Origin of the sequence: Streptomyces sp. NPDC058632 (genome assembly GCF_042717095.1) — a bacterium.
In the GTDB taxonomy this organism is placed as follows: domain Bacteria; phylum Actinomycetota; class Actinomycetes; order Streptomycetales; family Streptomycetaceae; genus Streptomyces.
On sequence record NZ_JBHXQZ010000029.1, the window covers coordinates 1 to 56,007 of the forward strand.

Genomic DNA, 56,007 nt, shown 5'->3' on the forward strand with positions numbered 1-56,007 from the left:
TTAGTCCCGCTCGGCGGGACCGACCCCTACACCCCGCTCGCATCCCCACCCGGGCGGGCCCGCAACCCGTTATGCTTTTGGTTCCGGGCCCCCTGGCGTGTGGCCGGTCTACTTCGCCTGCGGCTTGCGTACCGTCAGGTGGAGTTCCTTCAGGCGGGCCTCGTCCAGCTCGGTCGGGGCGCCCATCATCAGGTCCTGGGCGTTGCCGTTGAGCGGGAAGGCGATGGTCTCGCGGATGCTGGGCTCGTCGGCGAGCAGCATGACGATACGGTCGATGCCGGGCGCGATGCCGCCGTGCGGCGGGGCGCCGAAGCGGAACGCGCGCAGCATGCCGGCGAACTTCTCCTCGACCGTCCCGCGGTCGTAGCCCGCGATCTCGAAGGCCTTGATCATGACGTCCGGCTCGTGGTTCCGGATCGCGCCCGAGGACAGCTCGACACCGTTGCAGACGATGTCGTACTGCCAGCCCAGGATGTCCAGCGGGTCCTGGGTCTCCAGGGCCTCCAGGCCGCCCTGCGGCATCGAGAAGGGGTTGTGCGAGAAGTCGATCGCGCCGGTGTCCTCGTCCTTCTCGTACATCGGGAAGTCGACGATCCAGCAGAAGCGGAAGACGTCCTCCTCGAACTGCCCGGCCCGCTTGGCGGCCTCGACGCGGACCGCGCCCATGATCTTCGAGACCTCGTCGAACTCGCCCGCGCCGAAGAACACCGCGTGACCGGGGGCCAGCGAGAGCCGCTTGGTCAGCTCGGCGACGTTCTCCTCGGTGAGGAACTTCGCGATCGGGCCGGACAGCGCACCGTCCTCGCCGACCCGTACCCACGCCAGGCCCTTCGCGCCCTGCGTGACCGCGTAGTCACCGAGCTGGTCGAAGAACCTGCGCGGCTGGCCGGAGACGTCCGGCACCGGCAGCGCGCGCACGTGCTTGCCGGCGAACGCCTTGAACTCCGAGCCCTCGAAGACGTCGGTGATGTCGGCGAGCTCCAGCTTGGCGCGCAGGTCCGGCTTGTCGGAGCCGTACTTCAGCATCGCCTCGCGGAACGGGATCCGCGGGAACGGGGACGTCACGTGGCGGCCGTTGCCGAACTCCTCGAACAGCTCGGTCATCAGCTTCTCGATCGGCTGGAAGACGTCCTCCTGCTCGACGAAGCTCATCTCCACGTCGAGCTGGTAGAACTCGCCCGGCGAACGGTCCGCGCGGGCGTCCTCGTCACGGAAGCAGGGCGCGATCTGGAAGTAGCGGTCGAAGCCGGAGACCATCAGCAGCTGCTTGAACTGCTGCGGAGCCTGCGGCAGCGCGTAGAACCTGCCCGCGTTGAGGCGCGACGGGACGACGAAGTCGCGGGCGCCCTCGGGGGAGGTGGCGCTGAGGATCGGCGTCGCCATCTCGTTGAAGCCCAGCGCCGTCATCTTGTGGCGGATGGCCGAGATCACCGACGTCCGCAGCAGGATGTTGCGGTGCATGCGCTCACGGCGCAGGTCCAGGAAGCGGTACTCCAGGCGCCGCTCCTCGTTGACCCCGTCCTCGGCGTTGATCGTGAAGGGGAGCGGAGCCGCCGCGCCCAGCACCTCGACCTCGCCGACCTCGACCTCGACCTCGCCGGTCGGCAGTTCGGGGTTGACGTTCTCCGTGCCGCGGGAGACGACCTTGCCGTCGATCCGGACGACGGTCTCCTTGGAGAGCCGGTCCAGGGCCTCGTAGGCGGGCGTGCCGGGACGGGCCACGAGCTGCGTGATGCCGTAGTGATCGCGCAGATCGATGAAGAGGATGCCGCCCAGGTCGCGCCGATTGTGCAGCCAGCCGCTCAACCGGACGTCGGTGCCGACGTCAGAGGCGCGGAGCTCGCCGCAGGTGTGGGACCTGTACCGATGCATCGTCGTTCATCCAGCCTTCGCGGATCGGGGTCTTGGTGTCGGGGCCGTTGTTTCACGTGAAACTCCCCCAAGCCTACCGGCCGGTCCACGATCGCTTCCCCAGGATTACCGGCCGGACCCGCGGACGTCGCCGGTGGCATTTTCCTCACGAATCTCCATAAAGTGGGGCAATGCGCACTGGTGAGTTCCTGCCTTCCGTGAGGGACGTCCTCGCCCTCGTCGAGACCGGGAGATGGCACTGGGACACAGCAGCCGGGCTGGTGACGGTCGACGAGGTCTCGGCGCGGCTCCTGGGGCTGCCCGCCGAGCAGGTCACCCTCACGGAGGCCCAGGTACGGGCGCGGCTGCACCCGGTCGACTGGAACGAGATCACCGCGGTGGTCCAGCTCGCCGTCGCCGAAGGCACTCTCGCCGAGGTACGCATCCGGATCATGGACGACCAGGGGCGGGTCGTACGGGTGGTGCGCAGCCGCTCCAAGCCGACCTTCGACCCCCTGCGCAAGGCGTACCTGCTCACCGGGATCCTTCAGGAGGTCACCGATCCGGCACCCGGCACCCCCGCCGGCCGCAACGCGGTCACCGGCGACTGGCGCCGGTCCCGGGAGGCGTTCCTGCTGGACGCGGGCAGGGCGCTGGCCGAGGCGCGCTCGACACAGGAGGTGCTGCGGGTCGCGGCGAACCTCTCGATGCCGGGCTTCTCACCGGACGGACTCGCGGTGTACGGCGTGACGGGCGACCAGCTCACCGTCATCGGCCACCACGGACCGGAGCCCGACTCCGAAGGTCCGTTCTCCATGCCTCTGGACACGACCTTCCCGGCCGCCGAGGTGGCCCGGACGGGCCGCGCGATCTATGTGTCCAGCCCACAGCAGTATCAGGCCCGCTATCCCCTCACCTGGCCGCTGGCCGAACGCTTCGGCCACCAGTCCTGGGCCTTCCTGCCGCTGACGGCGGCCGGCCGCACGATGGGCACCTGGATGGCGGTCTTCGCCCACCCGGTCGCCTTCACCCCCGACGAGCGGTCGGTGCTGACCACCGTGGCGCGGATGCTGGCCCAGGCGCTGACCCGCGCGGGCACCGCCGAGAGCGAGCGGGCCCTCACCGACGGCCTGCAGCGCTCGATGCTGCCCAGGCTCGGCCCGCAGCGCATCCCGGGGATGAGCGTTGCCGCGCGGTACGTCCCCACCGGCGGCGGCCTCCAGGTCGGCGGCGACTGGTACGACGTGATCACGCTGCCGAACGAACGGTTCGCCCTGGTCATCGGGGATGTGCAGGGGCACGACGTACGGGCCGCCGGGCTCATGGGCCAGCTGCGCATAGCCCTGCGGGCGTACGCCTCCGAGGGACACCGGCCCGACGCCGTGCTCTCCCGCGCCTCCCGCTTCCTGTACGGGATCAACGAGGCGGACCCCGCCGATCCGCGCTACGCGACGTGCCTGTACGTCGAGGTGGACCCCGCCGGCGGGGTGCTGGACATCGCCCGCGCGGGACACCACGATCCCGCGGTCCGCATGCCCGACGCGACCGTACTGACCCGGCAGACGGCCGGCGGGGTCCCCCTGGGCATCGACCCGGGCGCCGACTACCCCACCACCCGCATGGTCCTGGAGCCCGGAGAGACCATGCTGGTTTGCACGGACGGGCTGATCGAGACCGGCGGCCACGACCTGGACACCGGCTGGCGGCGACTGCGCACCGTCCTCGAACGCCACCGGGGCAGCCTGGAGGAACTGGCCGACGCCCTGGTGCAGGCGGTCCACGGCCCCTCCTCGCACCACACCACCGGCCCCCTGACCGACCGCCGCGAGGACGACATCGCCCTGCTGCTGCTCACCCGGCAGGCCGAGGGCCCCGGCGCCGGTCCGGGCACGCTGCGGTCGGCGCTGCGCCGCACCATGCTGACGGTGGAGCAGTCCGAGCCGGAACGGATCGCGGAGGCCCGGCAGCACCTGCGCGAGCTGCTGCACGACTGGTGCTCGCCGGACCAGGTCGACTCGGCGGTCCTGCTCCTGTCGGAGGTGCTCACCAACGTCCTCGTGCACACCGACGCCGACGCCCTCCTCCAAGCCGAGGTCATCAGCGGGCCCGAGGGACGCCGGATGCACATCGAGGTCACCGACGGGGGCCCCGACCTCCCGCACATCCGCACACCGGGCGAGCTGGCGTCCTCCGGTCGCGGCCTGCTCCTGATCGAACTCCTGGCCCACACCTGGGGCGTCTCCCCACGCGGCAAGGGCAAGAGCATCTGGTTCGAGCTGGACGAGTCGGACACCCCGCCCGAGGGGGCCGACGGGACCGAGAGGACCGCTGCCTCGACGCCCCCCGAGGACCGCAAGCTCCACGAGGACCGCACCACCCCGTGAAGGCCCTCGTCATCCTCCGGTGCAGCGCCCGCAGGAGCACCGTACCGGGCAGGGCGTACCGGGCAGGGCGAGCAGTACGGGAAGCACTGCCGCCCGGAACTGCACGCAGCGCCGGGAACGGCCGACGGCCCCGCCCGGGATCGGACGGGGCCGCCACACGCTCGGCGGGTCAGGACTCCTGCGGCCCCGATGCCGACATGCCGTGCACGGCCGGAATGGTCCCCAGGCGGCCCTTCTGGAAGTCGTCGAAGGCCTGCTGGAGCTCCTCGCGGGTGTTCATCACGAACGGGCCGTAGTGGGCCATCGGCTCGCGGATCGGGCGGCCGCCGAGCAGGACGACGTCCAGGTCCGGCGTGTTCGAGTCCTGCCGCTCGTCCGCGCGGACGGTCAGCGAGCCACCGGCGCCGAAGACGGCCGTCTGCCCCATGTGGACCGGACGGCGGTCGGTTCCGACCGTGCCGCGGCCGGCCATCACGTAGGCGAGGCCGTTGAAGTCCTCGCGCCAGGGCAGGGTGATCCCGGCTCCCGGCGCCAGGGTCGCGTGGATCATCGTGATCGGCGTGTGCGTGATGCCGGGGCCCTCGTGACCGTCCAGCTCACCGGCGATGACGCGAAGGAGCGCGCCGCCGTCGGGGGAGGTGAGCAGTTGGACGCTGCCGCTGCGGATGTCCTGGTAGCGCGGCGCCATCATCTTGTCCCTGGCCGGCAGGTTCACCCACAGCTGGAGGCCGTGGAACAGCCCGCCGGACACGACCAGGTGCTCCGGCGGCGCCTCGATGTGCAGCAGGCCCGCGCCCGCCGTCATCCACTGGGTGTCGCCGTTGGTGATGGTGCCGCCGCCGCCCTGGCTGTCCTGGTGGTCGAAGATGCCGTCGACGATGTAGGTGACGGTCTCGAAGCCGCGGTGCGGGTGCCAGGGGGTCCCCTTGGGCTCCCCCGGCGCGTAGTCCACCTCACCCATCTGGTCCATCATGATGAACGGGTCGAGATGGCGGTAGTTGATCCCGGCGAACGCCCGGCGCACCGGGAAGCCCTCACCCTCGAAACCGCTCGGCGCGGTGGTGACGGTGAGCACGGGGCGTGCCACGGCGTCGGCCGGAGCGGCCACACGGGGGAGCGTCAGCGGGTTCTCGACGGTCACTGCAGGCATGTCGGTACCTCTCTCTCGTACGGCCATTTTAGTTGAGCATTGAACTTTCTGCCACTGCCAACAGAGAAAGCCCGGAGGGCATTCCCTCCGGGCTCGGCAGGCTCCTCGACCGGCGTCGGCCACCCGCCCGTCACGCGACGTCCAGAAGACTCGTGAAGATCTTGGTGAAGGGCTGCCCGGCCGCAGGCAGGGTGGCCCCTTTCTCTATGTGAAGTCCGACAGCCCGCGCAGGGCCTGCAACGTGACCGTCGCGGCCAGGATCTGCGGCGGCATACCCGGCCGCTCGTTCACCGACGGGTACATGTCCGCGAACACCTCCGCCGGAAACAGTGCCCCGCGATGTTCGGCCAGGAACGCGACCACACTCCCTGCCGGGATCAGCCCCCGCAGGTCTCCCACACATCCGGCCCGACCGTCTCCCCGGCCCATTCCCCCATCACCACAAGAAAGAGTCTGGCCCCGCCGCTCGCGCGCCGGGGCCAGAACCCCAAGATCTTCATGAGTCTTCTGGACCGGGCAGGGGGCCTGGACCTGCATTCCCCGTCCATGGCCTCCCGAGGCAGAACACCTCAGTCCTCCTCGGCCAGGGGGACCCAAGGGGCTTCCTGGGCCACCCCTGGCCGGCGGGCCCCGCCCGGCTGCTTCCGGCGGTGGCGGCGACGGTGGTGTTGACGTCGTACCTCACGATCGAGCTGCCCACCCGGCACGCCCTGGAGACGCCGCCGGCGGACGGGCTGCGGGCGGCGTGGGCGCCGCCGGGGATCCGCTGGTCAGTCCGCGCGGCAGAGCGTGTCCTTCGCGGGCATCTCGCCCTCGACGAGGTAGCGCGTGGCGGTGTTCAACGCGCAGGAGTTCTTGCCCAGGACGTAGACGCCGTGCCCGCTGTCGTCGACGCTGACCAGCCGGGCGCGGTCGCCGAACTTCTCGCGCAGCATCTTCCCGCCCCGGTGCGGGGTCGACGCGTCCCGCCGGTTCTGCAGGAGCAGCACGTTGCGCGGGCCCTCGGCGTCGATCTCCACCGGCGGTTCGGCGGGGGCGTACGGCCAGAAGGCGCACGGTGTGATGTTGGCGGTGGCGGCGCCGTACAGCGGGTAGCGTTCGCGGTCCTCGGCGACGCCCCGCCGGTAGGTGTTGACGTCCTCGGGCCATTCGACGTCGTTGCAGGTGACGGAGAGGAACACGGTCAGGGCGTTGTCGACCGGCGACAGCGCCCCGTCCGTCCCTTCCTCCTGGGCGGCCGACAGGCCGCGGGCCGCCGCCTCGTCGCCTTCGAGCATCGCCTGCCAGGTCTGTGCCAGCTTGGGGTACTGCGTCTGCTTGAACAGGTGGCCGAACGTCAGGAGCCGGAAGAGGCTGCCGTCGATCCCCGCGACCGGAGCCTTGTCGAGTTTGCCGGCGATGGCGAGGTAGGACGCCCGGACCTGTTCGGGTGTGCGGCCCAGGCCGTAGCTGTCGTGCCGGCGGGCGGCCCACTTCGCGAAGTCCGGCAGGGTCTGTTCCATACCGAGCGCGTAGCGGCGCATGCCGTCGCGGTCGAGGTGGGTGTCTCCTATGTTGCTGTCGAGCACGATCCGGTCGGCGCGCTCGGGGAACATCGACGCGTAGGCGGCGCCGAGTGCCGTGCCGTAGGAGTAGCCCAGGTAGCTGGTCTTCTCCTCGCCGAGCGCGGCCCGGATCCGGTCCAGGTCGCGGGCGGTGTTCGCGGTGGTGAGGTGGCGCAGCCGGCCGTCGCGGTCGTTGCCCGCGCACTGCTCGGCCGCCTGCTCGGCGATCTTCGCCTGCGCGGTGACCGCGGCGTCGTCGACCGCGTAGGGCGGGATGTTGGTGTGGTAGGGGCTGTCCTGCGTGAAGCCGCAGCTGACCGGTGTGGAATGACCGACCCCGCGGGTGTCCATGCCGATCAGGTCGTAGCGGTCGGTGACGCTGCTGGGCAGGCCCTGGGCCACCAGCAGCGCGGACAGCGCCAGCCCGGACCCGCCGGGGCCGCCCGGGTTGAGCATCAGGACGCCGCGCCGCTTGTCCGGGTCGGCGGCGGCCAGCCGGGAGACGGTGAGGTCGATCTGCTCGCCCTCCGGGTCGGCGTAGTCCAGCGGCACGGGCACGGTGGCGCACCGCAGCTCGGTCGGCGCGGCTTCGGCCACAACGTCGTCGGGGCACTGGCCCCACTTCACCCGAGGCGTCTTCGGCTCCTCGGCGGCGGCAGGCACGGTGGCCAGCGAGACGCCCAGGCCGAGGACCGCCAAGAAGGCCAGGCTCTGGCCGACACTGCCTTGTCGTTTCATGTCCAGTCTCCGAATACCGGTTCGTGGTCGTGGTCGCGACCACCCCACTCCCTGCCCCAGGGGCACGGTTTTGAATGGCCGCCGGGCACGATCCTGGAGAAAGGGCTCCTGGTGGCGTGGAGTACGCGTCAGCTGGCGGAACTCGCGGGCACGACGACCAAGACCGTCCGGCACTACCACGAGATCGGCCTGCTGGACGAGCCGGAACGGGCGCCCAACGGCTACAAACGCTACGGCGTCAGCCATCTGGTCCGCCTGCTGCGCATCCGCAGACTGACCGACCTCGGCGTGGCCCTCGCGGACGTCCCCTCGGTCGAGAGCGGCGACGAGAAGGCGCGGCAGATCCTCCGGGACCTGGACGCCGAACTCGCGGCGGACATCGAACGCCGACAGCGGATGCGGCGGGAGCTGACGGCCGTCATGGAGAACCGGGCCGCGCTCGACATGCCCCCGGACTTCAGGACGCTCGCCGACGACCTGCCCGAGACCCAGCGGTCCCTGCTGCTGGCCTACTCCAGCATCCTCACGCCCGTGGCGATGGCCGCCATCCGGGAGCAGCTCTCGAGGCCTCGCGGGGACCTCGAAGCGGAATTCGCAGCGCTCGACGAGGACGCTCCCGACGATGTACGGCAGCGGCTGGCGGAGCGGATGGCACCCGATGTCCGCCAACAGCACAGGGACCACCCCGGCCTGGCCGACCTGGAGTTCTCCTCGCACCGGGATACGGCGGTCGCGAAGTCGGTCGTCGTGCACGCGCTGGTCGAGTTCTACAACCGCGCCCACCTCGACGTGCTGCAACGCGTCCACACCATCCTCGTCGAGGACGACACCGCCGAGGGCGAGGACGACGCCGCCCAGCAGTGAGGGCGGCGCCGGGGGCCGGGCTCGCCACACCTGGGCAGTCTCGTTTGGATCACCGGGCAGGCCGGAGGAAGACGCCCGCGATGTGGAGTCGGGCCAGGTGGACGGTGACGGTCTTTTCGTAGCGGGTGGCGATGCCTCGCCAGTTGCCGTACTTCTCCGGCAGGTGAACCCACTGCGTGCCGGTCTGGAACTCGTAGGCGATCGCGTCGATCACCCCACGATGGTCTCGCCGTCTGCCACCCCGCTTCGGCGTGCGGTCCGGGAGTAAAGGCTCGATCCGCGCCCACTGCGCATCAGTCGACGGCACACCCGGACCAACGGCCGACCGATCCAACCGAAACTGCCTAGCCGTACATGCGTCGCATCGCGAACTCGACCATCTGCTCCACGGCCTTCGCGTCGAACACCATCCGGTGCTCGCCCTCCATGTCCAGCACGAAGCCGTAGCCGGTCGGCAGCAGGTCGATCACCTCGGCGCCGGTGATCACGAAGTACTTGGACTCCTTGCCCGCGTACCGCCGCAGCTCCTTCAGCGAGGTGAACATCGGGATCACCGGCTGCTGGGTGTTGTGCAGGGCGAGGAAGCCCGGGTTGTCGCCGCGCGGGCAGTACACCTTGGACGTCGCGAAGACCTGCTGGAAGTCCTCGGCGGTCACCTGGCCCGTGGTGAAGGCGCGCACCGCGTCCGCGAGCGACGGTGCGGACGGCTCCGGGTACAGCGGCTGCTGCTGCTGTTGCTGTTGCTGCCCATAGCCGCCCGGCATCTGCTGCTGCGGCGGGACATACCCCTGCTGTGCCCCTACGTTCTGGTCGTAGCCGTACATGCGCGCAAGCGTACCGAGAGCACCGCGGGGCCGGGCGGGGTACGGGCAGGTAGGGACGGACAGGGGAGAACAGAGGCGGAACCGCGGATCTCGTCACAGATGGCCGGATCGGGCTTGCTTCTTATTACTGGCGGGTAGCATCATCGTAGCCACTTGTTGGTATGCAAACCTGTGCGAGGAACCAAGTGCCTCGCCGTTCTCTCTACGGACCGGGAGCCGTCACCATGGGGCACTACAAGTCCAATCTCCGCGACATCGAGTTCAACCTGTTCGAGGTGCTCGGACGCGACAAGCTGTACGGCACCGGACCGTTCGAGGAGATGGATGTCGACACCGCGAAGAGCGTCCTCGAGGAGCTGACCCGCCTCTCGGAGAACGAGCTGGCCGAGTCCTTCGCCGACGCCGACCGCAACCCGCCGGTCTTCGACCCGGAGACCAACACCGCGCCGGTTCCCGCCTCCTTCAAGAAGAGCTACCAGGCCTTCATGGACTCCGAGTACTGGCGTCTGGGCCTGCCCGAGGCCATCGGCGGCACGACGACTCCCCCGTCGCTGATCTGGGCGTACGCCGAGCTGATCCTGGGCGCCAACCCGGCCGTGTGGATGTACTCCTCCGGCCCCGCCTTCGCCGGGATCCTGTACGACGAGGGCAACGACGCGCAGAAGAAGATCGCGCAGATCGCCGTCGAGCGGCAGTGGGGCTCCACCATGGTCCTCACCGAGCCGGACGCCGGCTCGGACGTGGGCGCCGGCCGCACCAAGGCCGTGCAGCAGGAGGACGGCTCCTGGCACATCGAGGGCGTGAAGCGGTTCATCACCTCGGGTGAGCACGACATGTCGGAGAACATCCTCCACTACGTGCTCGCGCGTCCCGAGGGTGCCGGACCCGGCACCAAGGGCCTGTCCCTCTTCCTCGTCCCGAAGTACCTCTTCGACGCCGAGAGCGGCGAGCCGGGCGAGCGCAACGGCGTGTACGCCACGAACGTCGAGCACAAGATGGGTCTGAAGGCGTCCAACACCTGCGAGATGACCTTCGGCGACCGGCACCCCGCCAAGGGCTGGCTGATCGGCGACAAGCACGACGGCATCCGCCAGATGTTCCGCATCATCGAGTTCGCCCGCATGATGGTCGGCACGAAGGCGATCTCCACCCTCTCCACCGGCTACCTCAACGCGCTGGAGTACGCCAAGGAGCGCGTCCAGGGCCCGGACCTCGCGAACTTCATGGACAAGTCCGCGCCCAAGGTCACCATCACCCACCACCCCGACGTGCGCCGCTCGCTGATGACGCAGAAGGCGTACGCGGAGGGCATGCGCGCGCTCGTCCTGCACACCGCCTCGGTGCAGGACACGATCGCGGTCAAGGCCGCGGCCGGCGAGGACACCTCGGCCGAGCACGCGCTCAACGACCTGCTCCTGCCCATCGTCAAGGGCTACGGCTCCGAGAAGGGCTACGAGCAGCTCGCCCAGTCGCTGCAGACCTTCGGCGGCTCCGGCTTCCTGCAGGAGTACCCGATCGAGCAGTACATCCGCGACTCCAAGATCGACACCCTGTACGAGGGCACCACCGCGATCCAGGGCCAGGACTACTTCTTCCGGAAGATCGTCCGCAACCAGGGCGCGGCCCTGAACTCGGTCGCCGAGGACATCAAGCAGTTCCTCGCCCTCGGCACCGGTGGTGAGGAGCTGGCGGGCGCCCGCGAGCACCTGTCCAAGGCCACCGTCGAGCTGGAGGCCATCGTCGGCCTGATGCTCACCGACCTCGCGGCCACCGAGCAGGACGTCAAGAACATCTACAAGGTGGGCCTGAACACCACCCGCCTGCTGATGGCCTCCGGCGACGTCATCGTCGGCTACCTGCTCCTGCGGGGTGCCGCGGTCGCCGCCGACAGGCTCCAGACGGCCTCCAACAAGGACGTCGCCTTCTACACCGGCAAGATCGCCGCGGCGAAGTTCTTCGCGGCCAACGTCCTCCCCGGCGTCACCCTGGCCCGCAAGATCGCCGAGGGCGTCGAGCTGGACCTGATGGAGCTGGACGAGGCGGCCTTCTAGGACCTCCCCGGACCTCCCGGCACAGACCGGAGGAGATCCCCCCGATCTCGTCCGATCCCGCCCGAGAACCGCCCGAGAACCGCCCGAGCCCGTACGAGGGCCCGCTTCCGCACAGGGAAGCGGGCCCTCGCCCTCGTTAAGGTGAACCCATGAGCGAACCCGCCCGCCCGTCTCCCGCCGCCACCCCTCCACGGAGCGCCGCGCGCGCCCCTCGCACCTTCGACCGCGGCCACACCGACGACCTCATGACCTTCCTCGCCGCCTCGCCCACGCCGTACCACGCGGTGGCGAACGCCGCCGAGCGGCTGGAGAGGGCGGGCTTCCGTCAGGTCGTGGAGACGGACGCCTGGGACGGGACGAGCGGCGGCAAATACGTACTGCGCGGCGGCGCGATCGTCGCCTGGTACGTGCCCGAGGGCACGGCCCCCCACACGCCGTTCCGGATCGTCGGCGCCCACACCGACTCCCCCAACCTGCGGGTGAAGCCGCGGCCCGACAGCGGGACGCAGGGCTGGCGCCAGGTGGCCGTGGAGATCTACGGCGGTCCGCTGCTCAACTCCTGGCTCGACCGTGACCTGGGCCTGGCCGGCCGGCTGTCCCTGCGGGACGGCTCGACCCGGCTGGTGAACGTCGACCGGCCGCTGCTGCGTGTCCCGCAGCTCGCCATCCACCTGGACCGCTCGGTCAACGCCGACGGCCTCAAGCTCGACAAGCAGCGCCACATGCAGCCGGTCTGGGGCCTGGGCGAGGAAGTGCGCGACGGCGACCTCATCGCCTTCCTGGAGGACACCGCCGGCGTCCCGTCCGGCGAGGTCACCGGCTGGGACCTGATGGTGCACTCCGTGGAGCCGCCGGCGTACCTGGGCCGCGACAAGGAGCTGCTGGCCGGCCCGCGCATGGACAACCTGCTGTCCGTGCACGCCGGAACGGCCGCGCTGACGGCGGTCGCCGCGACCGGGGCGGGTCTGCCCCACATCCCCGTCCTCGCCGCCTTCGACCACGAGGAGAACGGCTCCCAGTCCGACACCGGTGCGGACGGGCCGCTGCTCGGCGGCGTGCTGGAGCGCTCGGTGTTCGCGCGCGGCGGCTCGTACGAGGACCGGGCGCGCGCCTTCGCCGGCACCGTCTGCCTCTCCTCGGACACCGGACACGCCGTCCACCCCAACTACGCGGAGCGGCACGACCCCACGCACCACCCGCGTGTCGACGGCGGCCCGATCCTCAAGGTCAACGTCAACAACCGCTACGCGACGGACGGTTCGGGCCGGTCCGTGTTCGCGGCGGCCTGCGAGAAGGCGGGCGTGCCCTTCCAGTCGTTCGTCTCCAACAACGCCATGCCGTGCGGCACCACCATCGGTCCGATCACCGCGGCCCGGCACGGCATCAGGACCGTCGACATCGGCGTGGCCATCCTGTCGATGCACAGCGCGCGCGAACTGTGCGGCGCGAAGGACCCGTTCCTGCTGGCGAACGCGCTGACGGCGTTCCTGGACGGCTAGCACGAGTCGACCTCCTGCCACGGGCCCGTGTCTTCCGGCAGGAGGTCAACTCGCCTCCGACGCATGAGTGATGACTGCCCGGGTACCCGGAGGCAACCGGAAGGACCGGGGAAGAGCCGGAAGCACCGGCCAGGAAGGCGGCACTCATGGGACTCGGAGGGTGCATCATCCTGATCGCCGTAGGGGCGATCCTCACCTTCGCGACCGACTGGGACATGCAGGGGGTCAACCTGGACCTGGTCGGCATCATCTTCATGGTCGTCGGGCTGATCGGTGTGGCGACCTTCAGCAGCATCGCCCGGCGCAGGCGCGTCGTCGTACCGTCCGCCACGCCGGTAGTCGACGACACCCGCCCGCGCGGCCGCGACGGCTACAGCGACGGGTACGGCGTCTGACGGGACGTCGGACCCGCCACCCGCCACCCGCCGCCCGCCCGGTTCCGGCAATCGGCCCAGCGGCGGCATCGGCACACGGGAGAGAGGGCACCCCTGGTGTCATGAGATTCCTCGTACGCGACCGGATCCTCGGGATCGGTGACGACTACTGGATCGAGGACGACCGGGGCAACAAGGTCTTCCTCGTCGACGGCAAGGCCATGCGGCTGCGGGACACGTTCGAGCTGAAGGACGCCCAGGGCCGCGTCCTCATCGACATCCACAAGAAGATGTTCGCCCTGCGCGACACCATGGTGATCGAGCGGGACGGCGAAGGGCTGGCGACGATCCGGCGCAAGCGGCTGTCCCTGCTGCGCAACCACTACCGGGTCGCCCTGAGGGACGGCACCGAGCTGGACGTCAGCGGCAAGATCCTCGACCGTGAGTTCGCCGTGGAGTACGACGGTGAGCTGCTCGCCGTGGTCTCACGGCGCTGGCGGCACATCCGGGAGACGTACGGCGTCGACGTCGTACGGGACGACGCGGACCCGGCGCTGCTGATCGCGGTGGCGGTCTGCGTGATCCACCTGGCGGAGAAGGAGCGGGAGGACTGAGGACCAGGGACCGGCCCCCGGGGGCCATCCGTACCGGCGCGAGGGCTCAGCGGTGCGGGCGGTCCAGGCCGAGGACGCGGTCCTTGAGGGCCGGGAACCGGTCGCGGGTCTTCGCGACCTCTGCCGGGTCGAAGTCGACCGTGAGGACCTGCTCGCCGGGGCCCGCCTCGGCCAGGACCTCTCCCCACGGGTCGACCACGATCGAGTGACCCGCCTGCGGAACGCCGGCATGGGTCCCGGCCGTTCCGCACGCGAGGACGAACGCCTGGTTCTCCACGGCGCGCGCCCGCGCCAGCAGCGTCCAGTGGGACCGGCGGCGGTCCGGCCAGCCCGCCGGGACGACGAGCGTCTCGGCACCGGCGTCGACCAGACCGCGGAAGAGTTCGGGGAAGCGGAGGTCGTAGCAGGTCGCCACACCGAGCGTGGTGTGCGGCAGCTCCACCGTCACCAGCGCGTCGCCCGCGCTCATCAGCACGGCCTCGCCCTTGTCGAAGCCGAAGCGGTGGATCTTGCGGTAGACGGCGGCCAGGTCGCCGGTGGGGGAGAAGACGAGCGAGGTGTTGTAGAGCGGCGCGTCACCCTCCGGGGGACCGCCGTCGGCGGTGCCCCGTTCCGGGACGGAGCCCGCGTGCAGCCATACGCCCGTGTCGCGCGCGGCCGCGGCCATCGCCTCGCGGGTCGGCCCGTCGAGGGTTTCCGCCTCGTGCGCGAAGTCCTCGTAGGCGAACGCGCCGGTCGTCCACAGTTCCGGCAGGACGACGAGGTCGGCTCCGGCCTGCTCCCGTACCAGAGCGGCGACCCTGCGCCGACGGGATTCGACCGATTCGCCCTCGTTCACGGCGACTTGGAGCAACGAAGCGCGCACAATACCACCGTCCTGGCATTCGACTCGTCGGCACGGCCTACGATCGTCACACGAAAGCACTGCCGGGGTGCCTCACCGCAGCGTAACTTGGGCCCTCCCGGTTCGAGCGTAGCCGAGAACCGGGGGAGTCCCGAGACGCCCGCCGAGTGCAGCCACCGCCCACTGGCACCGCCGCCACAACCGCCCGTGTACCGACCGCCGAGGGGTCCCGTTCCGTGAGTCTGCATCCCACCCTCCAGCCCTACGCCGACGCCTGGAACCACTCCATCGAGGCGATATCCGAGCTGGTGCAGCCGCTCGTGGAGGCCGACTGGAACCGGCGGACGCCGTGCCCGGGGTGGTCGGTCCGCGATGTGGTCTCCCATGTCATCGGACTGGACACCGAGATGCTGGGCGACCCCCGCCCCATCCACGCCCTGCCGCGCGACCTGTTCCACGTCACCAACGACCGGCAGCGCTACACGGAGATCCAGGTCGACGTGCGCCGCCACCACACGGCGCCGGAGATGACCTCCGAGCTGGAGTACGTCATCATCCGCCGCAGCCGCCAGCTGCGGAACGAGTCGCGTGAGCCGGGCAGGACGGTGCGCGGCCCGCTCGGTTCGGAGCTCACGCTGGAGGAGTCCATGCGCCGGCACGCGTTCGACGTGTGGGTGCACGAGCAGGACCTGCGGGTGGCCCTCGGCCGCCCCGGCAACCTCGACTCCCCCGGCGCGCACATCGCCCGCGACGTGCTGCTCGCCGAGCTGCCGCGGGTGGTCGCCGAGAAGGCCCAGGCACCGCGCAGCTCGGCCGTGGTCATCGACGTCCACGGTCCGGTGGAGTTCCTGCGCACCGTCCGCGTCGACATCCAGGGCCGCGGCACGCTGGAGACCGCCCCTGCCCTCGGCCCGGCCGTCACCCTCGTCCTCGACTGGGAGACGTACGTCCGCCTGGCGTGCGGCCGGGTGACGCCGGACGCGGTGTCGGACCGGGTGAAGACGGAGGGCGACCCGGACCTGGCGGCGGCGATCCTGCGGCACTTCGCGGTGACGCCCTGAGGTGACGCCCCAGGTGCACTGACGGGGGCAGCGGGAGGCGCGGGAGCCCGGACGGCGCCCGGGGCTTCCGCACCGGGCGCTCCTTCCACCGGGCACTCCTCCCACCGGGCACTCCCGCGCCCCTACACCGGCACGTGCACGCTCTCCACCCGGCTGACGACCAGCCGTTCCCGTTCCCTGCGCGCCGCCTGCCCGCGCAGCCGCAGGATCTGGGTGAGCCCGAGGGCCTGGAGGACGAAGACCGCACTGAAGGCGACGCCGTAGTCCCCGCCGGTGGCGTCCAGCAGGATGCCGACCGCGAACAGGGTGGTCATGGACGCGATGAAGCCGCCCATGTTGGTGATGCCGGACGCCGTGCCCTGCCGCTCCGGAGGATTCACCGGGCGGGAGAAGTCGAAGCCGATCATCGAGGCCGGCCCGCAGGCACCCAGCACCGTGCACAGCACCACGAGCAGCCACATCGGCGCCGTCTCGGCCGGGTAGGCCAGCGTGAGGGCCCACAGCAGGGCCGTCGCCCCCACCGTCCCGAGGGCCAGCGGCAGCCGCGCGCCGTGGTGACGGCCGATGACCTGGCCGTAGACCAGCCCGAAGACCATGTTGGACAGCACCACGAGAGTGAGCAGCTCACCGGCGGTGGCCCGGGACAGCCCCTGTGCCTCGACGAGGAACGGCATGCCCCACAGCAGCAGGAACACCATCGCCGGGAACTGCGTGGTGAAGTGCACCCACATCCCGAGCCGGGTCCCCGGTTCGCGCCAGGAGGCGGCGATCTGGCGGCGCACGTAGGCGGCACCCTGGTGCGGGACGGGGCCCGGCTCGTGGCCCTCGGGGTGGTCCTTCAGGAACAGGACGAGCAGGACGAACACCGCGACGCCCGCGAGCGCGCTGCCCCCGAAGGCGGCCGTCCAGCCGATGCCGTGCAGCAGCCGGGCCAGGACCAGGGTGGAGACGAGGTTGCCCGCCATGCCGGCCAGCCCGGCGAACTGCCCGATCAGCGGCCCGCGCCGGGCCGGGAACCACCGGCCGCCCAGCCGCAGCACGCTGATGAACGTCATGGCGTCCCCGCAGCCGAGCAGGGCGCGGGAGGCGAGCGCCATGCCGTACGACGGGGAGAGGGCGAAGCCGAGCTGCCCGACGGTGAACAGCACGACGCCGATGCCCAGCACCTTCTTGGTGCCGAGCCGGTCGACGAGCAGGCCGACGGGTATCTGCATGCCCGCGTAGACCAGCAGCTGGAGGATGGAGAAGGTGGACAGGGCGGAGGCGTTGACGCCGAAGCGGTCGGCCGCGTCGAGGCCGGCCACGCCCAGGGACGTACGGAAGGTGACGGCGACGAAGTAGACCGAGACGCCGATGCCCCACATCACCAGGGCACGCCGCCCGCCCGGAGGGCCCTCGGGCAGGGCACCCGCACCTCCCGTACCGCTCATCGCACTTCTCCCCGGGCCAGGTGGGAGAACCAGCCGACGTGCCGGCCCACGACCGCGGCGGCCGCCTCCGGGTCCCCCGAGCGCAGCGCCTCGAGGATCTCCCGGTGCTCGGAGAGGGTCTTGGCGATGCGGTCGGGGTGCGAGTACATGACGGCGACTCCCATGCGCAGCTGACGGTCACGGAGCTGGTCGTAGAGACGGGAGAGGATCTCGTTGCCGCCGCTGCGGACGATCTCGGCGTGGAAACAGCGGTCGGTGACGGACGCGGCGGCGAAGTCACCGGCGGCGGCCTGCTCCTCCTGCCGGGCGAGCAGTGCCTCCAGGCGCTCGATGAGCCCCGGGGGCGCGGGGACGGCCTTGCGCACCGCGTGCTCCTCGACGAGCAGCCGGGTCTCGACGACGTCGGCGATCTCCTGCGCGGAGACGGGCAGGACGAGGGCGCCCTTCTTCGGGTAGAGCCGGATCAGTCCCTCGGCCTCCAGCCGCAGCAGCGCCTCGCGCACCGGCGTGCGCGAAACCCCGACGGCGTCGGCCAGTTCCCCCTCGGTCAGCAGCGTGCCGCCCTCGTAACGGCGCTCCAGGACACCCTGCTTGACGTGACCGTAGACGCGCTCGGCGGCGGGGGGTTGCTTCACGGGGACCGGACTCATGCGGACAGGATAGATACAACACGTACCCAAGGGTGCGCCCGTCCACGATGCGGACCCCGAAAGCAGTCCCGGCCTTCCCGTACAACCATCCGCACCGGGTGTGCGTCAGACTCGTGCGGCCCCTCTCGGTCGCGCCTCAAGTCGGCCACAGCAATGGGGCATTCAACGCAATCGGGGTACTTCACTTGAACATCGGCATTCAAGGCATCCGGGTCCGCAGAGCCGTCGGCACCGCCGTGACCACCGGCGCCGTGCTGGCCTCCGGCGCCCTCTACGCGGCGCCCGCGCAGGCCGCCGCCGCGCCCACGATCGCCGCCAAGGGCGGCTTCGTGATGAACAACGCGAACGGCAAGTCCCTCTACACCAAGGCCGCGGACACCCGTCGTTCGACCGGCTCCACGACGAAGATCATGACCGCGAAGGTCGTGCTCGCACAGACGAACCTGAACCTGGACTCCAAGGTCACGATCCAGATGGCCTACAGCGACTACATCGTGGCGAACAACGCGTCGTCCGCACGGCTGATCGTCGGCGACAAGGTCACCGTGCGCCAGCTGCTGTACGGCCTGATGCTGCCGTCCGGCTGCGACGCGGCGTACGCGCTGGCCGACAAGTTCGGTACCGGCTCGACACGGGCGGCGCGCGTGAAGTCGTTCGTCGGCAAGATGAACGCCGAGGCGAAGAAACTGGGCCTGAAGAACACCAGCTTCGACTCGTTCGACGGCATCGGCAAGGGCAACAACTACTCGACGCCGCGCGATCTGACGAAGATCGCGAGCAGCGCGATGAAGAGCTCCACGTTCCGCGCGATCGTCAAGACGAAGAAGTACACGGCGAAGACCGTCACGAAGACGGGCAGCACCCGCACGATGGCGCCGTGGACCAACACCAACGGGCTGCTCAGCAGTTACAGCGGCACGACCGGCGTGAAGACCGGTTCGGGCCCGGAGGCCAAGTACTGCCTGGTCTTCGCCGCGACGAGGAACGGCAAGACCGTCATCGGCACGGTCCTGGCCTCGACGGGATCCATCCAGCGCGAGTCGGACGCGAAGAAGCTGATGGGCTACGGCTTCGGCAAGATCTGACACCTTGGAACACGAAAGGGGCCCACAGTCCCAGGTGGGCCCCTTTCCCGTGCCTCGACGCCGCCGTCCGCCATACACACTCCCACCGGCCGGTACAGCGGTTTCGATCATCTTCGCCCGCAGTCGTGAACATGCTCGAACCAGCTGGCATATGCCCTCCGCCCCGCTCTACGTTCCGCGACGGAGGTGGTTCGCATGAACGAACCGAGCAAACGGCAGAACTCTGCCGAGCAGCACGAGGCGATCGACGTCAGCGACTTTGTGTACGCGGCTACCGGAGAACGGGTCCGGAGAATGACCATGCCGGACGGAAGCCACTGGTTCCCGGCGGTGGACGTCTGCAAGCGGTTGGGCTACACCACACCCCGAAAGGCACTCCTCGACCATGTCCCAAAGGAGCACCGAGACAATCTCGAGACAGTGACTGGAAGTCACTGTCTCAGCATTCCCGCAGGTAGGAGCTGGCGACGAGACCTGCAACTCATCGATCTCCAAGGTCTGATCCTGCTCGTCAACGCCTGCACCAAACCGGCCTGCGCCCCCTTCAAGCAGTGGGTGGCCGAGGTGATCGAGACCGTGCAGCGGGAAGGTCACTACACCTTGACGGAGGCCGAGGTGCAGTCCGGCGAACCTGGTGCCCCCATCGCCTACGCCATGCCGGAACAGGTCGCCGAGGCCATCGTCCGGCTGGAAGCGCACAACCTCCAGCTGGATGAGGAGTTGGTCGGCGGACAGCGCGAATCGATCGCGTTGCAAACGGAGATGCTGGCCACGCAACAGGCCACCCTCGTCGTGCACCAGGCCATGGTCCGGGCGATGGAACGTATCGCGGACCGGTTCGACACCCTCGTCCTCGAACGTCGGACGCCCCACGGCCACCTCGCTGCGCTGCCCACCACCGAGTCGGTGCTGGCCGACTGGCGGCAGCGGCTGTCCGTGACCGAGGACGTGTGGGCGGTGGCCGTGGTGATCGCCCCGGTGCTCGTCGAGAAGGGTGAGCTGCGCGAACCGCTGGAGTCGATCGCCGCCCGTACGGGGATTTCCGTGCACCGTGTCAACGAATGCCTCCGGCTGCTGCGCAAGCACGCCTGCATTCGCTCGCGGGGCGGGACCGAGAACGGCGCTCCGGTGTACGTGCTCCACCAGGTCTGAGCCCGGGCACAGCAGGAGGGGCGTCGCAACTCCAACTTGCGGCGCCCCTCCTGTGACGAACCTACTCGGTTCCTGGCCCTCACGCCCAGGTGATCAGGCGCTTCGGCTGTTCCAGGATGGCCGCCACGTCGGCCAGAACCTTGGATCCCAGTTCGCCGTCGACCAGGCGGTGGTCGAAGGAGAGGGCGAGCGTGGTGACCTGACGGGGCTTCACCTTGCCCTTGTGGACCCACGGCTGGAGCTTGATCGTGCCCACGGCGAGGATCGCGGACTCACCGGAGTTCAGGATCGGTGTGCCCGTGTCGACGCCGAAGACGCCGACGTTGGTGATCGTCACCGTGCCCGACTGCATCGCGGCCGGGGACGTCCTGCCCTCCTTTGCCGTGGACACCAGCTCGCCCAGGGACTCGGCGAGCTGGGGCAGCGTCTTGGTGTGCGCGTCCTTGATGTTCGGGACGATCAGGCCGCGCGGGGTGGCCGCCGCGATGCCCAGGTTGACGTAGTGCTTGAGCACGATCTCCTGGGCCGCCTCGTCCCAGGACGCGTTGATGTCCGGGTTGCGCCTGATCGCGACCAGCAGGGCCTTGGCGATCAGCAGGAGCGGGTTCACCCGCAGGCCCGCGAACTCCTTGTCCTGCTTCAGCTCCTCGACCAGCTTCATCGTCCGCGTCACGTCCACCGTCACGAACTCCGTGACATGCGGGGCCGTGAACGCCGAGCCGACCATCGCCGCCGCCGTCGCCCTGCGGACGCCCTTGACCGGGACACGGGTCTCGCGCGCCGTGTCGTACGACACCGGGGCCGGAGCCGACGTCGGAGCCGGCACGGAGGCGGGGACTGCCGGGGCGGGTGCCCCGGGCTCCGGCGCCATGGGTCCGGCCTCGGGGGCGGCCACCGCCGCGTGGACGTCCTCACGGGTGATGACACCGTCCGGACCGGTCGGGGTGACCGTCACCAGGTCGACGCCGAGGTCCTTCGCCAGCTTGCGCACCGGCGGCTTCGCCAGCGGGCGCTGCCCTCCGGCGACCGGCGCGGGAGCGGGCTCAGGTGCCGGTGCGGGTGCGGGTGCCGCCGCGTGGCCGTTCAGTTCCGCCTGTACGGCGGTGGCCGCCGCCTGCTGGGCGGGGACGTCCGGGGCGGCCTTGCGGGGACGGCGGCGCGTGGAGGACGTCGCCACGCCGTAGCCGACCAGCACGGGCTGGCGGCCCGAGCCGACCGCCGCCGGTTCGGCTTCCGTCGGTTCGGCTTCCGCCGGCTGCTCGGCGGGGCCGGCGGCCGGGGCTTCGGCAGCCGGTTCTGCGGGGGTCTCCGCCGCCGGGGCCGCGCCCCCCGAGACGTCCACCGCGATGATGGACGTGCCCACGTCCACCGTGGTGCCCTCGGGGAAGTGCAGCGCGCGGACCACCCCGTCGTAGGGGATGGGGAGTTCCACGGCCGCCTTCGCCGTCTCGACCTCGCACACCACCTGGCCGTCGGTGACCGTGTCACCGGGCTGGACGTACCACTTGAGGATCTCGGCCTCGGTCAGTCCCTCGCCCACGTCGGGCATCCTGAACTCACGCACGGGCGTCTGTGTCGTCGTCGTCATGATCCTCTCCCCCCTCCTCAGTACGCCAGCGAGCGGTCGACGGCGTCCAGCACCCGGTCCAGGTCCGGGAGGTAGGACTCCTCCAGGCGGGCCGGCGGGTACGGGGCGTGGTATCCGCCCACCCGCAGGACCGGGGCCTCCAGGTGGTAGAAGCAGCGTTCCGTGATCCGCGCGGCGATCTCCGCGCCCGAACCGAAGAACACCGGTGCCTCGTGGACGACGACCAGACGGCGGGTCTTCTCCACCGACGCCTGGATCGAGTCGAAGTCGAGCGGGGAGACCGAGCGCAGGTCCAGCACCTCCAGGGAGCGGCCCTCCTCGGCGGCCGCGTCCGCGACCTCCTGGCAGAGCTTCACCATCGGGCCGTACGCCACCAGCGTCAGGTCGGTGCCCTCACGGACCACGCGCGCGGTGTGCAGCGGGCCCGCGATCTCCTCGGCCGCGGCGGAGCCGCTGTCGGACAGGGTGACCTCGGCCTTGTCCCAGTAGCGCCGCTTGGGCTCGAAGAAGATCACCGGGTCGTCGCTCCGGATGGCCTGCTGCATCATCCAGTACGCGTCCGACGCGTTCGACGGCGAGACCACCTTCAGGCCCGCCACATGCGCGAACAGCGACTCCGGGGACTCGGAGTGGTGTTCCACCGCGCCGATGCCGCCACCGTAGGGAATGCGCACGACGACCGGGAGCTTCACCTTGCCCAGCGACCGCGCGTGCATCTTCGCGAGCTGCGTGACGATCTGGTCGTACGCCGGGAACACGAAACCGTCGAACTGGATCTCGACCACCGGGCGGTAGCCGCGCAGGGCGAGGCCGATCGCGGTGCCGACGATGCCCGACTCGGCGAGCGGGGTGTCGATGACGCGGCTCTCGCCGAAGTCCTTCTGCAGCCCGTCCGTCACCCGGAACACGCCGCCGAGCTTGCCGACGTCCTCGCCCATGACGAGGACCTTGGGGTCCGTCTCCAGGGCGCGGCGCAGCGACTCGTTGATCGCCTTGGCCAGAGCCATCTTCTCCGCCATGTCACTTACCCCCGTCTTCGTCCGCGAACGACGCCTGGTAGGCGGCGAACGCGGCCCGCTCCTCGTCGACGAGGGCGTGTCCGTCCGCGTACGCGTTCTCGAAGATGGCGAAGTGGTCGGGGTCCCGCATGGCACGGACCGCTTCGCGCACTCGTTTGCCCAACGTCTCGCTCTCGGTCTCCAGTTCCGCGAAGAATCCCGCGTCCGTGTGGTGTGCGGACTCCAGGTAGCGGCGAAGGCGCAGGATCGGGTCCTTGGCCTCCCAGGAAACCCGCTCCTCGTCGTGGCGGTAGCGGGTGGGGTCGTCGGAGGTGGTGTGGGCGCCCATCCGGTAGGTGAACGCCTCGATCAGCGTCGGCCCCTCACCGGCGCGGGCCCGCTCCAGCGCCCACCGGGTCACGGCGAGGTTCGCCAGCACGTCGTTGCCGTCCACCCGTACGCCCGGGAAGCCGAAGCCCTGCGCACGCTGGTACAGCGGGACGCGGGACTGCTTCTCGGTCGGCTCGGAGATCGCCCACTGGTTGTTCTGGCAGAAGAACACCACCGGGGCGTTGTAGACCGCGGAGAAGGTGAAGGCCTCGGCCACGTCGCCCTGGCTGGAGGCGCCGTCGCCGAAGTAGGCGATCACCGCGCTGTCCGCGCCGTCCTTGGCGACACCCATCGCGTAGCCCGTGGCGTGCAGCGCCTGGGAGCCGATGACGATCGTGTACAGGTGGAAGTTGTTGCTGTTCGGGTCCCAGCCGCCGTTGTTGACGCCGCGGAACATGCCCAGCAGGTTGGTCGGGTCCACCCCGCGGCACCAGGCGACGCCGTGCTCGCGGTAGGTCGGGAAGACGTAGTCGTCGTCGCGCAGCGCGCGCCCGGAGCCGATCTGCGCCGCCTCCTGGCCCAGCAGCGAGGCCCACAGGCCCAGCTCTCCCTGGCGCTGGAGCGCGGTGGCCTCGGCGTCGAAGCGACGGGTGAGCACCATGTCGCGGTACAGACCGCGGAACTCCTCCGGGGTGACGCCGGAGACGTACTGGTCGAACTCGGCGTTCTCGACCCGCTCGCCCTCGGGCGTCAGCAGCTGGACGAGGCCGGGTTCGGCGGCGCTCTGCGGCTTCACGCCGCCGGCCCTCCCGGCCGTCGGGGTCTTCCTGACGGCGGTGGCCTTCTTCGCCGCGGGTGCCTTCTTGGCGGGGGTCACCTTCTTGGCCGGGGCCGCCTTCTTGGCGTTGGTGCCGGTGCTGGTAGTGCGCTTGGTGCCGGTGGCGCCGGCATCGCTTCCGGCGCTGCGTCGCGGTGTGCGCGCGGCAGTGCTCTCCACGGTCACGTGTGCTCCTCCGTCGTTCCGACCCCCGGGGTTGCCGGTAGGTCTGGGGTCCCCCTCCAGCTCGTCGAAGCCTGGGGGAGGCTCACCTCTTCTCGACCACGGGCACGGGGTGGGTGCCGCCCGGCCGGGAACAGGCGTGACAGGTGCCCCGGCGAGCGACCTGCAAATAGCACGTTACCCAGTGCGCCACATTTCTGTGAAACCCTTCCTGACCTGGGATTTTGCTTGGATTTCCAAGTAAATCGGAAAGACGGGAAGGAGCGCTGGTCACAGCTTTGCAGGAGGCCGGAGCAACGGCACGTTATCCCGGCGACCCCGGACACGGGAAGGGCCGTGTCCCGCACTCGACCACCCGCCCGGCCCCCCACCCGGCCGCCGCCCGGCACCCCCGACCGGTTCCCGCCCGACGGCGGATCGGGCACACAGTGCGACCGTAAACGACTGACTGTGACAACGCGCAGCTCACGGCCTCGCGCGGTGCCCTAGCATCTGGCGCGTGTCGCGCTTACGTGTACCACCCCCTGCTTCTTGCGCACCCCCTTTGGGCGCCCTGCTGCGCCGGTACTCCGCCGGTTCCGCGGTGACCTGCGAGCCCGTCGACGAAGGCCTGCTCAACCGCGGCTACCGCCTGCGGACGACCCACGGCCGCTATTTCCTCAAGCACCACTTCGACCCCGAGACCGCCGATCCGGCCGCGATCGTCCGCCAGCACCGGGCCACCCGGCGCCTGGCCGAACTGGGCGTGCCGGTGGCCCCGCCGCTGCCCGCCCGGGACGGACGCACGGTCGCCGTGGTCGGCGGCCACGCATACGCCCTGCACCCCTGGATCGACGGACGGCACCGGCACGGCGGGCAACTCACGCCGGGGCAGTGCGCACGGCTCGGGGCACTGCTCGGGGCGGTGCACGCCGGTCTGGAACGCGTGATGCCGGCCCACGCACGGACCCACGGCGCTCCGGCGGAGAGCGCCGACCCGGCCGACACCCTCACCCTCATCGACGACTTGCTCGGCCGCGTCCGCCGGCACCGCCCCGCCGGTTCCTTCGACGCCCTCGCCCGCCGCCGGCTCCTGGAACGACGGACCCTCCTGGAGCGGCACGCCGGCCGGCGTCCTCCGCGCGGGGGCGCGGTGGGGTGGGTGCACGGCGACTTCCACCCGTTCAACGTGCTGTACCGGGGGAGGACGCCCGCGGCGATCGTCGACTGGGACCGACTCGGTGTGCGGCCCCGCGCGGAGGAGGCCGTACGCGCCGCGGCGATCTTCTTCGTCCGGCCCTCGGGCACCCTCGACCTGCCGCGCGTACGGTCCTACGCGCGCGCGTACCGGCACGGCGCGGGGGCCACGCCCGCCCAGCTCGCCGCGGCGGTGCACCGGGTGTGGTGGGAACGCCTCAACGACTTCTGGATGCTCCGCTGGCACTACGAGCGCGGCGACACCCGCGCGGACCCCCAGTTCCCGGCCACGGCCGCGCTGGTGGTGTGGTGGACCCGGGAGTACGACGCGGTGCGCGCGGCGTTCACCGGGTGAGGCGGGCGCCTGGCGGCCCGTTCACGACGTCACCCCGCGCGGACGTGCTCCGCGCGGGGTGGGGCGGCGGGCTCGAAGCCCGCCCGTGGTCCGTGGTCCGTGGTCCGTGGTCAGCCGCCGGTGATCCCGCCGTCGACCGCGCCGCCCTCCGTGCCGCCGTCGGCCGTGCCGCCCTCACTGCCGCCGTCGGCCGTGCCGCCCTCCGTGCCGCCGTCGGCCGTACCGCCCTCACTGCTGCCCTCGCTGCCGCCCTCGCTGCCGCCCGTCTCCGGCAGTTCCTCGGTCCCGGTCTCGGTCGGCGTCGTCGGGGCGCCCGTGGGCTCCTCGGTCTCCGTCTGGCTCTGCGTCGGAGACGGGGACGGGTTGTACGACTGGTCCCAGCCACCGCCGCCGGAACCGCTGCCGGTGCCGGTGCCGGTGTCCGTGTTCGGCGCCTCCGGCTCCTCGGTCTCCTCGTTCTCCTTCGGCGACTCGCTGGGCTTCTCCTCCTCGGTGGTCTGCGAGGAGGACGGCGACTTGGTCGGGTTCTTGTCACCCTCGCTGTCACCACCGCCGTTCAGCGCCAGCGCGACACCCGCGACGACGGCGATCACCGCGAGCACCGCGAGAATCCACAGCTTGCCGCGGCCGTCGCCCGGGTTGCCGCCACCCTCGAAGCCGCCGTCGTCCCCGCCGCCGTACCGGTTGGGGAGGATCGGCTTCGGAATGGGCGCGGTGCCGGAGGCGTCCGGGTGCGGCATCGCCGTCGTGCCCGCGAAACCCGCCGCCGGGGTGTGCCGGCCGTCGTGCATGTCGACCGGGCCGGTGTTCCAGGTGCCCGTGTGGCCGCCCTGGTCGTAGAGCATCTGCAGCCCGTACTGGACCATTCCGCGCATCTCCTCGGCCGTCTGGAACCGGTCGTCCGGATCCTTGGCGAGTGAGCGCATGACAAGCCCGTCGAGCTCCGGCGGGCTGCCGTCCGAGGCCTCCGACGGGGGCGTGGGGACGTCCTGCACGTGCTGGTAGACCACGGACAGCGGCGTCTCACCCGTGAACGGGGGCCGCAGCGCCAGGAGTTCGTACAGCATGCAGCCGGTCGCGTACAGGTCGGACCGATGGTCGACGGCCTTGCCGAGCGCCTGCTCCGGCGAGAGGTACTGCGGGGTGCCCATGACCATGCCGGTCTGCGTCATCGTCGTGGACGCGCCGTGCAGCGCGCGGGCGATGCCGAAGTCCATCACCTTCACGGCGCCGTTGTGCGTGATGATGACGTTGGCGGGCTTGATGTCGCGGTGCACGATGCCGTGCTGGTGCGAGTAGGCCAGCGCCTCCAGGACGCCGGAGACGATGATCAGCGCCTGTTCGGGGCCGGGCGCCTCGGCGTTGAGCAGGAGATCGCGGATCGTGCGGCCCTCGACGATCTCCATGACGATGTACGGCACGGACTGGCCGCCCACGACGTCCTCACCGGAGTCGTACACGGCGACGATCGTGTGGTGGTTGAGACCGGCCACCGACTGCGCCTCACGCGTGAACCGCGCTTTGGAGATCGGGTCCTCGGCGAGATCGGCACGCAGCAGTTTGACGGCGACCGTACGCCCGAGGCGCACGTCCTCGGCGGCGAACACCTCGGCCATGCCGCCCCGGCCGAGTCTGTGCGTCAGCCGGTAACGGCCGTCGCCCACAATTCCGCCGTTGCCCCAGTTGTCCGGCGCGTCCGACATGCCGCCGCCAGTCGCCTCGGGGTCGGACGGGCCCTGGGCGCGCTGCTGCTGTGCCATCAGTCCTCGCCGTCGTTTCTGCCCGCGGTGCGCGCGGTGTTGTCACGGTCTCCGTCGGCCACGCTACAGCCTCCGCACCGACCTCCGGTCCCGGACGGGACGCCGGGACCGGCACGAGACGGACCGGCCATGAAACCCGTATTCCGTATCGTCATGCAAATTCTGTGTGCCAGGTGGCGGCCCGGCCCCACGCCCCCTGTAACGCTTCCGCGACTCTTCTGTCCCGTACGGTCACGGAACGGGCCCCACGCTTGACGTGTCAGTGACCTGGGGCAGACTTGGCCGGGAATAGCGCATGGGATCTACGAGGAATCGGTCGCCGACGGCAGCGCCGGAGAGGCTACGGGGGACGCGGAACATGAGCCAGGACGGCGCACAGGGCCACAACGCGGGGCGGGCGCTCGCCGGCGGTCGCTACCAACTGCGGGACCTGCTCGGCCAGGGCGGCATGGCTTCGGTCCACCTCGCGTACGACAGCGTGCTCGACCGTCAGGTCGCGATCAAGACCTTGCACACGGAACTCGGCAGGGAACAGGCCTTCCGCGAACGCTTCCGCCGCGAGGCCCAGTCCGTGGCGAAGCTCACGCACACCAACATCGTCTCGGTCTTCGACACCGGCGAGGACGATGTGGAGGGCATGCTGACGCCGTACATCGTCATGGAGTACGTCGAGGGCCGTCCGCTCGGCTCCGTGCTCGACGAGGACGTGCGGCAGCAGGGCGCGATGCCCGCCGACAAGGCGCTGAAGATCACCGCGGACGTGCTGGCCGCCCTGGAGATCAGCCACGAGATGGGCCTGGTCCACCGGGACATCAAGCCGGGCAACGTGATGATGACCAAGCGCGGCGTGGTCAAGGTGATGGACTTCGGCATCGCCCGCGCCATGCAGTCCGGCGTGACGTCGATGACGCAGACCGGCATGGTCGTCGGCACCCCGCAGTACCTCTCGCCCGAGCAGGCGCTCGGCCGGGGCGTCGACGCCCGCTCCGACCTGTACTCGGTCGGCATCATGCTCTTCCAACTGGTCACCGGACGGATTCCGTTCGACGCCGACTCGCCGCTGGCCATCGCGTACGCGCACGTCCAGGAGGAGCCGCCGCTGGCCTCCTCGGTCAACCGCGCGCTGCCCCCGGCCGTGGACGCGCTGATCACCCGCGCACTGAAGAAGAACCCGAACGAGCGCTTCCCCAGCGCCGAGGCCATGCGCGGCGAGTGCCTGCGGGTGAGCCAGTCCTTCCAGGCGGCCCCGCCGAGCATCGTTCCCGGCACGCACGGGCAGAGCGGCGCGGGCGTCGGCTCCGCGGTGTTCCCTCCCATCGACCAGTCGGCGCAGGCGGCCCCGGGCAGCGTCCAGACCCCGTACACGCCGGTCCCGCCCCGGCACCACACCCCGAACCCGTACGGCGCCCCGGCCCCGTCGGGCCAGGCCCCGGCGTACGGCTATCCGCAGCACGGCGCCCCGCAGGGTGGCTACGCGACACCCCACCCCCCGTACGGCGCGCAGCAGGGCGGTCCGTCGACGCCGCCGCCCTACAACCTGACGCCCCAGTCCTCGGGCTCGGGCGGACCGGGCGGCGGCAGGAACAACAAGCCGGTGATCATCGGCTCGATCGCCGTGTCCGTCCTCGCCGTCGGCGGTCTGCTCGCGGTCCTGCTGGCCAACGGCGGCGGCGACGAGAACAACAAGGGCGGCGACCCGGGCGTCAGCGCGTCGGTGTCGGCGTCGGCCTCCAAGGCGGCCGGCCACCGCGGGCCCGATACGACCAAGACGATCGACCCGGAGGAGTGCACGGACCCGCAGGAGTCCTACAACGACGAGGACAAGATCCAGGTCCCGAAGCTGAAGTTCAAGTACATCAAGTCGGTCAAGGAGTGCTTCCAGGCCGCCGGCTGGGACCTCGAGGTGCGCACCGTCGACGAGAACACGTACGGCGAAGGCACGGTCATGAACCAGTTCCCCGCCGCCGGCACGGACGTCGACCCCGAGGACATGCCCAAGATCCAGCTCGACGTCTCCACGGGCAACCCGCCGAACGCCTGAGTCCACAGGAACATACGAGAGGGGGCCGGCATCGATGCCGGCCCCCTCTCGTATGTTCCTGTCGCAGCGGGGCAGGGACGAGCGGACGACTACAGGTAGGGGCCGCCCGAGCGGCCGCCCATCGGCGGCTCCTCGTGGCCGCCGTCACCGACGCCCGGGGGGAGGGCCCGGCGCATCTGTTCCAGCTGGGCGCGCGCCGCCATCTGCTGGGCGAAGAGCGTGGTCTGGATGCCGTGGAAGAGGCCCTCCAGCCAGCCCACCAACTGAGCCTGAGCGATCCTGAGTTCGGCGTCGCTCGGGGTCGCCTCGTCCGTGAAGGGCAGCGAGATCCGCTCCAGCTCCTCGACCAGCTGGGGCGCGAGTCCGTCCTCGAGCTCCTTCACCGAGCTGGCGTGGATCTCCTTGAGCCGGACCCGGCTGGCCTCGTCCAGAGGAGCCGCGCGCACCTCCTCCAGCAGCTGTTTGATCATGCTGCCGATCCGCATGACCTTCGCGGGCTGCTCCACCTGATCCGTCACCGGGACCTCGCGGGAGTCCTCGTCCCCGGTGCTCCCGCCGAGCGCCATGCCGTCCTGGCCGACGACCAGAACCTGCGGATTGTCCGGCGACCGTTCGTTCCTCGGCATCTCCATACGGCCATTCTCTCGCACGTCCGCCGCACACCTTCGGGGCCCCCTGGTTGCCCCGGGCCATTCCCCCGGCCGCCTCCTGGCCGCCCCCTGAGTGGAGGAATCCGAAGTGCCGGGTGTGCAGGGGAATGCGAGCCTGTGGGGGTCCATCCGGCCCATCTTGCCGACGGTGCGAACGGGCACCGGCCGGCGCGGGAGGTCACCGTCGTGACTTCATGGCTACGTGTAACGGGGGCGACAGGGGCGGGGCTCGCCCTGCGAGCGGGCGTCGTGCTCGGGGTGATGACAGGGGCGGTGACCGGGGCGGGAGCGGGGGTGATGATGCCGTACGGCCCTGTCGCGGCGCCCTTCGGTACGTCGGTGGCGTACGGCGCCGACGGGGCGGTGGGCGGACGCCAGGAAGCACTGGGCGGGCCGCCCGACGCGCCCTCCCGCGCGACCACGCGCTCTTCCTCCGCGTCCTCTGCTCCCACTTCCGCCCGCTCCTCCTTCCGCTCGGCTTCCGCCTCGGCCGCGAAGCCGTCGCTCCCGCCCTCCGCCGGGCCCTCCCGGGCCGGCAGCCGGCCCGGGGAAGGACGCAAGCGGCCGGGGCGGGAGGTGCCCGCAGCGGAGGAGCGGAGCGAGGGGCCCCGAGGGGCCGGGGAGGCGGACCCGTGGGGTGGACGGGACGACGGACCGGGCGACGGCGGACGCGACGCCGGCGGCGACGGTGTGAGCGGTGCTCCCGAGAAGCCGGACAAGGCCCCCGCCGGCGCGGCGGACACCGGGTCCGACCCGGACTCCGGAGGCGGTACGGACGGATCCGAGGCCCCCTGGGCCCGCGCCACCCGCCGGGCGGCCCAGTCCCAGGAGACCGCCGCCCCGGTGCCCTCCGAGGTGTCGCGGCAGCCCGCGACGAACGCCGCCACCGGCACCGGGCGCTCCGCCGAGCCCATGCTGCGCATCCTGCCGCTGGGCAGCGGACTGGTCCTGATGGGGCTCGGGCTGGGGCTGGCGTTCGTGGGCCTCAGGCTGCGGCGGAGCTGAGGCCCGCGGACACCCGGCATCCGGCATCCGGCGTCCGCCGTCCGCCGTCCGGAAGTCCTACGGCGCGATCAGCAGCACCTTGCCGATGTGGGCGCTGGCCTCCACGACCCGGTGGGCGCCGGCTGCGTCCGGCATCGGGATCTCACGGTCGACGACGGGACGGACATGGCCGCCGTCGACCAGCGGCCAGACGTGTTCCCGTACGGCCGCGACGATCGCCGCCTTCTCCTCCGGCGGCCGGGCGCGCAGCGAGGTCGCACTGATGGCGGCGCGCTTGCTCAGGAGGGCGCCGATGTTCAGCTCGCCCTTGGCACCGCCCTGCAGGCCGATGATCGCGAGCCGGCCGTTGACGGCGAGGGCCTTGACGTTGCGGTCCAGGTACTTGGCGCCCATGTTGTCGAGGATGACGTCCGCGCCGGCGCCGCCGGTGGCCTGCTTCAGCTCGGCCACGAAGTCCTGCTCGCGGTAGTTGATCAGGATGTCGGCGCCCAGCTCGGCGCAGCGCTCCAGCTTCTCCTTCGTACCGGCCGTGACGGCGACCTTGGCGCCGACGGCCTTGGCGAGCTGGATCGCCATGGTGCCGATGCCGCTGGAGCCGCCGTGCACGAGCAGCGTCTCGCCGGGGCGGAGGTGGGACACCATGAAGACGTTCGACCAGACCGTGCAGACGACCTCCGGGAGTGCCGCCGCCTGCTTGAGGCCGAGCCCTTCGGGGACGGGGAGCAGCTGGCCGGCCGGGACGGCGACCCGCTCCGCGTAGCCGCCGCCCGCGAGCAGCGCGCACACCTCGTCGCCGACCGCCCACCCGGTCGCCCCGGGACCGAGTGCGGTGATCCGGCCGGAGCACTCCAGGCCGGGGTAGGGGGAGGCACCGGGCGGGGGGTCGTAGAAACCCTGCCGCTGCATGATGTCGGCACGGTTGACCGCGCCGGCCACCACCTCGACCAGCACCTCGCCCTCGCCGGGGACGGGATCGGGGACCTTCTCCCACACCAGCGCCTCGGGCCCACCGGGTTCGGGAATCGTGATCGCATACATGAGAACGACGCTACCTCCGGGCGGGCCGTGAACGGCTCAGGTGCGAGGGCCGGTCCGGGGCCGGTCCGGGTCCGTGGGCGGAGGCGGGGTCCGTCGTTGGGCCGGTCCGCGGAAAATCCATGTGCGGGAGCGATGAATTTGCGCGACGGTGAAGGTCTCTCCCTGCGTAGCCCCAGCACCCGCAAGCACGCGGAAGGACCCGAAGCATGAGCACGCAGACGTCCGGCCTGGCGATCGAGACCGCCGGCCTGGTCAAGACCTTTGGTGAGACCCGGGCCGTCGACGGGGTCGACCTCGCCGTACCGGCCGGCACGGTGTACGGCGTCCTCGGACCGAACGGCGCCGGCAAGACCACCACCGTGAAGATGCTCGCCACCCTGCTGAGGCCGGACGGCGGCGACGCCCGTGTCTTCGGCCATGACGTCGTGCGCGAGGCCGACACGGTGCGCGGCCTGGTGAGTCTCACCGGGCAGTACGCGTCGGTGGACGAGGACCTCACCGGCGCCGAGAACCTGATTCTGCTGGCCCGGCTGCTCGGCCACCGCAAACCGGCAGCCCGCACCCGCGCCGCCCAGCTCCTGGAGGCGTTCGGCCTGACGGACGCGGCGGCGAAGCAGGTCAAGCACTACTCGGGCGGTATGCGGCGCCGTATCGACATCGCCGCGTCCATCCTCAACACCCCCGACCTGCTGTTCCTCGACGAGCCGACGACCGGCCTGGACCCGCGCAGCCGCAACCAGGTGTGGGACATCGTGCGCGCGGTGGTCGCCCAGGGCACGACCGTGCTGCTGACCACGCAGTACCTGGACGAGGCCGACCAGCTGGCGTCCCGGATCGCCGTCATCGACCGCGGGAAGGTGATCGCCGAGGGCACCAAGGGTGAGCTGAAGGCCTCCGTCGGCGCCGGCACCGTCCATCTGCGGCTGCGCGATCCGGATCAACGGCCGCTCGCCGCGGACCTGCTGCGCCGCCTGCTCGACGCGACGGTGCAGCCCGAGCCCGACCCGGTGACGCTCACCGCCCGCCTGGGCACGGCCGCGAGTCAGGACACCGCCGCCGGACAGGCCGCCCGCGCGCTGAACGAACTGGCCGCGGCCGGCGTCACCGTCGACAACTTCTCGCTCGGCCAGCCGAGCCTGGACGAGGTGTTCCTCGCCCTCACCGGCCACGACACCCGGACCGGCTCCGACGACTCCCACAACCCGAAGGACGAGGTGGCGGCATGAGTACCGTGACGACGACCACCGAGAGCGCGGAACTCGCCCCGGTCCGCACCGACTCCCTCGCCGAGCTGCTGGTCGCCAAGGAGCGTCCGCCGCGGCCCAGCGCGTGGTCGGCCTCCCTGACCTTCGGCTGGCGCGCGATCCTCAAGATCAAACATGTGCCGGAGCAGCTCTTCGACGTCACCGCGTTCCCGATCATGATGGTGCTGATGTACACGTACCTCTTCGGCGGGGCGCTGGCCGGTTCGCCGACGGAGTACATCCAGTTCCTGCTGCCGGGCATCCTGGTGATGTCGGTCGTGATGATCACGATGTACACCGGTGTCTCGGTCAACACGGACATCGAGAAGGGCGTCTTCGACCGGTTCCGCACCCTGCCGATCTGGCGGCCCTCGACGATGGTCGGCTATCTGCTCGGCGACGCCCTGCGCTACACCATCGCGTCCGTCGTGATGCTCACCGTGGGCATCCTCCTCGGCTATCGGCCGGACGGCGGGGTCGCCGGTGTGCTCGCCGGGATCGTGCTGCTGGTGGTCTTCGCGTTCGCGTTCTCGTGGATCTGGACGATGTTCGGACTGATGCTGCGCACCGAGAAGTCGGTGATGGGCGTCAGCATGATGGTGATCTTCCCTCTCACCTTCCTGTCCAACGTCTTCGTCGATCCGGGCACCATGCCGGGCTGGCTCCAGGCCTTCGTCAACAACAGTCCCGTCACGCACCTCGCGTCCGCGGTGCGCGGACTGATGGCGGGGGACTGGCCGGCCGACGAGGTCGCCTGGTCGCTGGGCTGGTCCGCCCTGTTCGTCCTGGTCTTCGGACCGGTCACGATGCGGCTCTACAACCGCAAGTGACGCCGACCGACGACGTGGACAGGAACGCGGAGTCCCCGGGGCGCCCGCCCCGGGGACTCCGCGTCGTCTCTCGTGGTCTCCCGTGGGCTCTCGTGTTCCTCGTCATGGCCCGGCGGTGTCAGTCGTGGAGCGGGCGGATGTCGGGGGTGACCCGGGTGCCCGGCGACGCCCGCACGATGGTGATCAGCCGGTCCGTCAGCTCGAGCGTCCCGACGTGCTCGTCGTCGTAGCCGAGCACCCGGTGTCCGCGCAGAACGCTCACCACCAGATCGTCGATCTCCCGCGGAGACTTGCCCACCTCGGCCTTTATGACCGGCCGTTCGATCATGTCGAGACCGGTGCCCTGCTGGATGAGGTCCTCCATCACCATGCCGGCCGCGGGGCTGAGCACGGACAGACCGAGCAGCCGGCCGGCCGCGCTGGCACTGGTGATGACCGCGTCGGCACCCGACTGCTTCAGCAGCGGGGCGTTCTCCTCCTCGCGCACCGCGACCACGATCTTCGCGCCGCGGTTGAGCTGGCGGGCCGTCAGCGTCACCAGCACGGCCGTGTCGTCGCGCTGCGTGGCGATGATGATCTGCTTCGCCCGGTAGGCCTCGGCCCGCTTCAGCACCTCGCTGCGCGTCGCGTCCCCTATGACGCCCGCGTATCCGTCGGCCGCCGCGGCCTCGATCGCCTGGCTGCTGGGGTCGACCACCACGACCTGCTCCTTACGGAGCCCCGTCGCGCAGACGGTCTTGATCGCGGACCTGCCCTTCGTGCCGAATCCGACGACGACGGTGTGATCACGCAACGTGGACCTCCAGCGGTTCAGTCGCCACTCTTCCCGCGTGCGTTCGGTGAGGGCTTCGAGGGTGGTGCCGACCAGGATGATCAGGAACATCACACGCAACGGCGTGACGACGAAGATGTTGGTCAGCCGGGCGGCGTCACTGACCGGGGTGATGTCGCCGTACCCCGTGGTGGAGAGGGTGACGGTCGCGTAGTAGAAGGCATCGAGGAAGTCGAGGGTGCCGTCGGAGTTGTCGGTGTAGCCGTCGCGGTCGATGTACACGATCAACGCCGTCACCACGAGGAGGAGCAACGCCATGGACAACCGCTTGGTGACCTGGCGGATCGGGTGCTCGACCACCTTCCTCGGCAGCTTCACCCGATGGGTCACCAAGTGTTCGTCCGCCTGGCGGGCTATGGCGTCCTGGCCCGGAAGTTTCACGTGAAACACACCTCGATTCCGCCGGACGCCCAGGGGAGATCCAGCAATTCCGCCTCCTGACCGGGCCGCGTACCACCCGGGGGAACGACGGCGAGGGCGTCGGCCGCCGCGATGCCGCGCAGCATGGCCGGACCGTTGTAGTGCAGCGGCAGGGCCACGTCACCGCGCAGGACGACCGGGATGAGCCGGGTGTCCTGCGGATGCCCGTGGACGGCGTCCCGCAGCGGCATCATGTACGGCTCGGGTGCCGGGCGGGCCGCGAGGGTCCGCAGCAGGGGTTCTGCGAGCGTGAGCAGCCCGGAGACCGCGGCGAGGGGGTTGCCCGGCAGACCGACGAGGTACTGGTCCTCCTTGGTGCGGGCCAGGAGCATGGGGTGGCCGGGGCGTACCTCGACTCCGTCCACAAGGAGTTCGGCATCCATGCGGCGCAGCGTCGGGTGGACGTGGTCGACCGGGCCCGCGGCGGTGCCTCCGGTGGTGACGACGACGTCGGCGTCGGACTTCGTGACCGCCTTGTGCAGTGTCCGCGCGTCGTCGCGGACCCGGCGGACGGCGGTGACCTCGGCGCCGAGGGCGCGCAGCCAGGGCGGCAGCATCGGGCCGAGGGCGTCCCGGATCAGCCCGTCGTGCGGGAGGCCTCCGGTGAGCAGTTCGTCGCCGAGGACGAGGACTTCGACGCGGGGACGGGGGAGGGTGCTGAGCGTGTCGTATCCGGCGGCCGCGGCGAGGCCCAGCACGGCCGGGGTCACCAGGGTGCCGACGGACAGCAGTCGGTCGCCGCTGCGGCACTCCTGGCCGCGGGGGCGGATGTCCTGCCCGTGCGCGACCGTGGGGGCGGGTCCGGCGTGGGGCGTGCCCACTGATCGGGGGGCGGTGGCGGCTCGGGGCGGAGTGACCGTTCGGGGCGGGGTGGCGTGCAGCCGGCCGTTGTCGTCCGTGCGGCCGTGTTCGCTGCGCAGGACGGCGGTGGTGTCCGGGGGGACACGGGCGCCGGTGGCGATGCGGACGGCCTCGCCGTCGGTGAGCGGCGGGTGCCCGACGTGCCCGGCGAGGACGCCTTCCTCCCGTACGGCCCAGGGACCGGGGCCGGAGACCGCCCAGCCGTCCATGGCCGAGGTGTCGAAGGACGGCAGGTCGGTGAGGGCCGTGAGAGGGGCGGCCAGAGTGAGGCCGAGGGCGGCGTCGAGCGGCACGGGGACCGGGGCGCGGTGGGCGGCCCGGCTGCCGGTGCCCCGGCGTGCCGCACGCTCGGCGACGGCACGGGCCTCGGTCCAGGGGAGGGCGTGGCGCGGGTGGTGGCCGGTGGCGGGGCTCGGGTCGTCCGCGGCGGGCCGGGGCCCGCCCCGGCGGGGGGAGCGGGCGTGCGCGGAGTCACCGGAGGTACGGCCGGAGGCGTCGTTCACGAGGGCGAGAGCTTCCTCGACGTCGAGGTCGTCGGCATCATCGGCGTCGTCGGTGGCCCCGCTGTCCTTGTCGGCTCGGGCATCGGGCGCGTTCATTCGGCGTCCGGGCGCGCGCCGGGGGCCGCGTCGGCGGCGGAGGCGTCGGGCTGCTTGTCGGCTGGCCGCGCGGACGCGGCGTCGGGGGTGTCCTCGTCGGCCCAGCGGACGGCGAGGGCGGCGGCCTTGCGCGTGGCCTCGGCGACGGCCTCGCGGTCACCGCCCGCGCGGGCGGCCGCGTAGCCGACGAGGAAGGTGGTCAGCGGCGCCGCCGGCCTGGCCACACCGTGGGCGGCGTCACGGGCGAGGTCGAGGAGGACGTCGGTGTCGACGTCCAGATCGATGCCCAGCTCGTCCTTGACTGCGGAAATCCATTCATCCAACACGTGTCCATGCTCCCTGATGCGTGCTCTGGCGGCGGCGATGTCGTCCCAGGTGTCGCAGTCGAACGACGCCTCCGGGCCGTGAATGCGGGTGAGGTCGAGCGAGCCGGTCAGCCGGCGCAGAGGCAGCCCGGCCAACGCGCCGTGCCGCTCGGTGAGCGCGGCCAGTTCGCGGCGCAGGGCCGCCGTCCGGTACGCGGCCACGAGCGGCTGGTCCCGGCCGTCGGCGTCGGTCAGCAGGACCCCGTCGGCCGTGCTCGTGCGCAGGGTGGTCAGCAGCTCGTCGACCGTGGGTCCGTCGAGGAACGGCAGGTCGGCGGAGAGCAGTACGGCGTACTCCGCGGTGCTCAGCCGGAGCCCCGCGCCGAGCGCGGCGAGCGGTCCGCCGCCCGGCGGCTCCTCACGGGCCCAGGACACGGGCCGGGAGGTGGGCCGGGGGTCGGCCACGACCACGGTGGTGCGGGCGCCGGAGCAGGCGGCCAGCACCCGGTCGAGCAGCGCCCGGCCGCCCACCCGCACCCCGGGCTTGTCCGCGCCCCCGAGCCGCCGGGCACCGCCACCGGCCAGCACGAGGGCGTCGTGGACGAGGGGCGTGGAGGGCGGGGAGTGCGGGGCGGATTCGTCGTACGCGGCGGGTGCCGCCCGGCCCGGCGCGGGGTCGCGGTCACGGGTGCGGTCGCCAGCGGCTCCGGGAGCACCCGGGAGCTCGTACTCGGTCACCTCCCGAGTATGCGTGCCCCCGCGATCACAGGGAACGCGGGGGCACGGACAACGCGGTCGGGCAGAACGGACGTCACAGCGTGCGCAGCAGCACCACCGGTTGCTCCACGCAGTCCGCCACGTACCGCAGGAAGCCGCCTGCCGTGCCGCCGTCACAGACCCGGTGGTCGAAGGTGAGCGAGAGCTGCACGACCTGCCGCACCGCCAACTCGCCCTCGTGCACCCACGGCTTGGGGACGATGCGGCCGACGCCCAGCATGGCGGCCTCGGGGTGGTTGATGATCGGCGTGGAGCCGTCGACGCCGAAGACTCCGTAGTTGTTCAACGTGAACGTGCCGCCGGTGAGTTCCGCCGGCGTCAGCGTTCCCGTGCGCGCCGCCTCGGTCAGCCGTGCGAACTCCGCCGTCAGCGACTCCGCACCCCGCGTGTGCGCGTCCCGGACGACGGGGACGACGAGCCCGCGCCCGGTCTGCGCGGCGAAGCCGAGATGCACGGCCGTGTGCTGGACGACCTCCCTGGCCGTCGTGTCCACGGAGGAGTTGAGCTCGGGGAAGCGGGCCAGCGCGGCGGTGCAGATCCGGGCCAGCAGGGCGAGCACGGAGATCTTCGGCCCGCCGGCGGCGGGGCTCCGGGGGCGTTCCTCGGCGAAACGCCGCATCGCGTCCCGCGCCCGCATCAACTCGGTCGCGTCGGCGTCCACCCAGCAGGTCGCGTCGGGGATCTCGGTACGGCTGCGGGACAGCTTGTCGGCCATGACACCGCGGATGCCCTTGAGGGGGATGCGGGTGGGTTCCGGGGCAGTCGGGGCTCCGACGGCCGGCGTGTACGCCTGCGACGGTGTCTGAACCGGTGCCGGTGTCTGCGGCGCGCGCGGGTACGGCTCGGTGGTGGGCGTGGGCGTCCGGTCCTTGCCTGACTGCGTTCCGGCGGCCCGGAGCGCGTACTCCACGTCCGCCCGCAGGATCAGCCCCTCGGGACCGGAACCGGACATCTCGCGCAGATCCAGACCGTTCTGCCGGGCCAGCCGGCGCACCAGCGGCGAGATCACGGGAACCGGTCCGTCCACCGGCCCGGCGGCCGTATGGGTCTGCCGGGCAGCGGGTGCCCGTCCTTCGGCGGCGGCCCAACCGTTCGCCGTGGACGTGACGGAAGCCGTGGAAGCGGCGGGCGTCGCCGACGCGATCGGCGCCGGACGGCCCGGCCGCACCCTGCGGCGCCGGGCCGGTGCCTCCGAAGTGCCGTAACCGACCAGCACGTTGCCGGAACCCGCCGATTGTGGGCCCTTCGCGCGGGAGCCCGCCGCACGCGAGGTATCGGCACGGGAACTGTCGGCACGGGAGTCGTCCGTCGCGGAACGCGTCTCCCCCGCCGGAGGGCCGTCACCGTCGGCCGGGCCGCCCACCGCGACCGTGATCAGCGGGGCGCCCACCGGCACCTCTGCGCCCTCCTCGCCGAAGCGGGCGGTGACCACGCCCCCGTAGGGACAGGGCACGTCCACCATCGCCTTGGCGGTCTCGACCTCGACGACCGGCTGGTCGACGGCGACGACCTCGCCGACCTCGACCAGCCAACGCACGATCTCCGCCCCGGTGAGCCCTTCGCCGAGATCGGGCAGCTTGAACTCCAGCACCTGTGCCATCAGCTTTCGGCCTCCCACTGCAGACGCCCCACGGCATCCAGGATCCGGTCCACGCCGGGCAGGTGGTGTCGCTCCAGCATCGGCGGCGGATACGGGAGGTCGAACCCTGCCACACGCAGCACCGGCGCCTCCAGATGGTGGAAGCAGCGCTCCGTGACCCGGGCCGCGATCTCCCCGCCGGGACCGCCGAAGCCACCCGACTCGTGGACGACTACCGCACGTCCCGTCCGCCGCACCGAGGCGCACACCGTCGCGTCGTCGAACGGCACCAGCGAGCGCAGATCGACGACCTCCAGGTCCCAGCCCTCGGCACGGGCCGCCTCGGCCGCCTCCATGCAGACGGGAACGGACGGCCCGTACGTGAGGAGCGTGGCGCTCCGGCCGGAGCGCCGCACCACCGCACGGCCCAAGGGTTCGACGGCCGTCGGCTGCTCCGGGTTCCAGGAGTCCTTCGACCAGTACAGACGCTTGGGCTCGAGGAGGACGACCGGGTCGTCGGAGGCGATGGCGGCCCGCAGCAGCCCGTAGGCGTCCGGGACGGTCGCGGGCGTGACGACGTGGAGCCCGGGAGTCGCCATGTAGTACGCCTCGGAGGAGTCGCTGTGGTGCTCGACGCCGCCGATGCCGCCTCCGTAGGGGATCCGGAGGGTGAGCGGCAGGGGCATCCTGCCACGCGTGCGGTTGCGCATCCTGGCGACGTGCGACACCAGCTGCTCGAACGCCGGGTAGGCGAACGCGTCGAACTGCATCTCCACGACCGGCCGCAGCCCGTACATCGCCATGCCGACGGCCGTGCCGAGGATGCCCGCCTCGGCCAGCGGGGTGTCCGTGCAGCGGTCCTCGCCGAACTCCTCGGCGAGCCCGTCGGTGATGCGGAAGACACCGCCGAGGGTGCCGACGTCCTCGCCCATGACGTGCACGGAGGGGTCCGCGGCCATCGCGTCGCGCAGCGCGCGGTTGAGCGCCTGCGCCATGGTGGCCGGTTTGGCGGCGACGGTGGTCATCGCTGCGTACCCCCCGGTTCGGCCCCGGAGGCGGGCTCGGCTTCGGCCGCCAGCTCGGCCCGCAGCTGCTCCCGCTGTTCCAGCAGCTGCGGGGTGGGCTCGGCGTAGACGTGGGTGAACAGGTCCATGGGGTCGAGCACCGGGTCCTGGTTCATGCGCGCCCGCAGGTCGGCGGCCATGGTCTCGGCGTCCTGGCGGACGGCGGCGAGACGGTCGTCGTCGAGCAGGCCGCGGCGGGTCAGTTCCTGTTCGAGGAGCGTGAGGGGGTCGTGCTCCTTCCAGGTCTCCACCTCGGCGTCGCCCCGGTAGCGGGTCGCGTCGTCGGCGTTGGTGTGCGACTCCACGCGGTAGGTGACCGCCTCGACCAGGGTCGGGCCGCCCCCCGCGCGCGCGTGGCGCACGGCGTCGGCCAGGACCTCGTGCACGGCGGCCGCGTCGTTGCCGTCGACCAGCCGGCCGGGCATCCCGTAGCCGACGGCCTTGTGGGCCAGCGACGGGGCCGCGGTCTGCTTGGCGAGCGGGACGGAGATCGCGAAGCCGTTGTTCTGGACGAGGAAGACGACCGGCGCCCGCCACACGGCGGCGAAGTTCAGCGCCTCGTGGAAGTCGCCCTCGCTGGTCCCGCCGTCGCCGACCATCGCCAGCGCGACCACGTCGTCGCCCTTGAGGCGGGCGGCGTGCGCGAGTCCGACGGCATGCGGCAACTGGGTGGCCAGCGGCGTGCTCAACGGCGCGACCCGGTGCTCGTAGGGGTCGTAGCCGGTGTGCCAGTCACCGCGCAGGAGAGTGAGGGTCTCGACGGGGTCCACCCCGCGCGCGACGACGGCGAGCGTGTCGCGGTAGCTCGGGAAGAGCCAGTCCTGCTCCTTCAGGACCAGCGCGGCGGCGACCTCGCAGGCCTCCTGACCGGTGCTGGAGGGGTAGACCGCGAGACGGCCCTGCTTGGTGAGCGCGGTGGCCTGCGCGTTGTAGCGGCGGCCCTTCACCAGCTCCGCGTACAGCCGGCGCAGCAGTTCCGGGTCGACCGCGTCGGCCCGCCCGGTGCCGAGCACGCGGTACGGCTCCGGGTCGGGCAGCAGTGGCGCGGGGTCGGTACGCGGCTGCCAGGCGGGCGGCGGGGTCGGCCGGTAAGCGCCCCGCTGCTCCATGACCGTCATGACGGCACCTCCTCGTGGGAGTGGCTTGGTGAGGCGCGGCATCTGTGACGCGCCTCACCAACCGATTGTTCGGTCGCCGGCACATTTTGGCTACGGGTGGCACCAGGCTGTGGACAAACGGTTCTCCACAGCCTGAGATGGACGCAGTACGTCCATGGCGGGGAGGCGGGGCCGGGTGTCGTCTGAACAAATGGCCGAGAGTGCCGGGAGCCCGGAGGGGAGCGGGCCGGTGCCGCCCGCGCGCCCCCTGGACGCCATAGACCAGGACATCCTGCGTATGCTCCAGGCGGACGGCCGCGCGTCCGTCCGGTCCGTCGCCGACCGGGTCCACGTCTCCCGCGCGAACGCCTACGCCCGGATCAACCGGCTCGTCGAGGACGGCGTCATCCGTGGCTTCGGGGCCCGCGTCGACCACGAACGGGCCGGTCACGGCACCTCCGCGTACATCACCCTGAAGATCGTTCAGAACACCTGGCGCACGGTCCGCGAGCAGCTCCGGCAGCTCCCCGGCGCCTCCCACATCGCCCTGGTGGGCGGCGACTTCGACGTACTGCTCCTGGTGCACACCCCGGACAACCGGGCGTTGCGGGAACTGGTGCTGACCCGGCTCCAGGCGATCCCCGAGGTGCTCAGCACGCGCACCCTGCTGGTGTTCGAGGAGGAGGACCTGGAGCCACAGGGGTGAACCGCCGGGCCGGCCCCTGCCGGCACGGTCGTCCTCCCGGAGCCTGTCCTAGCCCGCCTTGCGCAGCCCTCCGAAGGCCAGCCGGACCACCGCGTCGGTCACCTCGCGCTCGCTCATGCCGCGCCCGTCGGGCCGGTACCACTCGACGAGCGAGTTGATCATCCCGAAGACCAGCCTGGTCACCAGGCGCACCTCGATGTCGCCCCGCACGTCCCCGTCGGCCGCCGCGGCCTTCAGCAGCATCGCCACTCGTTGGTCGAACTCGCGTCGCCGCTCCAGGGCCCACCGCTCGGTGCCCGTGTTGCCGCGCACGCGCAGCAGCAGCGTCACGTACGGCAGCTCCGCGATCAGGACCTCGACCATGCGCCGCACGACGTACTCCAGGCGCTCGGCGGCACGCCCCACGCGCGCGTGCTCCTCGTCGAGGATGCCGAAGAGGCCGTCCAGTGCCCGGGTCACCGCGCGGCGCAGCAGCTCCTCCTTGCCCGCCACGTGGTGGTATATCGACGACTTGGAGATACCGGCGGCCTGGGAGAGATGCTCCATGGAGGTGCCGTCGTAGCCACGTTCGTTGAACACCCGGACGGCGACGGAGAGCAGGGACTCCGGGGTGTACGTGTCGCGCCTGGCGGTGGTCATGGGGTGTCCTCCCGCTTCTCGGTGGCGCACGCGTGCCGGTAGAGCGCGAGGGACGGCGCGTAGCGGCCGGACGGATCGCGCTCGTGCAGCTCGTCGAGGAGGGAGCCGGCCCAGCCGCGGCCCAGGCGGCGGCTCCACTCGAATGGTCCCAGCGGGTAGTTGACGCCCAGGCGCATCGCGGTGTCGATGTCCTCCTCGGTGGCCACCCCCTTGGCGACGGCGTCGTGCGCCAGGTCGATGATCCGCGCCACCGTGCGCGCGACGATCATGCCGGGGACGTCCCCGATGACGCTGACCTTCTTCCCGAGCGCCTGGAACAGTCCGGTGGCCTCGGCGACGGTCCGCGCGGAGGTGTCCCGGGAGTGGGACAAGGCGATGCGCGTGGCCCCGCGGTAGTCCGGCGAGAGGTCGAAGTGGACGACGTCGCGGTACTCCACGGAGGTCTGGCCGTCGGCGAGCGCCAGCCGGCCGCCACCGGGCAGCACCAGGCAAGTGCCGTTGTCCTCGTCCTCCGCGCGGACCTGGACTCCGGCCTCGCGGATCAGGGCGAGCAGGTCCGAGGCGGGCCCCAGGTCACCCTCGGCGACCACGTACGCGGGGGCCCCGGCCCGTTCCGCGGTGTGCGGCTCGGGGCGCTCGGCGCCGTCCGCGTAGTCGTACCAGCCCCGGCCGCTCTTGCGGCCGAGGCGGCCGGACTCGACCAGTCGGCGCTGGGCGAGCGAGGGCGTGAAGCGCACGTCCTGGAAGAAGGCCTGCCACACCGAGTGGGTGACGGACTCGTTGACGTCCTGCCCGATGAGGTCGGTCAGTTCGAAGGCACCCATGCGGAAGCCGCCGGACTCGCGCAGCACCGCGTCGATCGTGGCCGGATCGGCCCCCTGGGACTCGTACACCGTGAAGGCCTCGGCGTAGAAGGGCCGGGCGATGCGGTTGACGATGAAGCCGGGGGTGTCGGCGCAGGCGACCGGCGTCTTGCCCCAGGCGCGGGCCGTCTCGTACGCGCGCGTGGCGCAGGTGACGTCGGTGGCGAAACCGGAGACGACCTCGACGAGCGGCAGCAGCGGCGCCGGGTTGAAGAAGTGCAGACCCACGAAGCGGCCGGGGACGCGCAGGGCGCCGCCGACGGCGGTGACCGACAGGGAGGAGGTGTTGGTGGCGAGCAGGCAGTCGTCGGAGACGACGTCCTCCAGCGCGCGGAACAGTTCCTGTTTGACGTCCAGGCGCTCCAGGACGGCCTCGACGACCAGGGCGCAGTCGGCGAGTGCGGTGAGGTCGTCGGCGGGCAGCAGGCGGTCGCGGGCCGCGTCCCGGTCGGCGGCGGTGAGCCGCTCCTTCGCCACGAGCCGGTCGAGCCGGGCCACGATCTGCTCGGCGGCTTCCCGGGCCCGGCCGGGGACGGCGTCGTACAACCGCACGGGGTGCCCCGCGGCCAGTGCGACCTGGGCGATGCCCCGGCCCATGGTGCCGGTGCCGACGACGGCCACGGGGCTGCTGGGGTCGAGTGCTGTCATGTGCGCGATCCTCCCGCACGGGCTTGTCCACGGATGCGGCGGACCCCCTTGTCCCGACCGATCGTTCGGTTACTCTAACTCCGACCGCCCGACTTCCGACATCCCCTGCCCCGACGTCCTCCCTCCGGCATCGTCGCCGTCCCCGCCGGCCGGCGTCGTCGGCTTCCGATGCTCCCGCCCCCGCCCCCGCCCCCCGCCCAAGGCTTTGCCCGGTCCCCGAACTCGACGAGGAGTTGGTCCCCGATGGCCGCCGAAAACACCGCGCAGCAGCTGACCGCCCAGCACCGGCCCACCCTGGACCGGGCACTGGAAGCGATCCGCACGCGCGCGTACTGGTCCCCGCACCCCGAGCACCCCAAGGCCTACGGGGAGAACGGCAGCCTGGACCTCGCGGCGGGCAAGGCCGCCTTCGACGCGCTGCTCGGCACCCGCCTCGACCTCGGCCAGCCCGGCACCGACGACTGGGTGGGCGGCGAGACCTCCCCGTACGGCGTCGAACTGGGCGTCGGCTACCCGCACGCGGACCTCGACGTGCTGCTGCCCGCCATGCGGGCCGGGATGCGGGCCTGGCGGGACGCGGGCGCCGAGACCCGCGCGGTGGTCTGCCTGGAGATCCTCAAGCGGATCAGCGACCGGACGCCCGAGTTCGCCCACGCGGTCATGCACACCTCCGGCCAGGCGTTCATGATGGCGTTCCAGGCCGGCGGCCCGCACGCGCAGGACCGCGGCATGGAGGCGGTGGCGTACGCGTACGCGGAGCAGGTGCGCACCCCCACCGCCGCGGAGTGGACCAAGCCGCAGGGCAAGCGCGACCCGCTGGCGCTGACCAAGCGGTTCACACCGGTCCCGCGCGGCATCGGCCTGGTCATCGGCTGCAACACCTTCCCGACGTGGAACGGTTATCCGGGCCTGTTCGCCTCCCTCGCCACCGGCAACGCGGTCCTGGTCAAGCCGCACCCCCGCGCGGTGCTGCCGCTCGCGCTCACCGTGCAGGTGGCGCGCCAGGTGCTCACCGAGGCCGGCTTCGACCCGAACCTGGTGGCGCTGGCCGCCGAGCGGCCCGGCGAGGGCATCGCCAGGACACTGGCCACACGTCCGGAGATCCGGATCGTCGACTACACCGGCTCCACGGAGTTCGGCGACTGGCTGGAGGCCAACGCCCGCCAGGCGCAGGTGTACACGGAGAAGGCCGGCGTCAACACGGTGATCGTGGAGTCGACCGGAAACTACCGGGGCATGCTCGCCAACCTGGCGTTCTCCCTGTCGCTCTACAGCGGCCAGATGTGCACCACCCCGCAGAACCTGCTGATCCCGCGCGACGGCATCACCACCGACCAGGGCCCCAAGTCCTTCGACGAGGTCGTCGCCGACCTGGCCCGGGCGGTCGACGGCCTGCTCGGCGACGACGCGCGTGCGAACGCCCTGCTGGGCGCGATCGTCAACCCCGGCGTCAGGACCCGCCTGGAGGCCGCCGCCGGACTCGGCGAGGTCGCCCTCGCCTCCCGCGGGATCACCCACCCGGAGTTCCCGGACGCGGTGGTCCGTACACCGGTGATCGTGAAGCTCGACGGTGCGAAGCCGGACGCCGAGGCCGCCTATATGAGCGAGTGCTTCGGACCGGTCTCCTTCGCCGTCGCCGTCGACTCCGCGTCCGACGCGGCGGAACTGCTGCGGCGCACCGTCCGGGAGAAGGGCGCGATGACCGTCGGCGCGTACACGACCTCTCCGGAGTTCGAGGAGGCGGTGCGGGAGGTCTGCCTGGAGGAGGCCGCCCAGCTCTCCCTCAACCTCACCGGCGGGGTGTACGTCAACCAGACGGCCGCCTTCTCCGACTTCCACGGCTCCGGCGGCAACCCGGCGGCCAACGCGGCCCTCACCGACACCGCCTTCGTGGCCAACCGCTTCCGGGTGATCGAGGTGCGCCGGGAGGCATGAGCCCGTCGTGGGCCCGCTCCCCTACGCGGGTGCGCCCCCGGTGGCGCTCCAGTGGTACAGCGTCATGGCCACACTGGTCGCGAGGTTGTAGCTGGAGACCTGGGGGCGCATCGGCAGCGCCACCAGATGGTCGGCACGCGCGCGCAGCTCGGGCGAGAGCCCGCTGCGCTCCGAGCCGAAGGCGAGCAGCGCGTCGTCCGGAAGTTCCAGCGCGCGGATGTCCTCGCCCTCGGGGTCGAGCGCGAACACCGGTCCCGCGGGCAGTTCGTCGACGGACAGCCGCTCCACGGCGGTCGCGAAGTGCAGCCCGGCCCCGCCGCGCACGACCGTGGGGTGCCAGGGGTCGAGGGTGCCGGTGGTGACGACCCCGGTCGCCCCGAAACCGGCGGCCAGCCGGATCACGGCGCCCGCGTTGCCGAGGTTGCGCGGCTGGTCCAGGAGCACTACGGGGGCGGTGCGCGGGGTGTGCGCCAGCCTCTCCAGGTTGCCCGCGCGGGAGGGGCGTAGGGCGAGGGCGGCGACGGCGGTGGGATGCGGGCGCGGGACGAGCGAGGCGTAGGTCTCGTACGGCACCTCGGTCAGCAGCGCCGCCAGCGCCTCCCGGACGTCCGGGGCCAGCTCGTCGGCGAGGTCGAGCGCGGCGGCCCGGTCCGCGGTGACCGCCACCTCGACGTCGGCGCCGAAGCGCACGGCGTGTTTGAGGGCGTGGAAGCCGTCGAGCAGGACCGCGCCCCCGCTGTGCCGGTGCCAGCGGGTCACGGGAGCGGTGTCCTGGGCAGGGGGCGCAGGGGGCACGGAGCTGCCGTCGGGGACGGTGTCGCGGTCGGGGGCTGCCATGACGTGCAGCCTACGGGCGCGTGCCGGGTGCTTTCCCGGACGCGGGAACGACCGGCCCCCGACCGGCCTGCTCCGCCCGCTCCTCCTGCTCCTCCTGCTCCGCCCGGTCCAGGTGATCCACCGTCTCTCCCGGGCTCCCTGCCCTGGGTGCGGGCACCGGCGCACCGCCCGCGCGCGTGCGCGGCGGCAGTGTCCGGAACATCGGGCTGCGTACCCACGCGCAGAGGCGCGTGAAGACGTTGCCCAGGCGGCGCAGGAACGACGTCGGCAGGAAGACCGCGTCGGCCGCGATCATCGCCAGGGAGAAGAACGGCAGCCCCAGGACGACGGCGATCACCGCGTGCTCGGTGATCATGAGCACCAGGAGCACGTTCTTGACCCGCCGGTTGAACAGGGTGAACGGGAAGGCCACCTGTACGGCGACCGTCCCGTAGGTCACCAGCATCACCAGGGTGCCGCTGGCGGTCAGCAGGTCGCCGAGGGCCGGCCAGGGGGAGAAGTACTCCAGGTGCAGCGGGTAGTGCACCGCGGTGCCGTCCTGCCAGCGGGAGCCCTGGATCTTGTACCAGCCGGCCGTGGCGTAGATCAGACAGGCCTCGGCCATGATCACCAGCAGGGCGCCGTTGTGCACGATGTTGGCGACGACGTCCAGCAGGGCGCGTGGCTGCGGGGTCCTCGCACAGCGCCCCACCAGCCACCACAGCGCCTGTGCCGACCATACGGCCCACAGCAGCGCCGGGACGAACCAGTCGCCGTCCATCCGGCCGGCCAGGGTCGCCAGGAGCAGCAGGAAACCCAGCACCCCCCACAGCGCGGGGCCCGTCCGGTCCCGCGGCCGCTCTCCAGGCGCGCGTGCCTCGTCCGCCCGCCGGGCGCGCCGGGCGTCCAGGGACCACACCTGGCCGCAGCGCGTGAACACGAGGTAGACCGCCATCAGGTGCAGGACGTTGTCGCCGCCGTCACCCACGAAGACGCTGCGGTTCTGCAGCGACAGCACGCCCACCATGAACAGCACCGACATGGTGCGGGTGCGCCAGCCCAGCAGCAGCAGGGCGCTCCACACCACCGCGAGCAGGTAGAGGGCCTCGAACCAGCCCTGGCCGTCCGACCACAGCAGCGCGGTGAAGGCGCCGTTGGATCCGACGAGCTGATCGGCGAGGTCCCAGGCCCACGGGCCGTCGGGCCCGTACAGCTCCTGGCGGTGGGGGAACTCGCGCAGCAGGAACAGCAGCCAGGTCGCGCTGAACCCGATCCGGATCACCGCGGTCTGGTAAGGGCCGAGGGCGGCATCGGTGACCCGCGCGACGGCGCCGCGGACCTCGAGCGGGAAGCGGTTCATCCGATGCCTCCCCGGGCCTCGTCCTCCGGCACCGGCCACCAGGGCAGCGTGCGGTACACCGGCTTCGTGGAGACCTCCTCCTCGCTCCACTCCGGCGGCGGCACGTCGGCCGTGCGGGAGCGGACCTGTATCCGGTCGACGACACCGCCCGGCCCGGCAGCGTCCGACCGGTCGAGCCGCATCATCATGATCCGGCGCAGATACGACTCGGCCAGCGTGCCGCGCATCCCCACCGGCCGGTCCTCGCCGTCGTGCGTGGCGGCGAAGAAGTCCCAGGCGCGGCGCAGCTCGTTCTGCTGGGTGTGGCTGGGCAGGAGGTTGCCGTCGATGGCCCGGCCGTCCTCGGCGGACAGGTCGTACCAGCCGGTGGTGCGCACTCCCCCGTCCGGCGTCAGGACGTCGGCGCGGACCTGGACGGAGATGTTCTGCTGCAACGGGTTCGGCGCGAACAGCTTCCAGTTCTGCTCGAACTCCGGGTAGATCCAGTCCTCCACCGCCTCGGCGTGCTCCTTGGAGACCGTGTTCGCGGGCGCGACGTGCAGGAACGTCATGCCCATGTGCACACAGACGACGACCGCGACGATCCCGAGTGCCACGGCGGCGGCGATCCGATGGCGGAGCGAGAGAGCGGCCACGCCGGTAAGGGGCTCGGGGGGCGGGGGGCCCGCGTCCGGGGCCGGCGGGGCGTTCGAGGGCTGGGGGCCGTCCTGGACAGCGGGCCCCGCCGGTGCGGGAGCGGGCGGGACGAGGGACGGTGCGGGAGGAGATGCGGGAGCAGGCGGATCCGGGGGCAGTGCGGGGTCGCCCGGCACGCCCGGCCCGGTCCGCCCGTGCCGGGCGTGCGAGCCCTCGTCGTACGCGTCCATCCCGCCCCGTTCCCACAGTCCCGGTCCGAATCCCGGTCCGAACCCCGGTCGATCGCCGCCACCGTCCGGCGTGCGAGGACGTCGTGCCGCCCGCACACCGCTTCGCAGCGTCGCACGGGAACGGTACTCAGCACCGGCCGTTCCGGCACAGTCCCGGTGGTCCACGCATTCCGCGGCCGTCACCGCATCCACGGCCGGGCCCGGTCGGCCCCGGATTGTCCACGGGCAACCCGCCCTCGTCGGTCCCGCCCGCAGGTTATCCACAGCTGTTGACACCTCGCGGCGCCCGTCTCACCATGGAATCGCACGAACCGAACGATCGGTCGGGAGCGTGTTCCGGGAAGAACCCAGGTCGAAGGGGACCTCATGGCGACAGCAGTCGACAGCGTCGGCGCCGGCACGGGTGACAGCGCGGGCGGCGGCGCGGGCGGCGGCGCGGAGTACGAGCGCGCCTTCGACGCGGCCGTCGCCGCCGACGAGCGGATCGAACCGCGCGACTGGATGCCCGACGCCTACCGCGCCACGCTCGTCCGGCAGATCGCCCAGCACGCGCACTCCGAGATCATCGGCATGCAGCCGGAGGCCAACTGGATCACCCGTGCGCCCTCGTTGCGCCGCAAGGCGATCCTGATGGCCAAGGTGCAGGACGAGGCGGGACACGGCCTGTATCTCTACGGCGCCGCCGAAACCCTCGGGACGGGGCGTGACGAGCTGCTGGACAAGTTGCACTCCGGCCGCCAGAAGTACTCCTCGATCTTCAACTACCCCACGCTGACCTGGGCCGACGTCGGCGCGATCGGCTGGCTGGTGGACGGCGCCGCGATCACCAATCAGGTGCCTCTGTGTCGCTGCTCGTACGGCCCGTACGCGCGCGCGATGGTGCGCATCTGCAAGGAGGAGTCCTTCCACCAGCGCCAGGGTTACGAGCTGCTGCTGGCACTCGGCCGCGGCACCCCGGAACAGCACGCGATGGCGCAGGACGCGGTGGACCGCTGGTGGTGGCCGTCGCTGATGATGTTCGGCCCGCCCGACGACGAGTCCCAGCACTCCGCGCAGTCGATGGCCTGGAAGATCAAACGGCATTCCAACGACGAGCTGCGGCAGCGCTTCGTCGACATCTGCGTCCCCCAGGCCGAGTCGCTCGGCCTCACCCTTCCCGACCCGGACCTGCGATGGAACGAGGAACGGGGACAGCACGACTTCGGCCCGATCGACTGGACGGAGTTCCGCGAGGTCCTCAGGGGCAACGGCCCGTGCAACGAGGAGCGGCTGACCCGGCGCAGGCGTGCCCACGAGGAGGGCGCCTGGGTCAGGGAGTCGGCGGCCGCCTACGCGGCCAAGCACACCACCGGTGAGACAGGAGCGATCCACGGATGACCGACACCGACTGGCCCCTGTGGGAGGTCTTCGTGCGCTCGCGCCGGGGACTGTCCCACACCCACGCCGGCAGCCTGCACGCCCCGGACGCGGAGCTGGCCCTGCGCAATGCCCGCGATCTGTACACCCGCCGCGGCGAGGGCGTCTCGATCTGGGTCGTGCCGTCGTCCGCGATCACCGCCTCCTCGCCCGACGAGAAGGACCCGTTCTTCGAACCGGCCGCCGACAAGCCCTACCGGCACCCGACGTTCTACGAGATCCCCGAGGGGGTGCGGCACCTGTGACGACGACACCCCGCTCCGGCACCCGTGCACCCTCCCAGGACGCCGCCCTCACGGTGGCCGCGCTCGCCCTCGGCGACGACGCCCTGGTGCTCTCCCACCGTCTGGGCGAGTGGGCCGGCCACGCCCCCGTGCTGGAGGAGGAGGTCGCCCTCGCCAACATCGCGCTGGACCTGCTCGGTCAGGCCCGCGTGCTGCTGTCGATGGCGGGCGACGAGGACGAGCTGGCGTTCCTCCGCGAAGAGCGCGCCTTCCGCAACCTCCAGCTGGTCGAGCAGCCGAACGGCGACTTCGCCCACACCCTCGCCCGCCAGTTGTACTTCTCCACCTACCAGCACCTCCTGCACACCGAACTCGCCGTCGGGGGCGGCCCGCTGGCACCGCTGGCCGGCAAGGCCGTCAAGGAGGTCGCCTACCACCGCGACCACGCCGAGCAGTGGACCCTGCGGCTCGGCGACGGCACCGACACCGGCCACACCCGGATGCAGCGGGCCGTGGACGCGCTGTGGCGGTACACCGGCGAGATGTTCCAGCCGATCGAGGGCCTCGACGTCGACTGGCCGGGCCTGGAGACGGCCTGGCTGGAGGCGATCACGCAGGTGCTGGGCCGGGCCACCCTCACCGTGCCCGACAGCCCGCGCACGGGTGCGTGGGCGGCCGGTGCCGGACGCCAGGGACTGCACACCGAGTCCTTCGGCCGCATGCTCGCCGAGATGCAGCACCTGCACCGCAGCCACCCGGGGGCGACATGGTGATCCCGGCGGCCACCACTTCGCTCGAGGCGGAACTGCTCGAACTGGCCGGTTCGGTGCCCGACCCCGAACTGCCCGTGCTGACCCTGCGCGAACTGGGCGTGGTGCGCGCGGTGCACGCGCGCGGTGCGGACGGCGTCGAGGTCGAGCTGACCCCCACGTACACGGGGTGCCCGGCCGTCGAGGCGATGTCGGCGGACATAGAGCGGGTGCTGCGTGAGCACGGAGTGCGCGAGGTCACCGTCCGCAGAGTGCTCGCGCCCGCTTGGTCGACCGACGACATCACCGACGAAGGACGGCGCAAGCTGCGGGAGTTCGGTATCGCCCCGCCGCGCGTACGGCCGGCGTCGGGAGCGGTCCCGGTGGACCTCGGGCCGACCCGCACGCGTACCCGCGGCCCATGGGCGGAGGGGACACCCGAGCCCGGGGCCGAGGAGGCGCCCGAGCCCGTGCGGTGCCCGCACTGCGGCTCTGCCGACACCGAGCTGCTCAGCCGCTTCTCGTCCACCGCGTGCAAGGCGCTGCGCCGGTGCCTGGACTGCCGTGAACCGTTCGACCACTTCAAGGAGTTGTGATGGCGCGCTTCCACCGGCTCCGGGTGGCCGCCGTCGACCGGCTCACCGACGACTCCGTCGCCCTCACCCTCACCGTCCCGCCGGACCTGCGCGAGGAGTACCGCTACGCCCCCGGCCAGCACCTGGCCCTGCGGCGCAGAGCCGACGGCGAGGACATCCGGCGCACCTACTCGATCTGTTCCCCGGCCCCCGAAGGCGAGGGGCCCGGCACGTTGCGGGTGGGGGTGCGTCTGGTCGAGGGCGGCGCCTTCTCGACGTACGCCCTGAAGGAGATCGGCGTCGGGGACGAGCTGGAGGTGATGACCCCGGCGGGCCGGTTCACCCTCCCGCCCGCACCCGGCCGGTACGCGGCGATCGTCGGCGGGAGCGGCATCACCCCGGTGCTCTCCATCGTCTCGACCCTTCTGGAGCGCGAGCCCCGGGCCCGGTTCTGTCTGATCCGCAGTGACCGGACGGCCGCCTCGACGATGTTCCTGGAGGAGGTCGCCGACCTGAAGGACCGCTACCCCGACCGGTTCCAACTGGTGCCGGTGCTCTCGCGGGAGGAGCAGCAGGCGGGACTGCCGTCCGGACGGCTCGACCAGGAGCGGCTCGCCGCCCTGCTGCCGGCCCTGCTGCCGGTGGGGCAGGTGGACGGCTGGTTCCTGTGCGGCCCCTACGGGCTGGTCGAGGGGGCCGAGCGGGCCCTGCGCGCTCTCGGCGTGGTGCGCTCCCGCATCCACGAGGAGATCTTCCACGTGGACACCGGCGCCCCGGCCGCCCCCACGGCGCCGGTCCCCGCCCACAGCACGGTCACCGCCCTGCTCGACGGACGCGGCGGCACCTGGCCCGTCCAGGAGGGCGAGTCCCTGCTGGAGACGGTGCTGCGCAACCGCCCCGAGGCCCCCTACGCCTGCAAGGGCGGGGTGTGCGGAACGTGCCGCGCCTTCCTCGTCTCGGGCGAGGTACGGATGAACCGCAACTTCGCGCTGGAGTCGGAGGAGACCGAGGCGGGCTACGTACTGGCCTGCCAGTCGCATCCGGTGACGGAGAGGGTGGAGCTGGACTTCGACCGGTGACGGCGGCACATCCCCTCCCGGACACACCGCACCACCCCCTCCCCCGCCCCGTCCCGGCCCCTGCGACCGCCGTTCGGGCGGCTCGGCTCCGGGGCGCCGGGGAGAGGGGACTGCGGGACTCCGGGCGTGGAGCGCCCGCTCGGCCCGGCGTCGGCACACGAGGAGGCCCCGGAAGACCTGCCGACGACGACCGCCGGGACCCGAGGCCCGATGCCGCGGCCTTCGGCGCCCGCCCGCCCCTCCCCGGTACTACAGGACGTGTCCGGGCCGGCCGTCGTCGGTGACGACGGGGCGTCCCTCGGACTCCCACACCTGCATGCCGCCGTCCACGTTCACGGCGTCGATGCCCTGCTGGACCAGATACATCGTGACCTGGGCCGAACGTCCGCCGGAACGGCAGATCACATGCACCCGGCCGTCCTGCGGAGCCGCCTCGGTCAGCTCGCCGTAACGGGCGACGAACTCGCTGATCGGGATGTGCAGCGCCCCTTCGGCATGACCGGACGTCCACTCGTCGCTCTCGCGGACATCCAGCAGGAAGTCGCCGTCCTTGAGGTCCGAGACCCCGACCGTGGGCACCCCAGTCGCAAAACTCATGTACCCGACGCTACCGGAAACCCCGGGCCGGGACTCACGCCCACCGGGACCGGCAGCTCAGCCCCCGAGGGCCTCCAGAGCCGCCAGTTCCGCCTCGCGCTCGGCCACCTGGGCCCGCAGCTGCTCGGCGATCTCCTCCAGGAAACGGTCCGGGTCGTCCGGGGCCAGCCGGAGCATCGAGCCGATGGCGCCCTCCTCGAGCTCCTTCGCGACCAGGGTGAGCAGTTCCTTGCGCCGGGCGAGCCATTCGAGCCGGGCGTAGAGCTCTTCGCCGGCGCTCGGGGCCTGCTCCTTCAGCTTCGGGCCCGCCGCCCATTCCGCGGTGAGCTCCCGCAGCTCGGCCTCGCTGCCGCGGGCGTAGGCGGCGTTGACGCGGGTGATGAACTCCTCGCGGCGGTGGCGTTCCGCCTCTTCCTGCGCCAGGTCCGGGTGGGCCTTGCGGGCGAGGTCGCGGTAGAGCTTGCGCGCCTCCTCGCTGGGCCGCACCCGCTCCGGGGGCCGGACGGGCTGGTCGGTGAGCATGGCGGCGGCCTCCGGAAAGAGGCCGTTGCCGTCCATCCAGCCGCCCAGCAGTTCCTCCACACCGGGGATCGGCTGCAGCCGGGAGCGCGCGTCGTCGGCCAGCCGACGGTCCCCGGGATCACCGCTGCGGGCGGCCTTGGCCTCCAGGATGCGGGCGTCCAGCTCCTCGAGACGGGCGTACACGGGGCCGAGCCGCTGCTCGTGCAGCCGGGAGAAGTTCTCGACCTCGATGCGGAAGGTGTCCACCGCGATCTCGAACTCGATCAGCGCCCGCTCCGCGGCCCGCACGGCCTGCTCCAGCCGCGCCTCGGGCCGCTGCGCACCACCGTCGGCCGCCGCCTGCTCCGCACCGGCTCCGCCGCTGCCCTGCTCACCCTCCGAGGTCGTCACCCGGACAGCGTAGGCCACGGCCGCCACCCCCTAATTCCGCCACCCTGCCTCCTGCCCCCACTCGCCCTGCCTCCCGGCAACCGGCCGCCCTCTCCGCCCCGACCGACCGAGGTCATGGCTCCACCGGCTCCGCCCACACCCTCGCCCGATCGGCCCCGACGCCGTACCCCGGCACCGGACGGCTGCCGTCACCACCCTCGGCGTCCATGTCCACCGGCTTGCCCAGCCGCCGCCCGAGCGCCCGCAGGAATCCGCAGAAGACGTCGAGGCGCTCCTGCCCTTGGAGCTCTCGCAGATCCACGCCGAAGTCGGTCGCATCCGCCGACCAGAAGCGGAACCGCCGGCGCATCGGCAGCCGGCCACACCCACAGGACCGGGCGCTCCGCGTCAGCCGGACGGGGCAGCACAGCCTCCGCCCGCGGAACCGGCAGCACCGTCCCGCCTTCGGAGTGCCCTCACTCCCAGCCACGCGCGACGACGGGATCGAGAACCGCCTGCCGGTCCTGCGCCGAGGCATCAGGAACACACAGCTCCGGCAGCGCCTCCATCAGATCCGGGACGAGGAAGCACGTGACGTCGTCCCACAACGGATCAGCCACCGGGAGGCCGCCGAAGAGGGTGAAGCAGTGCTCAGACCCCCATTTCGGCCGCGATCCGGCCCGACCGGACCGCGGCCACCAGGGCCGCGTGGTCCGCCTCCGTGCGGTCGGCGTAGCGGAAGGCGAAGTCGCCCATCGCCTCGTCGAGTTCGTCGTTCTTGCCGCAGTAGCCCGAGATCAGGCGGGGGTCGGCGCTGTGGGAGTGGGCGCGGGCCAGGAGGGCGCCGGTCATCCGGGCGTAGTCGTCGACCTGGTCGGCGGACAGGGCCATCGGGTCGACGCTGCCCTTGCGGTTGCGGAACTGCCGTACCTGGAAGGGCCGCCCGTCGACGGTCGTCCAGCCCAGCAGGTTGTCGCTG

Annotated in this window: 50 protein-coding genes and 1 pseudogene (1 of these 51 only partly in view); 21 read left to right on the plus strand and 30 right to left on the minus strand. The window is 71.7% G+C overall.

From position 1 onward, the window contains the following. Window positions 1-108: 108 nt before the first annotated feature. A complete protein-coding gene (aspS, locus tag ACFWVE_RS13595; RefSeq protein WP_384012485.1) occupies window positions 109-1,872 on the minus strand; it encodes an aspartate--tRNA ligase in 1,764 nt (587 codons plus the stop codon). Window positions 1,873-2,042: 170 nt separating this feature from the next. Here aspS and ACFWVE_RS13600 point away from each other — a divergent pair, with 170 nt between their 5' ends. Beyond that, window positions 2,043-4,235 carry a SpoIIE family protein phosphatase gene (locus tag ACFWVE_RS13600; protein WP_384012487.1) on the plus strand — a complete coding sequence of 731 codons (2,193 nt, stop codon included), beginning with the start codon at window positions 2,043-2,045 and terminating at the stop codon, window positions 4,233-4,235. A 169-nt stretch (window positions 4,236-4,404) separates the two neighbouring features. On the opposite strand, the gene ACFWVE_RS13605 is transcribed toward ACFWVE_RS13600, so the two are convergent. The 3 genes from ACFWVE_RS13605 to ACFWVE_RS13615 all read right to left on the minus strand — a co-directional run bounded on the left by ACFWVE_RS13605 (window position 4,405) and on the right by ACFWVE_RS13615 (window position 7,667). Next, window positions 4,405-5,385, minus strand: a complete 981-nt coding sequence (locus ACFWVE_RS13605) for a pirin family protein (RefSeq protein ID WP_384012490.1) — start codon at window positions 5,383-5,385, stop codon at window positions 4,405-4,407. 204 nt (window positions 5,386-5,589) lie between these two features. Further along, window positions 5,590-5,748, minus strand: coding sequence for a hypothetical protein (locus ACFWVE_RS13610; RefSeq protein WP_384012492.1), 159 nt, complete (start codon window positions 5,746-5,748; stop codon window positions 5,590-5,592). Window positions 5,749-6,155: 407 nt separating this feature from the next. Next, entirely contained in the window at window positions 6,156-7,667 is a 1,512-nt protein-coding gene (locus ACFWVE_RS13615) for an alpha/beta hydrolase (RefSeq protein ID WP_384012495.1), read from the minus strand. Between the two features lie 111 nt (window positions 7,668-7,778). Here ACFWVE_RS13615 and ACFWVE_RS13620 point away from each other — a divergent pair, with 111 nt between their 5' ends. Then, window positions 7,779-8,531, plus strand: a complete 753-nt coding sequence (locus tag ACFWVE_RS13620) for a MerR family transcriptional regulator (RefSeq protein ID WP_384012498.1) — start codon at window positions 7,779-7,781, stop codon at window positions 8,529-8,531. Between the two features lie 49 nt (window positions 8,532-8,580). Here ACFWVE_RS13620 and ACFWVE_RS13625 read toward each other — a convergent pair whose 3' ends face one another. Continuing rightward, window positions 8,581-8,838, minus strand: coding sequence for a transposase (locus ACFWVE_RS13625; protein WP_384012501.1), 258 nt, complete (start codon window positions 8,836-8,838; stop codon window positions 8,581-8,583). A 37-nt stretch (window positions 8,839-8,875) separates the two neighbouring features. After that, on the minus strand, window positions 8,876-9,355 hold the full coding sequence (locus ACFWVE_RS13630) for an SseB family protein (RefSeq protein ID WP_042163063.1): 480 nt from the start codon (window positions 9,353-9,355) through the stop codon (window positions 8,876-8,878). Window positions 9,356-9,579: 224 nt separating this feature from the next. Between ACFWVE_RS13630 and ACFWVE_RS13635 the strand changes: the two genes are divergently transcribed. The 4 genes from ACFWVE_RS13635 to ACFWVE_RS13650 all read left to right on the plus strand — a co-directional run bounded on the left by ACFWVE_RS13635 (window position 9,580) and on the right by ACFWVE_RS13650 (window position 13,893). Then, entirely contained in the window at window positions 9,580-11,406 is a 1,827-nt protein-coding gene (locus tag ACFWVE_RS13635; RefSeq protein WP_384012671.1) for an acyl-CoA dehydrogenase, read from the plus strand. A 149-nt stretch (window positions 11,407-11,555) separates the two neighbouring features. Beyond that, on the plus strand, window positions 11,556-12,905 hold the full coding sequence (locus tag ACFWVE_RS13640) for a M18 family aminopeptidase (protein WP_384012504.1): 1,350 nt from the start codon (window positions 11,556-11,558) through the stop codon (window positions 12,903-12,905). Window positions 12,906-13,051: 146 nt separating this feature from the next. After that, window positions 13,052-13,300, plus strand: coding sequence for a DUF6458 family protein (locus tag ACFWVE_RS13645; RefSeq protein ID WP_384012507.1), 249 nt, complete (start codon window positions 13,052-13,054; stop codon window positions 13,298-13,300). 101 nt (window positions 13,301-13,401) lie between these two features. Beyond that, window positions 13,402-13,893, plus strand: a complete 492-nt coding sequence (locus tag ACFWVE_RS13650) for an LURP-one-related/scramblase family protein (RefSeq protein ID WP_384012510.1) — start codon at window positions 13,402-13,404, stop codon at window positions 13,891-13,893. Window positions 13,894-13,939: 46 nt separating this feature from the next. Here ACFWVE_RS13650 and ACFWVE_RS13655 read toward each other — a convergent pair whose 3' ends face one another. After that, the gene (locus ACFWVE_RS13655) at window positions 13,940-14,758 is read right to left on the minus strand and encodes a carbon-nitrogen family hydrolase (RefSeq protein WP_384012513.1); all 819 of its coding nucleotides are present in this window, start codon (window positions 14,756-14,758) and stop codon (window positions 13,940-13,942) included. Window positions 14,759-14,973: 215 nt separating this feature from the next. On the opposite strand from ACFWVE_RS13655, the gene ACFWVE_RS13660 reads away from it, so the two are divergent. Next, a complete protein-coding gene (locus ACFWVE_RS13660; RefSeq protein ID WP_384012516.1) occupies window positions 14,974-15,798 on the plus strand; it encodes a maleylpyruvate isomerase family mycothiol-dependent enzyme in 825 nt (274 codons plus the stop codon). 122 nt (window positions 15,799-15,920) lie between these two features. On the opposite strand, the gene ACFWVE_RS13665 is transcribed toward ACFWVE_RS13660, so the two are convergent. Both ACFWVE_RS13665 and ACFWVE_RS13670 read right to left on the minus strand, forming a co-directional pair. After that, the gene (locus tag ACFWVE_RS13665; protein WP_384012518.1) at window positions 15,921-17,228 is read right to left on the minus strand and encodes a nitrate/nitrite transporter; all 1,308 of its coding nucleotides are present in this window, start codon (window positions 17,226-17,228) and stop codon (window positions 15,921-15,923) included. Continuing rightward, a complete protein-coding gene (locus ACFWVE_RS13670; RefSeq protein ID WP_384012521.1) occupies window positions 17,225-17,878 on the minus strand; it encodes a GntR family transcriptional regulator in 654 nt (217 codons plus the stop codon). Before ACFWVE_RS13670 ends, ACFWVE_RS13665 begins: the two co-directional genes overlap by 4 nt. 185 nt (window positions 17,879-18,063) lie before the next feature. On the opposite strand from ACFWVE_RS13670, the gene ACFWVE_RS13675 reads away from it, so the two are divergent. Together ACFWVE_RS13675 and ACFWVE_RS13680 are read left to right on the plus strand one after the other, a co-directional pair. Next, a complete protein-coding gene (locus ACFWVE_RS13675; protein WP_384012524.1) occupies window positions 18,064-18,963 on the plus strand; it encodes a D-alanyl-D-alanine carboxypeptidase family protein in 900 nt (299 codons plus the stop codon). Between the two features lie 195 nt (window positions 18,964-19,158). After that, entirely contained in the window at window positions 19,159-20,115 is a 957-nt protein-coding gene (locus tag ACFWVE_RS13680; RefSeq protein ID WP_384012526.1) for a Bro-N domain-containing protein, read from the plus strand. A 79-nt stretch (window positions 20,116-20,194) separates the two neighbouring features. Here the strand turns inward: ACFWVE_RS13680 and ACFWVE_RS13685 are convergent, their stop codons facing one another. From ACFWVE_RS13685 to pdhA (ACFWVE_RS13695), 3 genes are read right to left on the minus strand one after another with little or no spacing between them, the layout of a single operon-like run. Further along, on the minus strand, window positions 20,195-21,703 hold the full coding sequence (locus ACFWVE_RS13685; protein ID WP_384012529.1) for a dihydrolipoamide acetyltransferase family protein: 1,509 nt from the start codon (window positions 21,701-21,703) through the stop codon (window positions 20,195-20,197). A 17-nt stretch (window positions 21,704-21,720) separates the two neighbouring features. Further along, on the minus strand, window positions 21,721-22,722 hold the full coding sequence (locus tag ACFWVE_RS13690; protein ID WP_384012532.1) for an alpha-ketoacid dehydrogenase subunit beta: 1,002 nt from the start codon (window positions 22,720-22,722) through the stop codon (window positions 21,721-21,723). Between the two features lies 1 nt (window position 22,723). Then, window positions 22,724-24,034, minus strand: a complete 1,311-nt coding sequence (gene pdhA, locus ACFWVE_RS13695; protein ID WP_384012534.1) for a pyruvate dehydrogenase (acetyl-transferring) E1 component subunit alpha — start codon at window positions 24,032-24,034, stop codon at window positions 22,724-22,726. Between the two features lie 496 nt (window positions 24,035-24,530). Here pdhA (ACFWVE_RS13695) and ACFWVE_RS13700 point away from each other — a divergent pair, with 496 nt between their 5' ends. Beyond that, window positions 24,531-25,562 carry a phosphotransferase gene (locus tag ACFWVE_RS13700; protein ID WP_384012536.1) on the plus strand — a complete coding sequence of 344 codons (1,032 nt, stop codon included), beginning with the start codon at window positions 24,531-24,533 and terminating at the stop codon, window positions 25,560-25,562. 110 nt (window positions 25,563-25,672) lie between these two features. Here ACFWVE_RS13700 and ACFWVE_RS13705 read toward each other — a convergent pair whose 3' ends face one another. After that, entirely contained in the window at window positions 25,673-27,322 is a 1,650-nt protein-coding gene (locus ACFWVE_RS13705; protein WP_384012539.1) for a protein kinase, read from the minus strand. Window positions 27,323-27,680: 358 nt separating this feature from the next. On the opposite strand from ACFWVE_RS13705, the gene ACFWVE_RS13710 reads away from it, so the two are divergent. After that, the gene (locus tag ACFWVE_RS13710; protein WP_384012542.1) at window positions 27,681-29,363 is read left to right on the plus strand and encodes a protein kinase; all 1,683 of its coding nucleotides are present in this window, start codon (window positions 27,681-27,683) and stop codon (window positions 29,361-29,363) included. A gap of 89 nt (window positions 29,364-29,452) precedes the next feature. Here ACFWVE_RS13710 and ACFWVE_RS13715 read toward each other — a convergent pair whose 3' ends face one another. Continuing rightward, complete coding sequence (locus ACFWVE_RS13715) at window positions 29,453-29,995, minus strand: bacterial proteasome activator family protein (RefSeq protein ID WP_384012545.1); 543 nt, start codon at window positions 29,993-29,995, stop codon at window positions 29,453-29,455. Window positions 29,996-30,274: 279 nt separating this feature from the next. On the opposite strand from ACFWVE_RS13715, the gene ACFWVE_RS13720 reads away from it, so the two are divergent. Beyond that, window positions 30,275-31,018: a hypothetical protein gene (locus ACFWVE_RS13720; protein ID WP_384012548.1), complete on the plus strand. Its 744-nt coding sequence runs from the start codon at window positions 30,275-30,277 to the stop codon at window positions 31,016-31,018. A 57-nt stretch (window positions 31,019-31,075) separates the two neighbouring features. Here ACFWVE_RS13720 and ACFWVE_RS13725 read toward each other — a convergent pair whose 3' ends face one another. Next, the gene (locus ACFWVE_RS13725; protein WP_384012551.1) at window positions 31,076-32,056 is read right to left on the minus strand and encodes an NAD(P)H-quinone oxidoreductase; all 981 of its coding nucleotides are present in this window, start codon (window positions 32,054-32,056) and stop codon (window positions 31,076-31,078) included. A 206-nt stretch (window positions 32,057-32,262) separates the two neighbouring features. Between ACFWVE_RS13725 and ACFWVE_RS13730 the strand changes: the two genes are divergently transcribed. Further along, window positions 32,263-33,282 (plus strand): ATP-binding cassette domain-containing protein, encoded by a 1,020-nt coding sequence (locus ACFWVE_RS13730; RefSeq protein ID WP_384012554.1) that lies wholly within the window; start codon window positions 32,263-32,265, stop codon window positions 33,280-33,282. Continuing rightward, window positions 33,279-34,130, plus strand: a complete 852-nt coding sequence (locus ACFWVE_RS13735; RefSeq protein ID WP_384012559.1) for an ABC transporter permease — start codon at window positions 33,279-33,281, stop codon at window positions 34,128-34,130. The genes ACFWVE_RS13730 and ACFWVE_RS13735 overlap by 4 nt, the downstream gene beginning before the upstream one ends. A gap of 118 nt (window positions 34,131-34,248) precedes the next feature. On the opposite strand, the gene ACFWVE_RS13740 is transcribed toward ACFWVE_RS13735, so the two are convergent. The 6 genes from ACFWVE_RS13740 to pdhA (ACFWVE_RS13765) form a co-directional block, all read right to left on the minus strand. Beyond that, window positions 34,249-35,343 (minus strand): potassium channel family protein, encoded by a 1,095-nt coding sequence (locus ACFWVE_RS13740; RefSeq protein ID WP_384012563.1) that lies wholly within the window; start codon window positions 35,341-35,343, stop codon window positions 34,249-34,251. Further along, the gene (locus ACFWVE_RS13745) at window positions 35,340-36,842 is read right to left on the minus strand and encodes a molybdopterin molybdotransferase MoeA (protein ID WP_384012566.1); all 1,503 of its coding nucleotides are present in this window, start codon (window positions 36,840-36,842) and stop codon (window positions 35,340-35,342) included. The genes ACFWVE_RS13740 and ACFWVE_RS13745 overlap by 4 nt, the downstream gene beginning before the upstream one ends. Further along, window positions 36,839-37,885: an NTP transferase domain-containing protein gene (locus tag ACFWVE_RS13750; protein WP_384012569.1), complete on the minus strand. Its 1,047-nt coding sequence runs from the start codon at window positions 37,883-37,885 to the stop codon at window positions 36,839-36,841. Before ACFWVE_RS13750 ends, ACFWVE_RS13745 begins: the two co-directional genes overlap by 4 nt. A gap of 73 nt (window positions 37,886-37,958) precedes the next feature. Beyond that, entirely contained in the window at window positions 37,959-39,524 is a 1,566-nt protein-coding gene (locus ACFWVE_RS13755; protein WP_384012572.1) for a dihydrolipoamide acetyltransferase family protein, read from the minus strand. Further along, window positions 39,524-40,528, minus strand: a complete 1,005-nt coding sequence (locus ACFWVE_RS13760; RefSeq protein WP_384012575.1) for an alpha-ketoacid dehydrogenase subunit beta — start codon at window positions 40,526-40,528, stop codon at window positions 39,524-39,526. The genes ACFWVE_RS13755 and ACFWVE_RS13760 overlap by 1 nt, the downstream gene beginning before the upstream one ends. Beyond that, window positions 40,525-41,685 carry a pyruvate dehydrogenase (acetyl-transferring) E1 component subunit alpha gene (gene pdhA / locus ACFWVE_RS13765; protein WP_384012578.1) on the minus strand — a complete coding sequence of 387 codons (1,161 nt, stop codon included), beginning with the start codon at window positions 41,683-41,685 and terminating at the stop codon, window positions 40,525-40,527. Before pdhA (ACFWVE_RS13765) ends, ACFWVE_RS13760 begins: the two co-directional genes overlap by 4 nt. 190 nt (window positions 41,686-41,875) lie before the next feature. Here pdhA (ACFWVE_RS13765) and ACFWVE_RS13770 point away from each other — a divergent pair, with 190 nt between their 5' ends. Further along, window positions 41,876-42,370, plus strand: coding sequence for an Lrp/AsnC family transcriptional regulator (locus ACFWVE_RS13770; RefSeq protein ID WP_384012582.1), 495 nt, complete (start codon window positions 41,876-41,878; stop codon window positions 42,368-42,370). A 48-nt stretch (window positions 42,371-42,418) separates the two neighbouring features. Here the strand turns inward: ACFWVE_RS13770 and ACFWVE_RS13775 are convergent, their stop codons facing one another. Then, a complete protein-coding gene (locus tag ACFWVE_RS13775; protein WP_384012585.1) occupies window positions 42,419-43,009 on the minus strand; it encodes a TetR/AcrR family transcriptional regulator in 591 nt (196 codons plus the stop codon). Further along, on the minus strand, window positions 43,006-44,520 hold the full coding sequence (locus tag ACFWVE_RS13780; protein ID WP_384012588.1) for a 3-hydroxyacyl-CoA dehydrogenase: 1,515 nt from the start codon (window positions 44,518-44,520) through the stop codon (window positions 43,006-43,008). The genes ACFWVE_RS13775 and ACFWVE_RS13780 overlap by 4 nt, the downstream gene beginning before the upstream one ends. Window positions 44,521-44,763: 243 nt before the next feature. On the opposite strand from ACFWVE_RS13780, the gene paaN reads away from it, so the two are divergent. Then, complete coding sequence (gene paaN / locus ACFWVE_RS13785) at window positions 44,764-46,455, plus strand: phenylacetic acid degradation protein PaaN (RefSeq protein ID WP_384012591.1); 1,692 nt, start codon at window positions 44,764-44,766, stop codon at window positions 46,453-46,455. A gap of 21 nt (window positions 46,456-46,476) precedes the next feature. Here the strand turns inward: paaN and ACFWVE_RS13790 are convergent, their stop codons facing one another. The 3 genes from ACFWVE_RS13790 to ACFWVE_RS13800 are packed head-to-tail and all read right to left on the minus strand — an operon-like array spanning window position 46,477 to window position 49,497. Next, entirely contained in the window at window positions 46,477-47,292 is an 816-nt protein-coding gene (locus ACFWVE_RS13790) for a TrmH family RNA methyltransferase (protein WP_384012594.1), read from the minus strand. Window positions 47,293-47,302: 10 nt separating this feature from the next. Then, on the minus strand, window positions 47,303-48,631 hold the full coding sequence (locus ACFWVE_RS13795; protein WP_384012597.1) for an HTTM domain-containing protein: 1,329 nt from the start codon (window positions 48,629-48,631) through the stop codon (window positions 47,303-47,305). Next, complete coding sequence (locus tag ACFWVE_RS13800; protein ID WP_384012600.1) at window positions 48,628-49,497, minus strand: DUF5819 family protein; 870 nt, start codon at window positions 49,495-49,497, stop codon at window positions 48,628-48,630. The genes ACFWVE_RS13795 and ACFWVE_RS13800 overlap by 4 nt, the downstream gene beginning before the upstream one ends. Window positions 49,498-49,863: 366 nt before the next feature. Between ACFWVE_RS13800 and paaA the strand changes: the two genes are divergently transcribed. The 5 genes from paaA to ACFWVE_RS13825 are packed head-to-tail and all read left to right on the plus strand — an operon-like array spanning window position 49,864 to window position 53,540. Continuing rightward, window positions 49,864-50,874 carry a 1,2-phenylacetyl-CoA epoxidase subunit PaaA gene (paaA, locus tag ACFWVE_RS13805; RefSeq protein ID WP_384012603.1) on the plus strand — a complete coding sequence of 337 codons (1,011 nt, stop codon included), beginning with the start codon at window positions 49,864-49,866 and terminating at the stop codon, window positions 50,872-50,874. Beyond that, on the plus strand, window positions 50,871-51,158 hold the full coding sequence (gene paaB, locus ACFWVE_RS13810; protein ID WP_266071725.1) for a 1,2-phenylacetyl-CoA epoxidase subunit PaaB: 288 nt from the start codon (window positions 50,871-50,873) through the stop codon (window positions 51,156-51,158). The genes paaA and paaB overlap by 4 nt, the downstream gene beginning before the upstream one ends. Then, a complete protein-coding gene (gene paaC, locus ACFWVE_RS13815; protein WP_384012607.1) occupies window positions 51,155-51,910 on the plus strand; it encodes a 1,2-phenylacetyl-CoA epoxidase subunit PaaC in 756 nt (251 codons plus the stop codon). Before paaB ends, paaC begins: the two co-directional genes overlap by 4 nt. After that, a complete protein-coding gene (gene paaD / locus ACFWVE_RS13820) occupies window positions 51,904-52,482 on the plus strand; it encodes a 1,2-phenylacetyl-CoA epoxidase subunit PaaD (RefSeq protein WP_384012610.1) in 579 nt (192 codons plus the stop codon). The genes paaC and paaD overlap by 7 nt, the downstream gene beginning before the upstream one ends. Then, window positions 52,482-53,540: a 2Fe-2S iron-sulfur cluster-binding protein gene (locus ACFWVE_RS13825; RefSeq protein ID WP_384012612.1), complete on the plus strand. Its 1,059-nt coding sequence runs from the start codon at window positions 52,482-52,484 to the stop codon at window positions 53,538-53,540. The genes paaD and ACFWVE_RS13825 overlap by 1 nt, the downstream gene beginning before the upstream one ends. A 249-nt stretch (window positions 53,541-53,789) precedes the next feature. On the opposite strand, the gene ACFWVE_RS13830 is transcribed toward ACFWVE_RS13825, so the two are convergent. The 4 genes and pseudogenes from ACFWVE_RS13830 to ACFWVE_RS13845 all read right to left on the minus strand — a co-directional run. Next, complete coding sequence (locus ACFWVE_RS13830; RefSeq protein ID WP_384012674.1) at window positions 53,790-54,119, minus strand: rhodanese-like domain-containing protein; 330 nt, start codon at window positions 54,117-54,119, stop codon at window positions 53,790-53,792. Between the two features lie 75 nt (window positions 54,120-54,194). Beyond that, complete coding sequence (locus ACFWVE_RS13835; RefSeq protein WP_384012615.1) at window positions 54,195-55,049, minus strand: hypothetical protein; 855 nt, start codon at window positions 55,047-55,049, stop codon at window positions 54,195-54,197. A gap of 112 nt (window positions 55,050-55,161) precedes the next feature. Further along, window positions 55,162-55,648: pseudogene (locus ACFWVE_RS13840) on the minus strand (hypothetical protein). Between the two features lie 31 nt (window positions 55,649-55,679). Beyond that, window positions 55,680-56,007, minus strand: partial view of a DUF2252 domain-containing protein gene (locus ACFWVE_RS13845; RefSeq protein WP_384012618.1) — the 3' portion only. It continues 1,136 nt past the right edge of the window; 328 of the gene's 1,464 nt are visible here — the last part of the coding sequence; the start codon falls outside the window, past its right edge; it ends in the stop codon at window positions 55,680-55,682.

Excerpts from the sequence above, each read along its gene's own strand:
- aspS (WP_384012485.1), bottom strand. The coding sequence starts at position 1,872 with ATGCATCGGTACAGGTCCCACACCTGCGGCGAGCTCCGCGCCTCTGAC.
- ACFWVE_RS13600 (WP_384012487.1), top strand. The coding sequence starts at position 2,043 with ATGCGCACTGGTGAGTTCCTGCCTTCCGTGAGGGACGTCCTCGCCCTC.
- ACFWVE_RS13605 (WP_384012490.1), bottom strand. The coding sequence starts at position 5,385 with ATGCCTGCAGTGACCGTCGAGAACCCGCTGACGCTCCCCCGTGTGGCC.
- ACFWVE_RS13615 (WP_384012495.1), bottom strand. The coding sequence starts at position 7,667 with ATGAAACGACAAGGCAGTGTCGGCCAGAGCCTGGCCTTCTTGGCGGTC.
- ACFWVE_RS13630 (WP_042163063.1), bottom strand. The coding sequence starts at position 9,355 with ATGTACGGCTACGACCAGAACGTAGGGGCACAGCAGGGGTATGTCCCG.
- ACFWVE_RS13635 (WP_384012671.1), top strand. The coding sequence starts at position 9,580 with ATGGGGCACTACAAGTCCAATCTCCGCGACATCGAGTTCAACCTGTTC.
- ACFWVE_RS13640 (WP_384012504.1), top strand. The coding sequence starts at position 11,556 with ATGAGCGAACCCGCCCGCCCGTCTCCCGCCGCCACCCCTCCACGGAGC.
- ACFWVE_RS13645 (WP_384012507.1), top strand. The coding sequence starts at position 13,052 with ATGGGACTCGGAGGGTGCATCATCCTGATCGCCGTAGGGGCGATCCTC.
- ACFWVE_RS13650 (WP_384012510.1), top strand. The coding sequence starts at position 13,402 with ATGAGATTCCTCGTACGCGACCGGATCCTCGGGATCGGTGACGACTAC.
- ACFWVE_RS13665 (WP_384012518.1), bottom strand. The coding sequence starts at position 17,228 with ATGAGCGGTACGGGAGGTGCGGGTGCCCTGCCCGAGGGCCCTCCGGGC.
- ACFWVE_RS13670 (WP_384012521.1), bottom strand. The coding sequence starts at position 17,878 with ATGAGTCCGGTCCCCGTGAAGCAACCCCCCGCCGCCGAGCGCGTCTAC.
- ACFWVE_RS13680 (WP_384012526.1), top strand. The coding sequence starts at position 19,159 with ATGAACGAACCGAGCAAACGGCAGAACTCTGCCGAGCAGCACGAGGCG.
- ACFWVE_RS13685 (WP_384012529.1), bottom strand. The coding sequence starts at position 21,703 with ATGACGACGACGACACAGACGCCCGTGCGTGAGTTCAGGATGCCCGAC.
- ACFWVE_RS13690 (WP_384012532.1), bottom strand. The coding sequence starts at position 22,722 with ATGGCGGAGAAGATGGCTCTGGCCAAGGCGATCAACGAGTCGCTGCGC.
- ACFWVE_RS13705 (WP_384012539.1), bottom strand. The coding sequence starts at position 27,322 with ATGGCACAGCAGCAGCGCGCCCAGGGCCCGTCCGACCCCGAGGCGACT.
- ACFWVE_RS13710 (WP_384012542.1), top strand. The coding sequence starts at position 27,681 with ATGAGCCAGGACGGCGCACAGGGCCACAACGCGGGGCGGGCGCTCGCC.
- ACFWVE_RS13715 (WP_384012545.1), bottom strand. The coding sequence starts at position 29,995 with ATGGAGATGCCGAGGAACGAACGGTCGCCGGACAATCCGCAGGTTCTG.
- ACFWVE_RS13720 (WP_384012548.1), top strand. The coding sequence starts at position 30,275 with ATGACAGGGGCGGTGACCGGGGCGGGAGCGGGGGTGATGATGCCGTAC.
- ACFWVE_RS13725 (WP_384012551.1), bottom strand. The coding sequence starts at position 32,056 with ATGTATGCGATCACGATTCCCGAACCCGGTGGGCCCGAGGCGCTGGTG.
- ACFWVE_RS13730 (WP_384012554.1), top strand. The coding sequence starts at position 32,263 with ATGAGCACGCAGACGTCCGGCCTGGCGATCGAGACCGCCGGCCTGGTC.
- ACFWVE_RS13735 (WP_384012559.1), top strand. The coding sequence starts at position 33,279 with ATGAGTACCGTGACGACGACCACCGAGAGCGCGGAACTCGCCCCGGTC.
- ACFWVE_RS13745 (WP_384012566.1), bottom strand. The coding sequence starts at position 36,842 with ATGAACGCGCCCGATGCCCGAGCCGACAAGGACAGCGGGGCCACCGAC.
- ACFWVE_RS13755 (WP_384012572.1), bottom strand. The coding sequence starts at position 39,524 with ATGGCACAGGTGCTGGAGTTCAAGCTGCCCGATCTCGGCGAAGGGCTC.
- ACFWVE_RS13760 (WP_384012575.1), bottom strand. The coding sequence starts at position 40,528 with ATGACCACCGTCGCCGCCAAACCGGCCACCATGGCGCAGGCGCTCAAC.
- pdhA (WP_384012578.1), bottom strand. The coding sequence starts at position 41,685 with ATGACGGTCATGGAGCAGCGGGGCGCTTACCGGCCGACCCCGCCGCCC.
- ACFWVE_RS13770 (WP_384012582.1), top strand. The coding sequence starts at position 41,876 with ATGGCCGAGAGTGCCGGGAGCCCGGAGGGGAGCGGGCCGGTGCCGCCC.
- ACFWVE_RS13775 (WP_384012585.1), bottom strand. The coding sequence starts at position 43,009 with ATGACCACCGCCAGGCGCGACACGTACACCCCGGAGTCCCTGCTCTCC.
- ACFWVE_RS13780 (WP_384012588.1), bottom strand. The coding sequence starts at position 44,520 with ATGACAGCACTCGACCCCAGCAGCCCCGTGGCCGTCGTCGGCACCGGC.
- paaN (WP_384012591.1), top strand. The coding sequence starts at position 44,764 with ATGGCCGCCGAAAACACCGCGCAGCAGCTGACCGCCCAGCACCGGCCC.
- ACFWVE_RS13790 (WP_384012594.1), bottom strand. The coding sequence starts at position 47,292 with ATGGCAGCCCCCGACCGCGACACCGTCCCCGACGGCAGCTCCGTGCCC.
- ACFWVE_RS13795 (WP_384012597.1), bottom strand. The coding sequence starts at position 48,631 with ATGAACCGCTTCCCGCTCGAGGTCCGCGGCGCCGTCGCGCGGGTCACC.
- ACFWVE_RS13800 (WP_384012600.1), bottom strand. The coding sequence starts at position 49,497 with ATGGACGCGTACGACGAGGGCTCGCACGCCCGGCACGGGCGGACCGGG.
- paaA (WP_384012603.1), top strand. The coding sequence starts at position 49,864 with ATGGCGACAGCAGTCGACAGCGTCGGCGCCGGCACGGGTGACAGCGCG.
- paaB (WP_266071725.1), top strand. The coding sequence starts at position 50,871 with ATGACCGACACCGACTGGCCCCTGTGGGAGGTCTTCGTGCGCTCGCGC.
- paaD (WP_384012610.1), top strand. The coding sequence starts at position 51,904 with ATGGTGATCCCGGCGGCCACCACTTCGCTCGAGGCGGAACTGCTCGAA.
- ACFWVE_RS13825 (WP_384012612.1), top strand. The coding sequence starts at position 52,482 with ATGGCGCGCTTCCACCGGCTCCGGGTGGCCGCCGTCGACCGGCTCACC.